The organism is Corynebacterium sp. p3-SID1761 (genome assembly GCF_055862885.1).
This window is the reverse complement of the sequence record NZ_JBSQBJ010000001.1, coordinates 343,997-401,537: the sequence shown is the minus strand read 5'-3', so window position 1 is coordinate 401,537 and position 57,541 is coordinate 343,997. Positions and strand designations below refer to the sequence as shown.

Below are 57,541 nucleotides of genomic sequence, written 5' to 3'. Positions count from 1 at the left end.
GGCTGGAAAGACCGTGGCGGCGGGCGTGCTGGGGGAATTCGCTGGCCATGTAATTACGATCCACGGGCAGAACGATCAGATGCGACTGCTGGATCCCGTGCGCCAACTCGGCGCGTTGGATGACTATGCCGGATTAGCTGACACTGTGGCCGAGTACAGGGAAAAGCGCGCCGAATGGTTGCGCTTGGATAAGGATCTGCGCCGTCGCATGGCAGCCCGCCGCGACCTTGCCCTAGAGAGCGAAACGCTTCAGCGTGCGGTGGAGGCTATCGACGACATTGATCCGCAGCCCGGCGAGGACGCTGAGGTTAAGGCGCAGATTAAGCGTTTGCAGGCTGCAGACGATATCCGTGCCGGACTTCAGCGTGCCCAAGCGGCGCTGGATGGTTTGGACGGAATGGGAACAGGCGATGACTTTGGCGATTCCGAAGGCGCCAGTGCGCTGGTATCCCAAGCGGCTAACGAACTATCCGGTTTGGTCGATCCGGACGATGAGGGAGATACTCTTTCAGATCTTGCTGACCGCCTAAATGAGGTTGGGGTGTTGCTAGGCGATATCTCCTCCGAAATCGGCCAGGCACTGTTGGACGTGCCGGACCCCGATGAACTCGACGGGCTGCTGCAGCGCCAAACACAGCTACGGGAGCTGCGTAAGTACGCCGTGGACGTTGACGGTGCCCTGGCATGGCGCGATCAGGCGCGCGAGCGGCTGGAGTCGATGGACGTCTCCGATGAAGCGCTGCAGAAGCTGCAAGATGAGGTCGCCTCTGCGCGGGAGGCAGCGAGCGCGATCGCGGGCAAGCTTTCTGGGGCACGCGTGAGGGCGTCGAAAAATTTTTCCAAGGCCGTTACTGAAGAGATCCGGGGGCTGCACATGTCCGCCGAGATTCGTGTGGACGTGCGGCAGCCTGGTGAGAAAGCGGATGAGAAGGCGAGCGAGCTCGGGCCGCACGGCATCGACGAGGTGGAGTTCCAGCTGGTGCAGGGTGGCAATGTGAACCCACTGGCGGGTTCGGCTTCTGGCGGTGAGCTTTCGCGCGTGATGCTGGCGCTGGAGGTTGTACTGGCTGCAGGTTCGGACGGTGGTCGCACGATGGTTTTCGATGAGGTCGATGCGGGCGTCGGTGGCAAGGCAGCTGTGGAGATTGGGCGGCGCCTGGCTAAGCTCGCGATCGAGAATCAGGTCATTGTCGTAACTCACCTGCCACAGGTCGCCGCATTTGGTGACGCCCATGTATATGTGGCTAAGGCGACGTCAAAGGATTCGGTGACCTCCTCGGTCCGCACGCTGAGCGAGGATGAACGGACAGAAGAGCTGTCTCGTATGTTGGCAGGGTTGGAGTCTGAAACGGGGCGGGCTCACGCCGAAGAACTAATGGCAATGGCAAAGGAAGCTAAGGCAGCGCTGCGGTCTTAGGGGGGGGGAGTGGGACTTAAAAATTTTTGTAGTCCGCGGGCACCGCACTGTGATCGGCGCTACAGTAGTGCAGTGTTAAAGGGGGAGCGGGTGCCCGAAACGATCCGTGCATGAGGTGAATGAGGGGGATTTTCTAGTGCGACGTGTGGTGGCAAGCGTATTTTTAATTTTTTTTGGATTTGCTGTGGCAGCTTGTGGCAACGAAGAGGCTGAAGGTGCTGTGAGCGGGGACTATGCCAAGAGTGGAGGCTTATCCACAGACGATTTCCCTGTGGATAACCAGGCTCCGGAAGGAGCACAGGCGGATGGCCGTGTGCTAAAACCTGAAGGGCACAAGGGGGTCTGGTTCGAAACGGAGCCGGAGAATCCGTGGGAACACTATGTGTGGGAATCGCAGAAATTCGTGGGAGATCCGCTTGAGTTGCCGAAGCTGAAGGGGCAAAGACCGAACGATCCTTTGGAGGGGCTTCCTGATGTGTGCGACGAAAAGGTTGTAGAGCGAATGAAGGAGGTGGGGTTTGAGCTTCATGTAACTGGAGATGTGGGACCTATGTACAGTTGCCATTTCGCAGAAATTGACCCTGTTCAAGGACCTTTTAGGGCTGAGATCTTTAGTTTGGTTCTGGATCCTGATCGGCCGATTCAGCGATTTTCTAAAAAGGTTAGTTATGACGCCAGTAGGTCTGATGTTCGTTTGATCGGACTTCAAGAGGGAGGCAAGGATGATGAATGTGGAGTTGCCCAAGATATAAATAATGTAAGTTTCTATACTCTGAGTGGATTTTATAATAACGGTAAAGATATTCGCGAAGTATGCCAACTTTCGGAATGGTTCTTTCAAGTATTCGATAACGTTTCATAGGTTTTAGATAACGGGTGGGGAAAATGATCAAATTTCATATTTCTGCTTTGCATCGAGTTAAACAAAGCTTAAAGCAGGCGGGGGCTTCTCTTAAATTGTTACGACTTCAAAACTCGAAGCTCTCGAGCTACACCACTGTTCCCTCCTTGAGCGGGGCTTACACACAACACGCGTCGTTTTGGGATGGTCAGTCTGGTTCTGCAACTAATGTGCTCGACATCATGTATTCCAATGTGGAGTGGCTTCAGGAGGTATTCGCGAACCATATCCAAGACATGAGCCTCCAGGAATATTTCAGTGGAGAATCATTCGATCAGATTCACTCGAAGAAAATAGTTCAGGCTAATCAGGATTTCCGAGTATTTGTTCCGACTCGTGATTCTCGCTCCATTGACAACCTGATGTACAACACCCCTGTCACTGTCGCGGAGGCGACAATGACGTTGCCGGCGCTTATTTCCGCCTTTCAAGGGGATGACTCTACGCCGTTCGCAGCGGCCAATGCCTGGGAGAGCGCAGCCAAGGCGCTCAAAGATTCCATGGAGAACTTGAAGAGCGCTTCCTCTGGTCTGGCTGGTTCCGCCGAAGGGTATTCCTTCGACATGGCGCGCGAAGCCATCGATGACGTTCACAAAACCGGTCTGACAATCGCAGCGAACACCACCGCAATGGCTGGTTCTGTCCGACAATTCCCCGTTATACGCAACTCAAACCTCAAAGCGCTCGAAGCAATCCAAGCGACGACCGCACTAATTCCGGATCCCGCCGAACGGCTCCTCGCAGAACAAGCTGCTATAACCAACTTCGTTTCCGCAAACCTGCAGCCTTCACTCGAGTTGGTGCGTCCGCCCGTCTCTAACCTCGGCGTTCCAATTGTGGGGCACTCAGGCGGAGGAACTTTGGACGCCACCACCGTCTCCACTGCCTCCGCACACCCCACGGTCTCGCACATCAATGGCAACACGAATGCTGTAGCGCCAGCCAGTGCTACAGCCCACGGAAACCAAGCAGCCTCTGCAGCAGCACACGCATCGAAGCCGGCGCCTGCATCGGCAGCTACACAACCAGCTGCCACTCCGGGAGGCCTTCATGCCCCGGCGCACACACCTGCACCCGTGCAGCCTGCTGCGACTACGGCTTCCCACACTCCCGGCGTGGCGCACACAGCAACTACAACAACGGCACAAACACCGACCATCACTCAACATTCTGGCGCAGCCACGAATGCGTCAGCTCCTGGGCAAGGTGGTACTGGCATGGCAGACACAAACAACCTCATCAATGCACAAGAGCGCTTCGCTAACCGCGGAAGGGAAGCCGGGCGACCGGGAACCCTGGTCAACCTAAACGCCACTAGAGATTCCACACAACTCCGGGCTATCGGCGGCGGAAAAACACCAGGCTCCAGTACCGGATCTGGGCTACCAAAGGCGAACCTCCGCAATGTCTCCACCACAGCACCCCGCCCTAGCCTTCCCGGTAGCCTTAGCGCACCGAAATTCCAAGCCCTAACCGGCGACGGAGTTCACACGAACAATCCCAACGCCAACAAGGGAACCGCCGTTGCACCACATCGAGCTGCAGAGGCAAAGAATGGCGCTGGAATGAGGGCTGGTGGAAATGTGGCGTCAACAGCATTAGGTAGGGGCGTAGGCCACGGTGGGGCAGGCCGGGGCACAAAGGCTGGACTGCGCAGTGCATCGCTGAAATACAACAAGCAGGATCGCTCTTACTTCCGCCGGCTTTTCCTAAGCGGTGAAGACCCACTGATTTCGGGGAAGAAGGGACGCGATAGGAGGAAACACGACGAAACTGCGCGTCAAACGGTACGAAAGGTGATTCGTTAGGCCATTTCCCGGCGCGCCTAACGCAACACTGGCCACATGAACACCACAATGGTGGGCATGATTTTCTCCCGTAGTGACCAGCCCGGAATCAACGGCGCCACCCGTGACCTCACCGGACCCAAGGGATTTACTAAGGCCAAGATCTCCGAGGGCGACATCGCCATTGTCGACGAATCCGATATCAGCCGTGCAACCAGCCAGAAGCTCATCGACGCGCGCGTTTCCGCCGTCGTGAACGCTCAACAATTCACCACTGGACAAGTGCCGAACTTCGGCCCGCAGATGATGCTCGACGAAGGCATCCTGCTGATCGAAAACGCCGGTGAAGACCTGATCGCTAAGGTGAAAAACGGCAAGAAGGGGCGCATCGACGACGGCAAGGTCTACTACGGCGACCGCTCCATCGGTGGAGGCGAGATCCTCGACATGGATACCGCGTCCTCCCGCTTCGAAGACGCTCGCGAGGCGCTCGGCGACCACATGGAAGCGTTGTCCGGCAACATGTCCGAATTCGTCCGCTCCGAGGCTCCTCTGCTGGTCGATGGCCTCGGCATCCCGGATGTCGATGTGGACATGGACGACCGCAAGGTGCTGGTGGCAAGCCCTGACGCGCGTATCGAGCAGAAGCTCAAGGATCTGCGTTACTTCATGCGGGAGTACTCGCCGATTATCGTGGCGGTGGAAAACGCAGCCGACAGCTTGATCCAAGAGGGCTACCGTCCGAATGTGATCATCGGTGACCCGGAGAAAATCTCCAACGAAGCACTGCGCAGCGGCGCCACCGTTGTGCTGCCGGCAGACCCGGACGGGCATGCAGTGGGCTTGGAGCGCATTCAAGACCTGGGCGTGGGCGCCATGACGTTCCCCGCTGCCACGCAGAACCCGACTGATCTGGCTCTGCTGCTGGCCAACTACCACGGTGCTTCCATGGTGGTAAACCTCGGCGAGATCGAAGATCTAGATACCGTGTTCCAACGAGCACAGTCGCCGGACACTCCGTCGGCCTTGATGTCCCGTCTGCGAGTAGGGCCGCGGCTCGTTGATTCCACTGCTGTGGCCGAGCTCTACCGAGTTTCTAGGTCCGGCGGTGGCTGGATCTGGGCAATCCTGGGCATCCTGGTTGCCCTTGCCGTCATCATCGCGATTATTGGGTTCTCTGGCGATGGTGCGTTCGTAGATAACCTCATCGACACCTGGAACAGCTTCGCCCTGAGCGTGCAGGATCTGTTCAAGAGCTAGGCAGTAGACGGGATAAGCATGAGCAAGAACTCGAAAGGCTCCGCCGGCAAGGTTATCGCCGGCCTGAGCTTTGGCATCGCCGCAGGTACCGCATTGGGTTTCTTTGCCCTCGCGCCGAACGTACCGGGTGGGCCAGTAGCGAAAGATTCCTCAGCCGCGCAGCAGCTGAAGGACGAAAAAGCCGCGCGTGACAAAGCCGAGGGACAGTCTGCCGCCAGCGACAAGGTTCTCGGTTCGGTTTCGGGCCCGGCGGTGCGCAACCTTTTGCGTGGCACCTCGGTTAATCTTTTTGTTCTTCCTGACGCCGACCAGGCCAATACCGATAGCCTCAAGCGCCTAATCAAAATGGCTGGCAGCAGCGTTAACGGTGTCATCGAACTGACGGATAAGGCACTGAGCGCAGATAGCGGTGACTCTCTGAAGTCCATTGCAGCCAACTCTTTGCCAGCGGGTGCGAAACTATCGGAAGACAAACTGGATCCCGGTATGCACACCGGCCAGCTGCTGGGAGCAGCCCTGGCAGCAGGTGACAAAGAGGCCAGCGAAACCGATCGGGGCATAGCCCTCGGTGCTTTGTCCAACGAGGATCTCATTGCCTACCAAGGAGAAGCTCCAAAAGCCGCGGATCTGGCTCTGGTCGTAGGAGGCGATACCTCTGACGACGCGGCCCATGGCAACTACAGCACCAAATTCGTAGCTGACTTTGTCGCGGGGCTGGATTCTCGCACGAAGGGCGCTGTACTCGCAGCACAGGCAGGCAGCGCGGAAGATAACGGAGCCATTGGCCAGGTTCGTGCCGATAAGGATGCGAAGGAAGCAGTCTCCACGATCGACAACGTGGACACTGTAGCCGGACGCATCGCTACCATCCGTGCGCTAGGCCAGCAAAAGGACAACAAGGCGGGGCATTATGGGGCAGCTTCGAACGCGTCAGATGCTACGCCGGAATAGGCTTGTGTTAGGCTGAAACCCCGTAGATAGCGAAGTTTAAGCGTCGTTGATTCGGGAGTTACCTTGGCCACTAATCGTGCAAAGAACAGCACTAAATTCATTTTCGTCACCGGCGGTGTGGCGTCCTCGTTGGGCAAGGGGCTCACTGCGGCCAGCCTAGGACAGCTGCTTTCCTCCCGTGGCCTGCGTGTAACGATGCAGAAGCTGGATCCGTACCTCAACGTTGATCCGGGCACCATGAACCCATTCGAACACGGCGAAGTGTTCGTCACGGAAGATGGTGCGGAGACCGACCTGGATCTCGGCCACTACGAGCGTTTCCTGGATCGCAATCTCTCCGCGGCCGGCAATGTCACCACCGGCAAGGTGTACTCCAACGTGATCGCTAAAGAGCGTCGCGGTGAGTTCCTGGGCAAGACCGTCCAGGTGATCCCGCACATCACCGATGAGATCAAGGCCGCCGTGCTGGCTATGGGACAGCCAGACAAGAATGGTCAAGCGCCAGACGTAGTGATCAGCGAAATCGGCGGCACTGTCGGTGACATCGAGTCCCAACCTTTCTTGGAGGCTATCCGCCAGGTTCGCCACGAGGCGGGTCGCGAGAACATTGCCTTCATCCACGTTTCTCTGGTTCCTTATCTCGCTCCATCTGGTGAGCTGAAGACGAAGCCGACTCAGCACTCTGTCGCAGAGCTGCGCAGCATCGGTATCGTTCCGGATGCGATCGTCCTGCGCGCTGACCGTGAAGTTCCGCAAGCTATGAAGGCCAAGATCGCCTTGATGTGTGACGTGGACGAGGATGGCGTGGTTTCTTGCCCCGACGCCCCCTCCATCTACGACATCCCGAAGGTGCTGCACTCTCAGCACCTGGATAACTACATCATCCGTCGCCTGAACCTGCCGTTCCGCGACGTGGACTGGACGACCTGGGGCAACCTATTGGAAAGCGTCCACAATCCGAACGGCGAGGTCACCATCGGCATTGTCGGCAAGTACATTGATCTACCGGACGCTTATCTGTCCGTCGCTGAAGCCATTCGCGCTGGTGGCTTTGGTGCGAATGTTCGCGCTCGCGTGAAGTGGATTGCGTCCGACGACTGCGAGACGGAAGAAGCTGCCGCTGAAGCGTTGAAGGACGTCGACGGCGTGGTTATCCCTGGTGGTTTCGGCAACCGTGGCATTGAAGGCAAAATCGGCGCCATCACCTACGCCCGGAAGAACAAGCTGCCACTGCTCGGCATCTGCCTGGGTCTGCAGTGCATCGTGATCGAGGCTGCGCGCACTGCGGGTCTCACGGATGCTTCTTCTACCGAGTTCGACGCCAACGCCTCCACTCCCGTCATCTCCACCATGGAAGAACAGAAGGCCGCTGTGTCGGGCGAGGCTGACCTGGGCGGAACCATGCGCCTCGGCGCCTACCCAGCCCACTTGGCAGAGGGATCCATGGTCGCAGAAATGTACGGCACCACCGATGTCTCGGAGCGTCACCGCCACCGCTACGAAGTGAACAACGCCTACCGCGAGCAGATCACTGAGGGGTCCGGGTTGCAGTTCTCCGGAACCTCCCCGGACGGCACCCTGGTGGAATTCGTTGAGTACCCGAAGGACGTGCACCCATACTTTGTGGCCACCCAGGCTCACCCGGAGTACAAGTCCCGTCCGACTCGCTCCCACCCGCTGTTCCAGGGACTTGTAGACGCAGCCCTGAATCACCAGGCCGAGCGTTCCTAACCACACCCTCCTACACTGGGATGGTATGGATACACAGGGCACCAAAAGCAGCACACCGTACCGTGTCGTAGACAGCGAATTGCTGCTGGACGCACCGATTATCGGGGTGCGCCGGGACACGATCACTACCGCCACTGGAGAAGCTAAGCGAGAAATCGTGGAGCACTTCTCCGCCGTTGCCGTAGCCGCTGTGCGCGACGGTCACGTCATGATGATCCGTCAGTACCGCCACGGGGTGGGACGTCACCTGTGGGAAATCCCAGCTGGCTTGCTGGACATGGTGGGGGAGGATCCCCTTGATGCCGCTCGGCGCGAGTTGGCGGAGGAAGCTGGCCTGTCCGCGCAGACGTGGCATCTGCTGGGGGATGTGGTGACGTCCCCGGGGTTCAGCGAAGAGATGTGTCGCATCTACCTGGCTGAGGATTTGGACAGCGATCTCAGCGGCTTTGATCTCCCCGAGGCTGAGTTTGAGGAGGCGGAGATCGAGACGCGCTGGGTGCCGATCCCCGAAGCTATTGAATGGGTGCAGACGGGGAAAGTGGAAAACTCCATTGCCACTATCGCACTGCTGCACTTGGCAGCCGGTACCCGCCGCAATGTCACCGAGCCCTTTAACTATCACTCCAGCCTTGCCGAACGCCGCGCCTCCAGCGCTGAAGCCAAGCCGGGTACGGACATGAAGTTCATCCGTTGAGCCGCGAAGCAAACCATAAACTCGGCAGAGCCTACATCCGGCATCTAAAGACAGAACGGGACGTATCCGTACACACACTGTCGAATTACCAACGCGACCTGGATCGCTACCTGGAATGGCTGGATGCCAAGGCACTGGGAGATGTGACAGCCACAGATATCGAAGATCACCTCGTCTTTCTGCGTAAAGATCTCAACCTGGCGGCATCTTCGGCTGCTCGCGCGCTGGCGGCAATCCGCGGGTTGCATTCTTTCGCCCATGCCGACGGGCGCCTACCCTTTGATGTGGCAGCGGACGTGCCCACGCCTTCCCAGGGCAGCTCTATTCCCAAGGCGCTAAGTCTCGCACAGGTAGAAGCTCTGCTGAACGCTGTGCCGGCGGGGGACGGGGCGTCGCAAATAAATATCCGCGACCGTGCGCTCCTAGAGATGCTTTACTCGACCGGGGCGCGCATCACGGAACTGCTGGACCTCGACGTCGACGATCTCGACCGGGAGCAACGCATGTTGCTGGTTCGCGGCAAGGGCGGCAAAGAGCGCATCGTTCCTCTGGGGCGCCCCGCGCTGGAGGCTGTGGAACGCTACCTGGTGCGCGCGCGTCCAAGTCTGAACAAGAAGGGCAGCCCGGCGCTGTTCCTCAACAACCGCGGGGCGCGGTTGGGTAGGCAGTCGGGCTTCAAAATCGTCGCGCAGGCAGCGGACGCGGCGGGGCTGCAGCATGTCTCGCCGCACAGTCTGCGGCACAGCTTCGCCACCCACCTGTTGGAAGGTGGCGCGGATATTCGCGTGGTGCAGGAACTCTTGGGCCATGCAAGTGTGGCGACGACACAGATCTATACCAAGGTCAGCCCTGAGCACTTGAGGGAAATTTGGGCCTCATCCCACCCCCGTACCTAGCGCGCCTGATAATCTCTAGGGTGTAATTATCGGTTGAATAGAACAATCAAGGGAAAGGGCTTGACGGGATAGCTGATGTCACGTTCACAGTCACACGCGGATGCGTTGTTTGATAAGCCCGATCAGCGCATCGGCCTCACTGGCCGACCGATCAAGGAGCTGCCGGATCCGGAACCGCTGGATCGCCACGGCCCGGCCTCCATCATCGCGATGTGCAACCAAAAGGGCGGAGTGGGCAAGACCACCTCGACGATCAACATTGGTGCCTCGTTGGCTGCCTTCGGCCGTAAGGTTCTGCTGGTTGATCTGGACCCGCAGGGTGCGCTGTCGGCCGGATTGGGAATCAGCCACGACGAACTGGACGTGACCGTCTACAACCTTCTGGTCGATTCTTCTACTTCGATTTTTGACGCCATCCATTCCAGCCCCGTCGACGGTCTGGATGTCGTGCCGGCGAATATTGACCTGTCGGCTGCAGAGATCCAATTGGTCAACGAGGTCGGACGCGAACAAGCACTGGCCCGTGCGCTACGGCCCGTCATGCGTGACTACGACTTCATCATCGTCGACTGCCAGCCCTCCCTCGGCCTGCTGACGGTAAACGCACTGAGTTGCGCGGACTCCGTGATCATTCCCGTGGAGTCCGAGTACTTCTCGCTGCGTGGCTTGGCGCTTTTGATGGATACGGTGGACAAGGTCCGTGACCGTCTGAACTTCAAGCTGGAAGTTCTGGGCATCCTGGTGACCATGTTCGACCGCCGCACTCTGCACGCTCGCGAGGTGATGGAGCGGCTGGTGGAGGCTTTCGGAGATAAGGTCTTCGACTCCGTGATTACCCGCACTGTGCGCTTCCCGGAAACTTCCGTGGCAGGCGAGCCGATCAACACGTGGGCACCGAGCTCCTCCGGCGCTGTACAGTATTCGAACCTGGCAAAGGAAGTCATTGAGCGCGTCGCTCAGCAAATTTAATCTGCCGGAGCCCCTAGAGCAGTCCGAGCAGCCGGAACAGCCTGAGATCACCGGCTTCCGAGTGGCCCTGGCTAACTTCGACGGGCCTTTTGACCTATTGCTGCAGCTGATCCACTCCCACAAGCTGGACATCACCGAAGTGGCCTTGGCGCAGGTCACCGACGAGTTCATTGCCTACACAAAAAACCTCAGTTCTAGCGCGGAGGACTTGGACGAAGTCACGGAATTCCTCGTCGTCGCCTCTACGTTGCTGGACTTGAAAGCCGCCCGCCTGGTTCCACGCGGTGAGGTGGAAAGTGAGGAAGACCTCGCGCTGCTGGAAACCCGTGACCTTCTGTTTGCCCGTCTGCTGCAATACCGCGCGTATAAGCAGGTGGCGAGCCTTTTCGCCGAGTGGCAGCGAGATGCCGCTAGGGCGTACCCGGCCAGCCTCTCATTGGAGGAACACCATGCGAACCTGCTGCCGGAGGTGAAGATCGGCAAAACCGCAGATGAGTTCGCCGAGTTGGCCGCTGCCGTGTTCCGCCCCCGCCCCGATCATGTAGATACCGGCCACATTCACCAGGTCGCAGTGTCCGTCCCCGAACAAGCCGGCCGGATCCTCAACACGCTAAAGGTTGCCGGAGAGAACACGTGGGTAACGTTTAACGCGTTGATCGCCGATGCAGAGTTGAACATGATCGTCGTCGGGCGTTTCCTGGCACTGTTGGAACTGTACAAGGCACGCGCCATCGGCATCGAGCAGCCCGAGGCACTGCAGGAGATGTCGGTGGCCTGGACCGGGCTGGATGTCGATCCGGCAGTGGTGGCGGCCAGCAACTGGGAGTAGGCGTCATAAAGAAAGGCACGAAAGGCACACACCATGAGCGACTTGAACCCCAACCCCGCACCGCTGCCGCAGGTCTCGGTGCTGCGCAGCCGTGTTGAATCGCTGCTTCTTGTAAGCGATGAGGCAGTGACGCCCACAGAGCTCGCCCGCGTACTTTCCAACGAGGAGCACGCGGTGCCAGAAGCGGAGGTGGCGCAAATTCTGCATGAGATTGCGGCGGAATACGACGCACGCGGCAACGGTTTTGAACTGCGCGAACACGAAGGGGCCTTCCGGCTGTACACCCGGCGCTCCAACTCGGAAGTGGTGGAGGCCAAGCTGTTGGACGGCACGCAGCAGAGGCTAAGCCGCGCAGCTTTGGAGACCCTGGCGGTGGTGGCCTATCGGCAGCCCGTAACGCGTAGTCAGGTTGCGGCTGTGCGTGGCGTGAATTGCGACGGTGTGATGCGTACGCTCTCTCTGCGCGGGCTGATCGCCGAGACTGGGGAACAGGGCGGAGCGCATCTTTACTCCACCACCGAGCTCTTCCTGGAGCAGATCGGCATCGAGTCGCTGGAGCAGCTTCCGGATCTGGCGCCGCTGCTGCCGGAGGTCGATAGCATCGACAGCTTGGACAATATCGACAGTTAAGTGGGGGAAAGGGTAGAATTCTGCTGGATAATTCAAGATTTTCTTTTTAGTTCGAAGGGCTAGAAACACCGTGGACACACCCGCTCGCCGAGACGGCACACCGGAGACCGCTCCGACAGACATCTATCTATCGCAGGCCAAGCCCGCTAAACGTCAGCACGTGACTGAGCAAGAGGCAGCCGCAGCCCTGAATAAGCCCGACTCGGAGAAGGCGCAGGTGCGCTTGCAAAAAGTGCTGGCTTCCGCTGGTGTAGCCAGCCGCCGGATGAGTGAGAAGCTCATCGCCGCAGGCCGAGTCGAAGTCAACGGCGAAGTCGTGGTGAAGATGGGCACTCGCATCGACCCGAGCGTGGACATTGTCCGCGTAGATGGCGAGCGCGTGCAGGTCAATGAGGAAATGGTTTACTTCGTACTCAATAAGCCGCGCGGTGTGCACTCCACAATGAGCGACGAGCTGGGACGTCCGTGTGTAGGAGACCTAGTGGGTACCCGACTGAAGGAAGGCCAAGGCCTGTTCCACGTTGGGCGCCTGGATGCGGCAACGGAGGGACTGCTGTTGCTCACAAACGACGGCGAATTGGCCAACCGTCTGATGCACCCCAAGTACGAAGTGAAAAAGACCTACATGGCCACCGTGCTGGGCGAGGCAAGCCGCAAGTTGATCCGCGAGCTAAAAGACGGCGTGGAGCTGGACGACGGCACTGCGCGTGCCGACAACGTTCAGATCGTGGACGTGTGGCAGGGCAAGTCGCTAATCAAGGTAGAACTGCACGAAGGTCGCAAGCACATCGTCCGCCGCATGCTGAAGGAGGCCGGTTTCCCAGTCCAGGCCCTGGTACGCACAAAGATTCACACCGTGCAGCTAGGGGAACAGAAGCCGGGCACGATCCGCGCACTGAACCAGGCAGAACTGCAGAGCTTGTACAAGAAGGTCGGGCTGTAAGCGCCCTAAAAACGCTTTACAGCCGACACAAACACAAAATCAGTTAGGGAACGACCTTTTAGCCATGACGAATGCACCATATTTTGAGCCCGGCTCCGCACTAGACCAGCTCGCCCGCGTTAAAAACATTGAAGATGGTGGCCTGATTGTCGCCGTGGACGGCCCCAGCGGCACCGGCAAATCCACCGTGTGCCGTCGCTTGGCCACCGCCGCTGACGCGAGATACCTGGATACCGGAGCGATGTACCGCGTAGCTACCCTGCACGTACTGCGCCAGGGCATCGACCCTTCCGCAGACAACTCGCGTCAGGACATCATCGCCGCCACGGCAGATCTGCCATTGGAGATCAACGAAGATCCCACGTCTACAGAGGTGCTGCTAGACGGCATGGACGTGTCCGGGGAGATCCGTGGCCCCGAGGTGACCGCCCACGTATCGGCCGTCGCAGCCATCCCAGAGGTCCGCGAAAACCTGGTTGCTTTGCAGCGCTCTTTGGCTTTCGCTGCTGGGCGCTGTGTGGTCGAGGGGCGCGACATCGGCACGGTGGTGCTTAGCGACGCCCCAGTGAAGATCTTTATGACCGCCTCCGCAGAGGTTCGAGCCCAGCGTCGTTACGATCAAGACCAAGCCGCTGGCCGAGACGTGGATTACGACGCGGTACTCGCGGATGTGCAGCGGCGTGATGAAGCCGATTCCTCCCGCGAGACTTCTCCGCTGCGCCCCGCCGAGGATGCGGTGATTGTGGACACGGGCGACATGGACATCGACGAGGTGCTGGAAAAGCTGGCAACGCTGGTACTCGCCAGCGCTCGTCCGGATTCCACCGAGTCGCCTTCGGAGCTGATCTTCCGTACTGCAGACGGCGAAGTGCTGGGGGAGTCGGACTTCACCGCTGCCGAGTTCTCCGAATACGACGATGACGACTTCGACGAGGGCAACGAGGCCGGACCGGATGAGTTCTTCATTACCGGCCCGGAGGATTTCACCCTTGAAGGCGGCGGCGATATGCCGGAATCCGACGAGGATTGGGAGGCCTTGGAGGAAGCCTTCGGCGTGCTGGGCGACGAGGAAGCAGAGCAAGAGGCACTGTGCACCGTCGCGATTGTGGGCCGCCCGAACGTGGGCAAGTCCACGCTGGTGAACCGATTTATCGGTCGTCGCGAGGCTGTGGTGGAGGACTTCCCGGGCGTGACCCGCGACCGTATTTCCTACTTGGGTGAGTGGTCTGGCCGCCGCTTCTGGGTACAGGACACGGGTGGTTGGGATCCCGATGCCAAGGGCATCCACGCCGCAATTGCCCGCCAGGCGGAAACTGCTATGGAGACCGCCGACGTGATCGTATTCGTGGTTGACACGAAGGTCGGCATCACCTCTACCGACGAGGTTATCGCCCGCAAGCTGCAGCGCAGCGAGGTGCCGGTGATCGTGGTCGCTAACAAGTGCGATGCCGATGCTCAGCTGGGCGATGTCGCTGAGTTCTGGGCACTCGGTCTGGATAACCCGTACCCGGTGTCTGCACAGCACGGCAAGGGTGCGGCTGACGTTCTGGATCAGGTTTTTAATTCCTTCCCGGAGCACCCCCGCGAACTGTCGATTGTCTCCGGGCCGCGTCGCGTGGCACTGGTCGGCCGCCCGAACGTGGGCAAGTCCTCACTGCTGAACAAGATCACGGGCGAGGAACGCTCCGTCGTCAACAATGTTGCCGGCACCACCGTCGATCCAGTTGACTCCATCGTCGAATTGGAGGAAAAGACCTGGAAGTTTGTCGACACCGCCGGCATCCGCAAGAAGACGAAGCAGGCACGCGGCCATGAGTTCTACGCCTCCCTGCGCACTCGTTCCGCCATTGATGCGGCGGAGGTCGCTGTCTTTCTTGTGGACGCCAGCGAGCCCATTGCCGAACAGGATCAGCGCGTACTTCGCATGATCCTCGACTCGGGTCGTGCCCTGGTGGTGGCTTATAACAAGTGGGATCTGGTGGATGAGGACCGCCGCGAGTTGCTGGAGCGCGAAATTGAGCTGCAGCTATCCCACGTCCCGTGGGCGCGTCGCGTGAATATCTCCGCGAAGACCGGTCGTGCACTCCAGAAGCTGGAACCCGCGATGATCGAGGCTTTGGAGAGCTGGGATCAGCGCATTTCCACCGGTCAGTTGAACACCTGGCTTCGTGCCGTGATTGCGGAGACCCCGCCGCCGATGCGTGGCGGACGCCTGCCGCGCGTACTTTTCGCGACCCAGGCCTCCACCAAGCCGCCGGTGATCGTACTGTTCACCACTGGTTTCCTAGAGCACGGCTACCGTCGCTTCCTGGAGCGCAAGTTGCGCGAGGCCTTCGGCTTTGAAGGTTCGCCGGTGCGTATTGCGGTCCGTGTGCGCGAGAAGAAGCGTAAGAAGTAGGCGGCGCTAGAAGTAGGCGCCAAAAATAGGCGCTAGCGCAGCTAGTAGCGGTGGCAGGCGCATTTGAATTGCTCGTTTATTTCTTCAAAGAGTTTCCGACACGGTACGCCCTTTAGGAAAGGAAAGAATAGTGTTCGACAGTATCGGTACTTTTGGTGAGTGGGCGGGAGCAGCAGCATCTGCAGCGGGAGTGCTCATAAGTATCTGGGCGCTCAACGTGTCAAAGAAGGCTGAACAGGATGCTAGGCGTCTTTCAGAAGAGTCAAATGCAGCGGTTCGTGCTCAGCAAGCAAACCAGCAAGCGCTTGAAAGGGAGCGTGAGGACCGTCAACGGCAGTTTGATGAATGGTCCAAGGAGCGTGCTGAGTTTCAGGAAAAGCTACAGATTGAACAGCGAAAGCGGGAGGAGGCTTCCGAGATTAGAAACGTCGCTCGGTTGGTCGCCGCGTGGTGGGTGAAGAACGACGCTGATCAATGGGGACTACTTATTTCAAACGATGGCCAATCTGCCGGAACTGTCTATGACATTCGCATCGAAGTGGGCTGTAAGTATTACAAAAAAGAAGCTTTGAGACTGAATACGCTGCCTCCCGGTAATTTTTTCGTGGAAAGTTTAAAGGAGCCTGACGATTCAAGTTGGGATTACCCACGATTCATCAAGGATATTGAAGGTTTTTCCTCGATTCTAAATTCAGCGAACTTTAGAATCGAGAAAATAGCGTTCTCGGACTCTGCTAAAACTAGATGGATCTGGACTCCTGAGCGAGGGCTAACAAATTCCTCCAAGGGCACTCTCGAATAGTTCTGACGTGGGGAATCAGAACTAGATGCAGGGGGCGGATTCCATTTGCTAAAAGCATCGTGGAAGAGTACGTGCGTATCGCAGTGGGCGTGCGCGAGAAAGGTACAAGAAGTAGGTGCTTTAGGTAGGCGCTAGCGCAGCACCAGGATCCAGATTGCGATGTGGTGCAGCAACGCCGCCAAGATTGTGGCGGCGTGGAATACCTCGTGGAACCCAAACCACCGCGGGGAGGGGTTCGGCCACTGTTTGGCGTAGATGACTGCGCCAACGGAGTAGACGATTCCACCGGCCAGCATCAGCAGGCTTACAGCCAGCCCCAACTGCTGGTAGTAGCCAACGGCGCCGATGGCAGCCAGCCAACCGAGCGTGAGGTACGTGGTGGCATCCAGCCATCGCGGGTGATCAATCCACACCAGATTCAGTACTACTGCCGCGGCGGCGGCCAGCCAGCACACGGCCAAGATCCACAGCCCGCCGGTGTTAAACCAACCCCAGCCGGTGAACCATCGCGCGCCAAAAGCGCCGACCGTCACCGGCCCGTAGGTTCCGGCGATGAAGACCGCGATCATGGCATGGTCAGCACGCCGCCAGCTGTTCACCGCGCCCTCGGAGCGCCACGGCACTCGGTGGTACAGCGCACTGACCGTAAGCATCCCGGCCAGGCACAGGGCGTACAGCGCCGTGGCCATGGTCATCCAGGACAGGTGAAACTTGGAGGCCGCAACGATGGTCAGCGCGGTTCCCATGCCGCCGAAATACCACGCGGCAGCGGTGTGCAGGCGACCGCGCATATAGGGGCGGGGGCCTCGGTCGAAAACAGGACGTGGAGGCTTCTTCGTGAGAACTTGAGTTTCTTGCACGAAAGAAAGCCTACGTCAATGCGCGTTAGAACAAGCCCGAAATGACTCCACTCTCGTCCACGTCAATGCGCTCAGCCGCGGGCTTCTTCGGCAAACCAGGCAGTGTCATTACGTCACCGGTCATGGCCACCACGAAGCCTGCGCCGATGCGTGGCACCAGCTCGCGGACGTGCAGCGTGTGTCCACTGGGCGCGCCAAGTGCGCTGGGGTCGTCACTGAAGGAGTATTGAGTCTTTGACACGCACACTGGCAACTTGTCCCAGCCGTTCTCCTTCAAGAACGCCAAATCCTTCAAGGCCTTCGGTCCGAACTGGACGTCCGCTGCGCCGTAGATCTCCGTGGCAATCGTACGCAAGGTGGCTTCCACGCCATCGACTGGCTGATAAATCTGGTGGCTGGAGCTAGGGGCGTCATCACCAGAGGCGCCATCGACGACCTTCAACACGGCAGAGGCTAGATCCGCTGCACCGGCACCGCCCTCGGCCCACACATTGCACTCGACGACACGCACGCCGAACTGCTCGCCCCACTCGGCGATCTGCTGGCGATCCGTAGCGCTGTCGGTACTAAATAGGTTCAGCGCCACCACCAGCTCCACGCCGAACTTGCGGATATTGCTGACGTGGCGCTCCAGGTTGGACAGTCCAGCTTTCAGTACCGAATCGCCGTTGTGCTTTAGCGAACGAATAGTGGCCACGACCACGGTCGCGGCGACATCGAGGCCACCGGCGCGAGCCTTGATATCGAAGAACTTCTCCGCACCCAGGTCACTGCCGAAGCCGGCTTCGGTAAGCACGACCTCCGACAAGTCCAGCGCCGTCGTCGTCGCGATCAGCGAGTTACAGCCATGCGCGATATTCGCAAAAGGCCCGCCGTGCACCAGCGCCGGCGTGCCACCCAGGGTTTGCACCAGGTTCGGGTTGATCGCGTCGCGCAACAGGGCAGTAATCGCACCTGCGCACTTCAGATCACCCGCCGTCACGGGCTTGCGGTCGTAGGTTTGACCCACCACGATGCGTCCGATGCGCTTCTTCAAATCTTTCAAGTCGGTGGCCAGGCACAGGATCGCCATGATCTCGCTGGCTGCCGTGATATCGAACCCGCCCTCGCGCGGGGTGCCCTGACCCGGCCCGCCCAGCCCCGTGACGACGTGGCGCAGCGAGCGGTCATTAACGTCCAGACAGCGTCGCCAGGTCACCCGTCGCGGGTCAATGCCTAGCGCGTTGCCGTGCTGCACGTGGTTGTCCACCATTGCAGCTAGCGTGTTCGTCGCTGCGGTGATGGCGTGCATATCACCGGTGAAGTGCAGGTTGATGTCCTCCATCGGCACGATCTGCGCATAGCCGCCGCCTGCTGCACCGCCCTTGATACCCATGACTGGTCCCTGGGAGGGCTCGCGGATCGCCACCATCGTCTGGCGCCCCGCTGCTCGCACGGCATCGGCAAGTCCGATCAACACGGTGGACTTGCCCTCGCCGGCGGGTGTTGGGCTCATTGCCGTCACGAGTACGAGCTTGCCCTTTTTATTGACGCCCTCACGCTCCGCCTTCAACGCGGGAACATCGATCTTGGCTTTTGTGCGACCGTAGGGGATCAAAGCTGCTTCCGGGATGCCGGCGCGTTCTGCGATTGTGGTGATGGGCTCCAGGGTGTGGGCCTGCGCGATCTCCACATCGCTGGGCTGCGGATTGTTGGTTGCAGAAGAGTTAGTCATATTCCCAGAATAAACGTCTACCCCTATAAGCCCCCGGATTAATGGGAGTGGGGGAGTCTGCCACTAGACTTAGGGGGTAAGCGGGTGACCCCCGGATTTTGGCAAAACGATTCCCTCCAGTGAGGTAGTGAGGTATAGATGACCGACAACGCGCACACCACGAGCGATCTGCACAGCGATTGGAACGAGCGGCTGGCTCTGGCACAAGAGATGCTGCCGCTGATCAGCCGACTGCACCGCGATAAGAACGTCGTAACCTCTATTTTCGGTCGACTGCTGGTCAACGTCACCGACATCGACATCATCAAGTCCCACCGCTACGCCCGCCGCGTGGTGGAAAAGGAGCTGCCGCTGGAGCAGACCCTGCCGGTTCTGCGCGAGCTGGTGGAAATGAACCTGGGCACCGCCTCTATCGACATCGGATCCCTGGCTAGCCGCTACAACAAGAACTCCGAGGGACTGACCCTGCGCGAGTACCTGGAGCGCGAGCTGGCCGAGGTCATCGGTGGCCCGGAGCAGGTAGAGCCCCGCGACATCGTCCTCTACGGCTTCGGCCGCATCGGCCGTCTGCTGGCCCGCATCCTGGTTTCCCGCGAGGCTACTTACGGTGGTGCCCGCCTGCGCGCCGTCGTCGTCCGTTCCAAGGGCGAGGGCGACCTGGTTAAGCGTGCCTCCCTGCTGCGCCGCGACTCCGTCCACGGCGCCTTCGATGGCACCATCACCACGGATCACGAGAACAACACGATCTGGGCCAACGGCACCCCAATCAAGATCATCTACGCTAACAACCCGGCGGAGATCGACTACACCAGCTACGGCATCAACGATGCGATCGTGGTGGACAACACCGGCGTGTGGCGCGACCGCGACGGCCTGTCCCAGCACCTGCAGTCCAAGGGCGTGTCCAAGGTTCTGCTGACCGCCCCGGGCAAGGGCGACATCAAGAACATCGTCTACGGCATCAACCACGGCGACATCACTGAGGATGACCGGATTCTATCCGCGGCGTCCTGCACCACCAACGGCATCACCCCGGTGCTGAAGGTGATCAACGACCGTTACGGCGTGCAGCATGGCCACGTCGAGACCGTGCACTCCTTCACTAACGACCAGAACCTGATCGATAACTTCCACAAGGGCGACCGTCGTGGCCGCGCTGCTGGCCTGAACATGGTGCTCACCGCAACGGGCGCGGCGAAGGCAGTGGCCAAGGCTCTGCCGGAGTTCGCGGGCAAGCTGACCGGTAACGCTATCCGCGTTCCCACCCCGGATGTATCCATGGCAGTGCTGAACCTGACCCTGGATAAGGAAGTTGAGGCTGACGAGGTCAACAACTTCCTGCGCCGCGTTTCCCTGCACTCCACGCTGCGCCAGCAGATCGACTTCATTAAGTCCCCGGAGGTCGTGTCCACCGACTTTGTTGGCACCACTCACGCGGGCATCGTCGACGGCCTGGCCACCATCGCCAACGGTAACCACCTGGTGCTGTACGTCTGGTACGACAACGAGTTCGGCTACTCCAACCAGGTCGTGCGCATCGCCGAGGAAATCGCCGGCGTGCGCCCGCGCGTGCTGCCGCAGCGCGCCGGTGCGCAGGATCTGTAAAGCTGCTGCTTTACAGCAGCATCAGTAGCAATACCTGGCAGCCGATGATCTTCCCGATCATCGCTGCCGGGTAGACCGTGGCATACCCACGCATGGGTAGTTCAGTGCCCGACTGGTCGTTGAGGTAGCTGATCACCGCGGGGTTGGTAGATACACCCGCGGCCATGCCCATTGCCTCGTCCCATTTGAGGCGCAGTACCCACATTCCGGCCAGACCACAGACCAGGGCGGATACGACGGTAACGATCAGCCCCAGCGCGATGTATTTCAGGGACGAGATGTCCGTTAAAGCGTCGCGGAATCCCGTGCCCGCGATAGTTCCCACGCCTGCCAGGAAGATCGCCAATCCAAGACTGCTGAGGGCCTTGTTGGCGTGGTAGGGGATTTGCCAGCCAATGGGGCCGGTGCGGGCCAATGCGCCAAACACCAGACCCATGACAATCGGTCCGCCACCGAAGCCCAGGTTCAGCGTGGCGCCGCCCGGCAGGGGGATGGGGATGGCGCCGATCAGTAGACCGATGGCCAGTCCTAGCGTGAAAGGCAGGAGGTTGACGTCCGCCAGGGAGCGCTCGGAATCACCCAGGAACTGGGAGACCTCGTCGATCCGGTGCTTCGGGGTGACCACACGCACGCGGTCGGAGTAGTGCAACACATCGTCGGGGCCGGGGACTAGGTCTTCGTCGCCGCGGCGGACGCGGGCGACAATGAAGCCGTGGCTGATCGGATCAATGTCCTTGATACTGCGCCCGGCGATGTTGGGGTTAGAAACTGTGATGCGGCGGTAGCCGATGTAGGACTTATCGATATCGATGTCCACCTCTTCGCCCAACGCGGCGGTGGCCCTATCTAGGGAATCCGGTGTGCCGGTAATAACCACGATCATCCCGGGGTAGACCTCCGCATCCGGGTAGGCCAGCTTGTGGTCTTTTTCCTGGACATCCTGTGTGGCGTGGTGTGGTCGGACCAGCCGCGTGACGATGATCTTCGTGTCCGCGATCGTCCGCAGGTCGCGCACGCATCCATGAATGCCTTCGCGCAGGCGGATTCCGCGGTGTTCCAGCGGGGCATGCAGTACGCCTTCGTCGATCGCATCTTGGCGGTGGTTGACCTTGATGACCTTCGCGCCGATGGCGGCCACGGCGATTGCGCCGAGCACACCGCCGGGGTAGGCCAGGGAGTAACCGACCACTGGGTTGGCGGCGAGTTCCGGGTTGGTGCCCTCCAACATGTCGACGACGGCGGCCATGCCGGGCGTGGAGGTCAGTGCTGCGGCGAAGGAGCCGGTAGCAGTGGCGGCCTCTACTCCCAGCAGAGGTACCAGTAGCCACGTCATCCCCATCAAACCGGCAAGTAGCACGACCACAAAAAGAATCATGCGCCACCCGCGTTCGCGGAAATCGGCGAAGAAGGCATGGCCTGCCGTCAGTCCAATGGCGTAGACGAAGATGGCCAGGCCGAATTGGAAGAGCAGTGGGGGAAGCTGGATGGCGGGTTCGAGGGTGGAGAAGATGATGGCGACGAAGAGAATCGCCGCCGTGCCCAGCGACATGCCGCCTATGCGGAGCTTTCCAAAGGCAAAGCCGAGAGCGAGGATGAGGACGAGGGCTATCAGCGGATTTTCAGCGAGGAAGGCCAGCATGTCATCGATCCTATAAAGAAATCCCCGCCCACACGAGGTGGACGGGGACCAGTGAGAAACCTCAGAAGAAGGGGATTCTTATCGGCCGGTGATCAGGCCGACCAGTCCAGCGATAGCACCGCCGATTACCTCGACGAGGTTCTGGAAGAAGGTTGCAACGAGTTCAATCATGGGAGTGATCCTTTCGGTGTGTAGTGAGACGCCTGTTGAGTGAGTGTGTGTTTTGTTAGCGCCTTCACCCATACAAACGTTCACCCATAAAAACTGTTACGTCTTGTAAACAAATTTTTCTAAAAATTTTTTTCGGATCCTATGTATTTGCAGGTCACGTGCATATTGGAGCAGAATAAATTCTGCCCCTACTCTGGAAGCCATGGCACGCAACGAAACAGCAGCACGCAGCTTCAAAGATCTTTTCGACCATGCCCGCAAGTTAGACGGCGCGGGCTACGGGGCTTACAAGAAGCTCGCGGGGGCTTTCGGCGACCCCGGGCTCACGCTGTCGATCGACCGCGTGCAGGCCGACCCTTACGCCAGCCCTTCGAAAATGCGCCTTATCCTTCCCATGCGCGCCGCTGGGATTCCACAGCACTTGATAGATGACCCAATCGGTAGGGTAGCGGTCGCGGACTTCCTAGCCCGCCGCATCGAAGCCGATGTCACCCGCCCGAAGAACGTTCACATCGGTGATATCGGCCAGCAGGTGTTGGAACGCACTCACGTCCTGGTCACTCCCGACCGCATCGAAGCCCGCCTGCTTGTTGGTCTGCCTGCCAAGGGCCGCCGCATCCTGGGCCGCCAGGCCGCCCACCTTCTGGCCGATGACCTGCCGCAACTCGCCGACGACTGCCTGTTCCACGACCGTTTTGACCCTGCCGACGCCCGTGCCCTCGAGGATCACGTGGCTCTGCTGCGCGATCAAGAGTTCTTGCGCGCCCAGCTGGCACCCCGCAAGCTCGTCGCTTTCGTCGGCAACGGCGCGATCCTCCCGCGCGCTGCAGGCGATAGCGACCGCCCGCTTGCCGCCTCGCAAGCCACGCCTTTCGAATCCCCAGAGTCTCTTACCCACACATTCAACCTCCCTAGCGGCCGCACCGTCACGGGCATGGGTATCCCGGAGGGGCTCACCGTCATCGTCGGCGGTGGCTACCACGGCAAGTCCACGTTGCTGCGCGCCCTGGAACGCGGCATTTATCCCCACATCGTCAGCGATGGCCGCGAGTGGGTTATCTCCCGCGCCGACGTCGCCAGCGTCCGCGCCGAGGACGGCCGTCCCATCACCGGCGCCGACATCTCGCCGTTCATCACCAACCTGCCCACCGGCGCCGATACGCGCCGCTTCAGCACCACCAACGCCTCGGGTTCCACATCGCAGGCAGCCAATGTCGTCGAGGCACACGCCGCAGGCACGTCCGCGCTGCTCATCGACGAGGACACCTCGGCCACCAACTTCATGATCCGCGACCGCCTCATGCAGCGCCTCGTGCCGAACGACAAGGAGCCCATCACCCCGTTCGTGCAGCGCGTTCGTTCTTTGTATGACGCCACCTCGGTCTCCACCGTCCTTATCGCCGGCGGCTCGGGTGCCTATCTGCGACTGGCCGACACGGTCATTGCGATGGATGCCTACCGCCCCAGCGAGGTGACCGCACGTGCCCACGAGATCGCAGGGGATACAGGGGACACAGCGAGTACAGGGGAACCAGCTCAGAACCAGTTTCAGCACGGGACCGCCGAGCGTGTCCTGGCTCGTGGAACTCTGAACTCACGCAAACCGCCGAAGCCCCGCGGGTTGTCCACGATCAGTGTGGACCGTTCCGACATTGATTTGAGTGCCGTAGGCCAGTTGGTTGCGCCGTCTCAGACGGCGGCCATCGCCGCGGCACTGGCGTGGCTGTCTAAAAACGCCGACGGCCAGACCCCGCTAGTGGATCTGGTCGCTCGCTTGGAACGCCACATCACCGAGAAGGGTCTGGCCGTGTTGGCGCCGGGGCGCGATCACCCCGGTCACTTGAGTCGCCCGCGCGGGGCGGAAATCCTGGCGGCGGCGAACCGCTACCGGGAACTCAAGCTGGCTTAGAGAACCTGGAGCTTATTCTTCTTCACAACTTCCAGGCCTCGGGTCGGGTAGTCGGTGATCAGGCCGTCGACCTTCGCGTCGACCATGGCCTGCATGTCGGATTTCTCGTTTACGGTCCACGGCAGAACCTGCAGCCCTGCAGCGTGGGCAGAAGCCACGTTCTCCGGGGTGACCAGCTTGTAGTCCGGGGACAGAATCTCCGCACCCATCTGGGTAGCGGCCTTGTTCACATCGCCACCCAGCTTGTCGTAGTCAACGTCACCGATCCACTGGGAGCCGGACTTCCACGTGGTGGCGTCATAAAGAAGAGCCAGAGAGATGTCCGGCTGGGCCTTGCGCACCAGCGGCAACGAGCGCCAATCGAAGGACTGGATGGTGGTGCGAGAGGTTGCCTTGTTGTGGCGGACGACCGGCAGGATCGCGTCGACAAACTCCTGCGGTGTGGCAGACTTCTCGCGGTTCTCGGCCTCGATTTTGGTCTCGATGTTGAAGCGCATCTGCGGATCGGCGGCAGCAATATCGAAGACGTCCTGCAGCTGCAGCAGCTTGTTCGACTTCTCGGCCTTAGCCTCGGGGAATCCCTTCAGCACCTTGTTGCAGTTCAGGGTCTGCAGCTGCTTCCAATTCAGCTCGTGGACGAGCTTGCCCACGTAGGGGAACTCCGGGTCGTTCTCGGTGGCTGGCTTGGTATCGGTGCACTTGTCGGCCTGGATTTCCGGATCGTGCCATACAACCGGGGTTCCGTCCTCGGCCAGTACGATGTCCAGCTCGAGGGTGGATACTCCCATCTTTAAAGATTCTTCAAAAGCCTTGCGGGATTCCTCGGTGTACTCGCCGCGACCGCCACGGTGCGACTGCAGGTCGAAGCCCTGCTGCTCCTCCGGCTGAGGTTTTGAGGAACCTGTTACGGATGAACCGATGGTGAGATTAAAAGAAGAGCCGGCGACGGAAGAACCGATGCTGGAGTTGGTGGCGGCAACTGCGGTGCCTGCGGAGCCGATAGAAACGATGGCGGCCACGGCTGCGGCAGTGGCCTTGCGCCAGGTGAGGGGTGTCTTCATGCTTTCCTAACTGGGGGAGCTATTTGTTAAAAGATCATGCGTCTACTGTGAGACAACGCACATGAATTTAACAAGGATTCAGCTAGTCTGCAGGGCGAGCTAAATCCACCCATTCGTCTTCGCCACGTGCGCCGCCTCGTAGCGATTGCCTGCACCCGTCTTCGACATGATGCTGGAAATGTGATTTCGTACCGTGCCCGGCGACAGGTGCAGCGCCTTGGCGATGGAGGGGGAGCTCTTACCCTCGAAAAGCTGCTGACACACCTCGGTCTCACGTTCACTAAGGGGATTATCGGGCGTCAATAAGCTTTCCTGGGCAAGCGTCGGGTCGATAACGCGCAGGCCGGCATGGATCCGTCGGATAGCATCGGCGAGCTCCTCGGGAGGCGTGTCCTTAACGATGAATCCGTCCACGCCAACCTCCATGGCACGTTTCACGTACCCGGCCTTGCCGAATGTCGTCACGATCAGGCAGCGGCACCGATTCCCGGCCAGCTCCTTTGCGGCATCGATGCCGTTCAGCCCGGGCATTTCGATGTCCAGCAGAGCCACGTCGATGGGCTGCTCCTGCGCGAGAGCCACGGCCTCAGTCCCGGTCGCACATTCGGCAACGACTTCGATGTCCGGCTCCGCGTTGAGCAGCGCGATCAATGCTCCGCGCACCAGTGATTGGTCCTCGGCAAGTAATACACGAATGCTCATCGGGCGGCCTCCTCTGGCACTGCGCCGTCGTCGATTAGTTTGTCGTCGCCTTCCATAGCGATCAACACCGTACTCAGACCCCGTTCGCGGCGTACGATCAGCTGCCCGCCGGCTACCTCGACCCTCTCGCGCAGGCCGGCCAAACCGCCAGTACCCTGCGTGGCTTCACCGTTAAACCCGCAGCCGTCGTCGGTAACCTGCAGCTTGTGGGCATTGACGCTCACCCAGCACGCGCTCGCCCCGGAGTGCCGCACCACGTTTGTCGTGAGCTCACGCAGCCCCCAGGAAAACACCGCGTCGTGTGCGCCCGGTGCTTTCAGGAGTTCGGGTAGATGCGCGGTGACGCCCTTAGTTTCCAAAGCCCGGCGCGCTGCCTGCAGCTCACCGGCGAAGGTGGGTGTGCGCATGCGGGTGACTGTCGAGCGCACTTCCGCCAAGGCCAGGCGGGAGAGGTCGCTGATCTCCTTGAGCTCCTGTTTGGCCTGCTCGGGGTTGCTATCCATTGCCCGCCTGGCGACCTCGGACTTCAGGTTGATAACCGTCAGCGAGTGACCCAACAGGTCGTGCACGTCCGTTGCGATATCCTCTCGTTGCTGCGCCAGGTCCAGGTCGTGTCGCAGCTTGTGGCGGGATTCATCGTATTGGCTGAAGATCCCAAGTGCGACGAGCATCAGCGGCATGCCGAAAAGGGTGAATGCAGCCCAGGTAAGGTCGTCCGGCGACCAGTTCCACACAGCGACAGTCCCGAGCACACCCGTTGCCACCACGATCGGCAGCGCCTTTCGTAGCGTCACCGTGAATCCCAACATCGCGGCCAGGTAGGGAGCAAAGGACACTGCGCCAGACTTCATCGCGGGCACGCTGGCCAACGCAATGGCTAGCAGTATGCCCCAGCGCAGCAGTGCCCGCGCAAGTGTTCCCCAGTCACGGGGGAAGTACTTCAGCGAGCCGAAGGCGTAGAAGTAGAACGCGCCGAAAGCCAGCAGGCATACTGTCATCCAGGCTTTCGCCGTAGTAGAGAATCCTTCCCCCATGTAAACCTGCAGAGCGACGGGCACCAGGAATACCAGCCATATTGAAGCGAAGATGGCGGAGTTCAGCCGGAACCCGTCGAAAGGGCGCATTAGCTTCGTCCCTTGTCTCGCTTGCTCATGAGAAGGCAAAAGCCTACGAAGATCGCCGTCCATATTGCGATGCTAACCCAGGCGTACCACATCGGGTCGAACAGCAGCCCTTGATCGAGCAATTGTGCGCCTTCTGCCAGCGGCCAGCGAACCAGCGTTACCGCGCCGTACATCGGAGTGAAACGGCCCACCTGCAGAAGCGATCCGCTCAGTGGCATGAATACGTTGCCCGCGAAGGCGAGAATCACGATGGAGGCTGTGGCGATGGCCACTGTATTTTCTTTGGGGATCAGCAATGTCCATGCCAGGCCGTAGAATCCGAAGGGGATGGCACACAGTGCACATGCGATAAAGCTCAGTATCCACTGGTCAACTTGCATGTGTGATTTCGTCAGCCCGCCGACAATAAACACTGCCGCTATCGGCAGCACTGCGCGCACGGTGATGCTTAAGGTAGTGGCGAAGGCGAGCTGCCAGGGACGCAGGGGTGTCAGCGCCAGCTGCCTACCCCATCCGCTGCGGCTATCGGTTACGGCAGATCCCGCCGCGCCAACTGCGCCTACCACTCCGGCGTAGAAAGCCATGCCTAGCATGACGAATGCGGAGACGTTACCGCCGTTCATTTCCTGATCGCCGTATTCCTGCATTGCGCCGAAAAGCAGGTAGAAGAAGATCGGCATGCCGATGCTGAAGAACAGGGTGGTCATGTCCCGGCGCAGGCGTAGTAGCTCGTGGCCGGCGAATTTTAGGGTGGTGCTCATTGTTAGGCCTCCTGGTGTTCGTTCGTCAGCGCGAGGAACGTGTCCTCTAGGCTGTGACTGGTGATGTCGAGGTTGCGGGCGTCAGTTTCCGTCAACAGGTACCGGGCAAGCGCGTCAGAGTCGTTGGTCGTCATCCGCAGGCGGCGGCCGTTTACTTCGCTTTTTATGACGCCCCTAAGTCCCGACAACTCGGGGAATCCGCCCGGGAACTCGGCGCTGACCACACGGTTGGCGCTCAGGTTTCGCAGCTCGTCGGTGGTGCCATCGGCGATGATCTCGCCTTTATTCATCAGCACGATGCGTTGAGCGAAGTTGTCCGCTTCCTCTAGGTAGTGGGTGGCAAAGATGATCGTGCGGCCCAGCTGGGCCTGGTGCTTCATGGAGTCCCAGAAGCGGTGGCGTGCGCCGGCGTCCATACCAGCGGTGGGTTCATCGAGGATGAGGATGTCCGGGTTGCCGAGGATGGCCAGGGCGAAGCGAAGACGCTGCTGCTCGCCGCCGGAGCACTTGCCTACGCGGCGCTTGTAGATGGGTTCCAGGTTTGCCTGCTCGATGACCTCGTCGAGGGGCAGGTGCTCCGGGAACGCGGCGGCAATCATCTCCACCGTGTCCTTCACTGTCAGTTCGTGGAGCAGGCCACCGGTCTGCATCAGTGCGCTGATGTTCTGGTTGTACACCGCCTGCTTGGGGGATTGGCCCATGACCTTCACGGTGCCGGCGGTCGGGGAGGTAAGCCCCAGGATCAGGTCCACCAGGGTGGTCTTGCCCGCGCCGTTGGTGCCGAGCAGTGCGATGATCTCGCCCGGGCGAACGCTGAGGCTTACGTCCTTCAGCGCGTGCACTGGTTTGTTGGATCGTGGGTTGAAGGTCTTGCTGATTCCGCTTACTTCTATGGCGTGTGCCAGTTGTGTTGTGCTCATGGTTTTCACGTTATTTCGCCGACGAAGGGGGCGCGCATACCGTTCATCACGAATTGCACCATGACTTTTGTCATGCCTTTTTTGCAGACTCCCGCACCGCCTAAGCGGGTTTTTGCATCCTGCGTTTTAAGGTGGGGCTGTGAAAACCGAGTCCACCACCAAGAGGCTGCCGGGCGCTTTCGGCGCGTTCGTGGCTTTCGCCCTGCTCGCCGCGTATGCGGTCTACCGGCTCACTCTGCCGGAAACTCGCGCTTCCTGGTTCACAAATCTCTTTAAGTGGCCGACGGACTTTAAGGTCTATTACAACGCGGCGGTGGCTCTGAACAGCGGGCAGGAGCTGTACTCCCAGCCTTTCGTAGGGGGCCTTCCTTTTACGTATCCGCCCTTTTCCGGCGCGATCTTCAGGGTGCTGCCCTTGGCCCCGTTCGAGGTTGCGGCGAGTATCTGGTTGGCGCTCACCGCGTTGGTGCTTTTCGCGGTGATTGTCGGTGTTTTCCGCGAGCGTGGTTATGCCTGGTCCCCGGGGCTAATCCTCGTTTCCCTGGCAGCACTAGTCGCTTCTATCCACCTGGCCCCGGTCTTCGGCACCTTCTTCTGGGGCCAGATCAACATCTTCCTCATGGGCTTGGTTGCCCTGGATTTCCTGCGCAGGCGCACCGGCAACAAGGGCGGCGGCGTATTCAGTGGTGTGGCCGCCGGCATTAAGCTCACCCCGGTCTTCTTCTACCTGCCGTTGTTGCTGGGCAGGCGCTGGCGCGCGATGGTCTACATGACCCTCACGATCCTCGCGACCGTCGTCATTGGCTTCCTGTTCGTCCCGGACGCCAAGTCTTTCTGGCAGACCAAGATCTTCGAAACCCAGCGCATCGGCGGCGAGGACAATCCCGGCGCGCAGTCCCTCGGCGCAGTCTTGCACCGCCTCGGTTACGACAACACGGTGCTGTGGCTCGTCGGCGTTGTCGCCATCGTGGTGCTGTACAGCATCGTGGTCCTGGGCTGCTACCGTCGCGGTAACTACTCGATGATTATGGCCCTCGGCGGCGTTGTCGCCTGCATCATCTCGCCGTTTAGCTGGTATCACCACTGGGTGTTCTTGGTACCGCTCTTTGTCGTTTTTCTGGACGCCGGGTTCCGGCTGGTACAGGCGGTCTCAGACAAGGTGAAGGGAGTGCTGGGCTGGGTTGTTGAGCAGCTCCTGAGCTTCGCAGTGGTGGCGGTATTGACGGTGGTGTTCCTGCCTTTCGTCAGCAACGCCACGTCCCGCAGGTTCGGCTTCTTCGGCCAGGGCGTGGCTCACGATAACCCGCTGTGGCAGGGCGCCTTCACCTTCCTGGGCGTGGCCTTCGTCGTGGTGGCTGCGGCGTACTATGCGGTGCGGTATTTCACGGACCGCCGTGCTACTGGGACCGAGCGCGACGCTGCTGATTCTCTGTAAAGGTGCGTTCGGCGAGGGATTCGCCGGCACCGTCCTGAAGGTGGACAACAACGTTGATCCCAAGTTCTTCGAGTTCCTCGACATCCTCGCGGTACATGGCCACTGAACTGATGGTGCATTCCTCCGGATTGATGTTGGAGGCAAAAATCTCCTTTACTGCGTCTACGTTGGCGTGCTGGGCGGGCATGGCAAGCATGATCATGTCGATCTGGTGGCTGTCCTTCACACGCTCCCAGAAGTCGATATCTGTGGCGTCGCCCTCCACAACGTTGTAACCGCGCTCCTGCAGGTGGCGCACTCGGGCGGGGTCGTGCTCCACGCCCAAGACCTTCGTGCCGTAGACCTCGGTGAGTTCGTTGTAGCAAGACACCCCCAGGCGGCCCACGCCGAGAACCAGGGCGTGGGCATCGCCGAGTTTGATGGGGCGATCCTCTGGGTGGATCTTGTGCGGCGGGCGCGTCGGGAGGCGCTTTGCCAGGCGTGTTGCCCGCGAGACACTCTGCGGGTTCAGAATTGCGGAAATGACGAAGCTGAGGGATACCGCGAGTACTAGGGAAAGCAGCCAGCGCTGGTTGAGCCAACCGTCACTTACTCCGAGAGCAGCGATAATGAGCGCGAACTCCGAGTAGTTCGCCAACAATAGTGAAGCGAGAACGGAGGTGCGATTGCGCAGTCCGAGGCCCCACAGGATCGCCCAGTAGGCGATGCCTTGGACGGGCAGCAGAATGAGCAACAGGGCAGCGTCGGCGAGGTTTTGCAGGTTTGGTAGACCCAGGAAGCCGATGTTGACGAAGAAGCCAACCAGCAGTAGCTCCTTGAGGGTAAACAGGGAGTGGCTGAGTTGTTCTGCGCCGGGGGAGCGGGAGAGAACCACGCCCATGATGAGGGCTCCGAGGCTACCGGAGAGCCCCACCCATTCGAAGAGTGCGTAACCCGGCAGCAATGCCATAACGATGCCGAACAGGGAGCCAAGCTCGCCGTGGCCGAGCTTGTACCAACGGCGGGTGGTCAATGCCAGCAGCGGGACAATGGCGACTAGCAGCAGGGAGGCCAGGCGTGGCGGTTCGCCCCGAAGGATGCTCATGAACGCGACGGCCAGAATGTCCTGCATGATCAGCACGCCGACGCAGATGTTGCCGTAGAGGGCTTGCTCGTCGCCTCGGTCCTGCAGGATCTTGATGACGACGATGGTGCTGGAGAAACTCAAGACCAGAGCGATATTTACGGCCACGGAGAAATCGGTGGGGCCGAAGGCACCGAGGGCGCCGAGGCCGGTGATGAAGCCAGCACCAATAAGCGTCATCACGAGAACATGAGCGCTCGCGGTGAGCCAGACTGCCTTATCCGTCAGCGCGCGAAGATCCAGGCGTAGGCCGATGGCGAAGAGCATGAGGGTCACACCGATATCGGCGAAAAGGTCCAGGGAATCAACGTGTTCCACACCGGCCGCGTGGAGCGCGAAACCGGCTGCGAGGAAGCCAATAAGGGGTGGGAGCCGCACGGCCCAAGCAATGAGGCCACAAACGAAGACCACACCGAGGTAAATCAGCAAGAGCTCCATGGATGTAGTCTACCTCACAGGGGCTGGTAACTCGCCAATGGAGGCGATTTCTACCCCGAGTGGGGCAGATAGTATTGAAGGCACACGACCTGCGGCGGTTTTCAGGACAGGAGGTGCGCTGTGAAGCCGATTAGCTATACCGAGTATGAATCACTGCGGGAAACTGCCTACCTTTTGCGCTCTCCCGAGAACGCTCGCCGCCTCCTCGGTTCCATCGAGAACCTGGAGCGGGGGCGCGGCGCCCACCACGCCCTCATTGAGGACTAATGATTCTCGTTTGAGATGAGTCTGCCTTGGGGGGACTATTTGTGGTGGCAGACGGCGGATCGCCGCTACCACTACGGGAGCTGACTTAGAACGGGTAGTCCGTGGCATCGGGCGTCAAGAAAAGAACGCCAACGACCGTGCCCTCTCTGCTGACGGCGATCCGAGACATCAGTTCGCCGGCTTCGTGGTTGAGCGTCGAGACGACGACCGATGTGCCCGTGCTTTTTGTGGAGAGTGCTTCTGACGCTGGTGTCGCGTTGCGGTCTCCCTTGATCGGCACGATCGTCTGGTCGGTGATCTCCTGGAGTTCGCCAAAGTCGGTCAGGATTGATGTCCACACGTCCACGATGACGGGGAGGTCCTCACGGATGTGCGGATCGAGCATTTCAATGGTTTCTGCTTCTTCGCCCTTGGAAATGTGGCGAATGAGCTTGTCGGAAATCTCTGGGAGATCTTTGGTTGATACTGGGGCCATGGTTTCTCCTGTAAAGGGGTTTCGCACCGCACCGAATCGTTTGAAGGCTGCCTGACGGGAAACATTGAGCGCTTGCCCAATGTCTGCCCATGAATGTCCCGCGTTCCTTGCTTGCGAGACGGCATCTTCCAATTCGTGTTCGGCGAGGCTGACTGCTTGCAGTGTGTGTCGGATATTTGTCAATGGATCCATGCCCGTAAGTCAACCATAGGTTGACGGAGGTGTCAACTAGTGGTTGACACTGGGGTGGGAGGTCGCTCTTAAACCTTGAAGTAGTGAAGTGGGGTAGGTGCAGCACGTTAGAGAGTGGGGGCGGTGGCTAAGGGTGGTTTATAAGACAAGACAGCAAGGCTTGAAAGATTGAAGTTGTTCGATATTTCGTTCGAGGGTGACAGCACGGTGTCTATCGGGGGTGATGCACTAGAAGGCGAGGCAGCGCGTGCGTGTCTCGAGAACGATTTTGGACAGTGCGTTTACCGTAGGGGCACTGAGACTTTCGGCCCAAGGAGGCATGCCCGGATGAGTACAGCGGAACTCAATCAGTCCGCCGTTTGGAACACAGCAGACAAGTTTCTGCGCTCCATCGTCGAACCTGAAGATTACGGAGACTATATTCTGCCGATGACGGTGCTGCGTCGTCTCGAGTGCATTCTCGCGCCGACCAAAGACGAAGTTCTCGACCTGGTATGGAGTCTCCAGGAGGAGGGCTTCAGTGACGAGATGATCGATTGGGAGGTACAGGCCCGTTTTGGCCTTTCCTTCTATAACTCTTCTCGCCTGGACCTGACGAGGATCGCCCAGCTCGACGATCACGTATATGAGGCGCTGATGGACTACGTCGGCGCGTTCTCGGCCTCCGTCCGCGATGTGTGGGATGCCTTCGATTTCGCGGTGAAGATGAAGACCCTCGATAGCGCTTCTCGTCTGTGGCCGGTGGTCAAACACTTCGCCACCATCGACATGAGCATGGAGGCGCTGCCGGATGCCCAGATGGGTGACCTCTTCGAGCACGTCATGTACAAGGCCTTCGACACAAAAGGCAAGGCCGCGGGTGCGTTCTACACACCGCGTGACGCGATCCGGCTCATGGTGGATATTCTTTTCGCTTCCGACGACATCGGACTGGCCTCGGACGGTGCTTCACGCACCGTGTACGAAACTTTCTTGCCACGACGGATACAAATGCGTGCGAACTGCGTTTTGGTCGTCTGATTGGTTCAAAACGGAGGCAGCTGGTCAATTCAGCGTTTCGCCCCTATTACGGAGCCGCTTGAGTCTCAGCGAATCGCGTATAATCGCGTATAATTAGACTGGATTCGTCGACTGACGACCTACCCGAACCGAGGAGCGTGTAATTCCGGTGAACATGTGATCTCCACTCAGCTCTGCTGAGACGTGACTGAAGTTACTTCTTCCTATTGGAGATTACTATGCCCGAAATTTTGCTCGATTCTATTTCTTTTTCATTCGGCTCCCGCCTCATTCTCGACCGTGTGAGTTTGCATGTGCCAAACGGTGAACGCGCCTTTTTGATTGGCCCGAACGGGGTCGGCAAATCCACCCTGTTAAGGGTCCTCACTGGTGAGTTGACGCCTGATTCGGGCCGAATTGTTTCTGGGCCTGTTCCTCAGCACGTTCCCGATCCAGAGTCTTTCGACGGCAGCGTTGCGCAATTCCTTGACTCGGCGCTTAAACCGTTTAATGAGCTACTCACGCGCTTCGACCAAGCCACAGAAGCCATGGCAGCGGGAGACACTCATCTAGCAATGGAGTTTGACCAACTTCTTGCCCGGTTGAACGCCCTTGATGTGTGGTCGTTGGATGCACGAGTGAATGAAACACTCGCAGGACTGGGACTCGTAGATTTCATGGGGTCGGGAAGCAATCGAATGATGCAGACCCTTTCGCCAGGTCAGCGTGCACGCCTGAAACTGGCTACCCTGCTGATGATGCGACCTGAGGTGTTGATCCTAGACGAGCCGACCAATCATCTCGATCATGAAGCAGCCGATTTCCTCACTGGTGTTGTCAAGAACTGGAACGGCCCTGTGCTCGCTACGAGCCACGACAGATCTTTCATCAACGACACCGCCACTGCCATCTACGACATGGACATCACCGTTTGGCAAGAACTCGCCAAAGCGGACGGACAGAAGGTCGTGGGCTTGTACCGCAACGCAGGGGACTACACGCACTACCTGCTGGCGAAGAAGACTGCCCGTGCAAAACACCGACAGATCCACGCCGCACAGCAAGCTGAGAAACGCGAGCTACACGAGCATCGGCGCGAAAGCATGAAGATCGCCCGTGGTGGGGTTCGGGTTGAAACCGCAACTCGCAAAGAGAAGAAGTTCTTCACCGATCGCGCAGCAGCCACATCGGCAAAAAGAACCCGAAGTGACGACGTCCGCCTGGAACGCATTTCAGAGCGAGAGATACGGAAACCCCGCCACTACAACCTGGCGTTCCCCTCCCTCAAGATTGACCCCGGAACTGGTTTGGCCGTCTCGCTCAGAGATGCGACAGTGGCAGGTCGGCTTTTGCCGGTTACGTTCGATTTAGGGCGAGGCGAGCACCTCCTCGTGACAGGAGAAAACGGGGCGGGTAAATCAACCCTGCTTAACTGGATCGCCACAGGAAACGCACCCGAGGGGACTATGAACAGTGGCACCCTCACCCGTGATGATCCCGTCGGCGTGGTGCCGCAGACGCTTCCTGATGGTTCAATTGCAGGATTTGACTCGGAGAGGTGGCAAGATGGCGTCGGCGAGGCTGGAAAAGGAATTCTGCATCCTTCAATGTGGAGCACTCCCATCGTGAACTTGTCTGCAGGGAATCAACGCCGGGCTCAATTTGCAGTCGCCCTAGCGAAACAGCCAGCTTTGTTGATCATTGATGAGCCAACTAACTACCTTGATTTGGAATCGATGGATGCACTCGAGAACGCGCTACGGGACTGGCGAGGAACTCTCATCATCGCCAGTCATGACCGTTGGCTGATTGAACATTGGCACGGACGTCATCTCCACCTCACTTCTGTTCACCAGTCAGCATCGACATGAGACTTGGGAGTCCTCCCTAAATGTGAAGGTCAGAGTTCCTTTCTTGTCGACCTTGGCGTACTCGCCTCGGATTACCGCGTCGGCGAGGGCGTCGATATAGACGGAGGGCTTGGGTGAGGGCGGTGTGGGCTTTGCCGGTGGCGTCGGGGGAGCACCCTTGGAAGTGCCGAGGAGCTGCTTGCCGGAATCAAAGTCAACAACCTCGTGGACCGAGCGTCACAACGGGTTGCCTTAGATGCGGTCGCTCAGTCATTTTTGATAACGACGAAGTGATCGAAGGCCTGCCATATGTAAAGAAGCCTTAGTTATTCTTTGTAGGTCAGTGCCAGCCCAATACCTGCACCAAGGAGAGTTGTTCTTTTTCTGTGGTGATGGTGAGGTCATGCCCCCCAGAATAATGAAATTGGTCGGACTGACAGGATTTGAACCTGCGACCCCTACCAAACCAAAAACTGAAGCAAAAACACTGTTCAGAAGGTATTTCCGTGTAACATACTCTAGTGTGCTTTACATGCTACACGGTCGCGTGCAACATACGTGCAACAACAAGGGGGCTAAGAGTGTCTGACGAACAGAAAATCTCGCTTCACAAGGCAGCTGTTGAACTAGGGATCACCCCGGAAGAGCTCGTAGACACAATGATCTACAACGGGGAGCTTTCCGAGCTGGAAGGCGAGCTACTGCTGAACCTGTTGCCGGAACTGATGGTTCGAGAAGCAGAGGACGGGGTGGTGTTCAACTACCCGGGCATGCTCTGGGCTGAGGTACGGCAGGGTGTGCTAGAGACCGTGGTGAGTCTCGAAGCTGGTTCGGGTGACGGGGTAGCGGATCTGGAAGAGTTGATAAGCAACCTTGAACTGCCTCTGCTGGAAACGAGCGTTGGCTACAATCCTGAGTTCTTCGGGAACCACGTTTCAATCTCCCGGTACGCGCTGCATTAGCTTCCTTTACAGCTCCGCCAGGGCTCGAATATTCCGCCGGTGGCGCTTGTCCTCTGCTGCCAGCATGGGGGGAGGCCTATACTCGATAGAAACCGATTGAATGGGAGTGGAAGTTAGGATGTTCGGTCGTGCAGCGAAGAAAGAGAATGAACAGCTTCGGCACCAGGTCGTAGATCTTCAAAACCAGCTGCAGAATCTTGAAGCGCTCTTCCGATCTTCGGGTGGCGGGGATGTGGTAGAGCTCGAGAGGATCAAGAACCAAAAGATTTTCGAGCTTAACCAGTTGGATTCCCAGCGCATGAGTCTCGAACAAGCGATCGGAGAGCTGAACGGTCGCAAGCTTCAGATTGAACAAGAAATGCGATCGCTGGAAGAATCTGTAGTTAATGTACGGGATGAGGTTACGCTCCAAGGGTTTGGTCTCTATGACTACGAGAACCCGGCTGAAGAATCTGTACGGCTTGCTAACAAGCTTGAATACATTCGTGGCGAAATTAAGACTGTTGTAAAGAATAAAAGAGCAGTTTTGAGCGCTTCTACTTTTTCCTACAACAACTCTCAAGCTAAAGGGCGTACTTTTGTAAATAAACTTTCAAAGATTGCGCTCCGTTCTTATAATGCTGAGGTGGAAAATGCAATTACCCGGCTGAAAGCTGGAAATATCGCAGCTGCAGAAAAGCGCCTCGAGCGAGCTAAGAACGAGGTGGCGCGCATGGGGGATATGGCTTCGATCCGGATTAGCGATACTTATCATCAGCTCCGGATGAGGGAGCTCAGACTCACATACGAGCACTTGCAGGCAAAACAGGCAGCCAAGGAAGCTGAACGCGAAGAAAGAGCTCGTCTGCGTGAAGAGAAGAAGGCGCAGCAGGAGATGGAGGCCGAGCGTAAACGCCTGGAAAAAGAAGAGAGCCACTACCAAAACGCGATTAAGAAGCTGCGCGCCGACGGTCGCGATGACGAAGCCGAGATCTTAGAAAGTAAGTTGTCGGAAGTTCGAAAAGGAATTGAAGATGTGGACTACCGTGCTGCTAATGTTCGAGCGGGGTATGTTTATGTCATTTCAAACGTCGGTAGCTTCGGTGAGAATATCGTCAAGATTGGCATGACTCGACGGCTTACCCCGGAGGATAGGGTGAGGGAATTGGGCGATGCTTCGGTTCCTTTTAATTTTGATGTTCACACCCTTCATTTCTCGGATGACGCTGTTGGGGTAGAAGCGGAACTGCACCGGCATTTTGCAAAGAAGAAAGTAAATCTGGTCAATAATCGAAGGGAATTCTTTTACACTACACCAGCGGAGGTAAAAGAGGTTCTATCCCAGATTGACGGAAGCGTATTGGAGTACAAAGAAACTGCTGACGCTGAGCAGTTTAGGCTATCCCAGGCTATGCGAAAAGAGGATTATTAATCCGCTACATATTCTTTTTAAATCGGCCTGTCTACCCCTTGGGGGTACTCCCCACCACCACTACCCGCTGCACCGGGTAGCGCGCTAGGAGCTGCTGCTGTTTGCGCTGCTGCTTCTGCGCCCGCTTCGCCCCGGCTTTACCCCGATGACCAGCACAAACACACCACCACGCCCCGGCCTAGAACCTGTAACTTCCCCCGGCTCCAGCCCCGACCAGCGCACAACCCGAGCACCGCAAAACCCCAGGTCAACGGCACAATCCACCCCAGGGGGGATACCCCAACCCCGGCCAGGAGCACCGGGGGTGATTGCGGCTGCAAGTTTGTGTACGGATTCCATGTTTCACTACCCACCCGTACGGGGGTGGCTTTCCTCTCTAAGCGTGTGAGCTTCGTCACAAAACGGCTTTGACTCGTCAATGTTTCACCTATCTACTAAGTGAAGGGCGAGCGTAAGCGAGCCCTGAACGTGCTCACTCCCGCTCGCTGAGCGAGGCCATCAAGGCCGAGCATCAGAGTAACAACTCTCCGTTGTTCCTCTTCGCTCTTAACAGCAACCCCTCAAGGGTTGCTTTTTACTAAGGTTTAGCGAGCCTTCAGGGCTCGCTGTTTAGTATCGCGAGCCTTACTGGCTCGCTCTTATCGCAACCGCCGTAGCGGTTGCTCTATATAGGGGTAATCAAACGCTTTTTGGTTACTCCGCCGGAGAGGAGTAACCGTGGGTTGGTTTTCGAGCAACCGCCGGGAACGGTTGCCGGGTGATTGGAGTAGCCGTAGGAGAGCCGTCCTTTCGAGGGACGGCTAGCTTTAATCCGATGCCCCTCGGGGAATGGTAACTCAAGTGTCGCGTTGGATCGTTGGCTGTGCTCGAGCCAACGGTTGAACGGGATTCTTGAGCAATCCCTTTGTTTGATGGATCCCGAGACGGGGGTTGGGTCATTCTTCACCGGCTAGGCTTGCGCTGGCCGGTTGTTTCTCCTGGGTTTGCCTGGGTCTCTTTCGCGGAGACCCAGGTTTTTTAATGCTCTATTTCGCTAACGTTATCGAAAGGGTTTGGGGATGACCGATGCAACTCCCCGCTACAAGTGCGGGAAAATCAAGCAGACACAAGACAGGGCAAACCGCCGGTACAGAGACCGGCAACAGAGAATGCGGGGATGGGTAGACCAGGTAGCCCAAGAATTGCAGTTGGACAGAGACCAGCTATTAACCCGCAAAAACGCTGAACTGGTTGTCCAGCTATTGAGAAACCATAACCCCGGCAGTTGATTGTCCGGGGTTTCTTCGTGCGCGCAATGCAGCGCACTAACCCGAGAGAGGAAATGGAATGACCACACTAACCCCTGCCGAGCTCGGCGGGATGACACGCAAAGCCAGAAAGGCTCTGCGGTGCGGGAAGTACAAGCGAATCCCGAACTGGTTAAGGGAAGAGTTCGCGGACAGGAAAGCGCAAATGTGTAACCAGTGCGAAAAAGTGCTGCCTTTCGAGAAGCTGGTTATCGACAGTGATAGCAGTACGGGTTTTCGATCCCTGTGCAAGAAGTGCCACACGGCCTACTACCGAGCCAACCGGGAGCGGGAAGTAACCCGGATGAGGAAGTACCGCGCCACTAACAGCGTGTGGTGCAGACTCATGGCCGGTTACGGCAGAGCTAAAAAGGCAGGCTTACCGGCTGAAACCGTAACAGTCGAAGCCCTGTACGAATCGTGGGCGAACCGGGGGATAGACCCCCGCGTAAGCGTCTACTCCGGAGTACCGCTAACAGCGGAAACGTTCTCGCTGGATCACCTGGTTCCCCTGTGCAATCCGGATAGCCCGGGGCACGTAGCCACGAACATTGTGCCCTGCACCCGGAGCGAAAACTACACGAAGCAAGGGAAACATTTCATCGACTTGCTAGGAAGCATCCACGCTGAACCGAAGGAGGAAAAGTGAACACCCCATACAACCAACCAGCCTTGCCAGGGCTGAAAAACTCTCCCTTCCCTGAACCGGAACCACCGCGGGATAGCCTCCGAGCATTCCGCGAAGGAGAGAGCAGAACCCTGTCGTTCGAGGACTACCAAACAATGTTCTGCACGTAGCGAGGAAAGGAAACAATGCAACACATTCCCCTTAACGGGCAAAAGGTTCTGGCCACAGTGGAAGCCAACCTTCGCCCGCGACAATCTGCAAGGGAAGTGCTGAGTCGAGCGTTGAGCATCGAGGAAGATGCTCCGGACGGTACGAACGGGGCGACGAAGCATGAACCAGCAGTAGATCCTTCTCAAGGGATGGGAGCACCCGTAGCGGGAGCAAAGCCAGACCCCTTGTTGGAGGCTCTCTTAAGAACCATTAACCGATAATCAAAGGCCTTGAATCGAAGGCCGGAAAGTGAGAATCAATGATTGATCCAACCTTCGCAGTGAGCGAAGTAAACTCTTGGGGTGTTAAGCACCCGAAGCAGGTGCAGCGCGCGCTTGATTGCTGTGGCGCGCTCGAGAATGCCATGCCAGAACCTCCGGGCTGGGAAGGCCTCTACGACCCGAGCACCGTAGCCGAGGCAGTGGAAGCTAACGCCCGCTACAACGCTGCTTCCGGAGAAGCTGCCCGGACGGCGTACAACTCCGCCCGGTTCAACCTTGGAAAGCATCTACTCGCCACGGTCGCAGACAACCTCGACCATTACGCGAAGCAGTGGGAACCACGGTTCGCTAAGGCTGCTGAAGCTTACGAAGCGTCCGCGAAACAACTCCCCGCAGAGTTCACCGCGAACCAGGTTGTGACGTTCAGCCCCGAGAAATTCGAGGCATACACGCGCGCGTGCGAAGCGGTAACCGAGCTACACACTGTGATGCGCTGGCTTCAAACGATTAGCAAACACATCCCGGGGCAATGGTTCCACCATGAACAGTGGGCGAAGGAGTTCCTCATTCTTGAGCCGGACTCTGTTTCCAGCTTCGCAACAATCCAGCTCGCAAACACCCGAAGCGCTGACGAAGCGCTTAGAAAGGTAGATCCGGTGCTTCTGAAAGCCGTGCACGCGGGAGCCAGCCTAGAGTTCCGACTCCCCGCACAAGCCCTAAGCAGTGTCCGGGCATGGGAAGAGTGCAGGCAGTCGCTGAGCGACGAACAGTGGGCACGGGCTAGGACAGAGGTACTGGCCTAGCAGGTGCAGCCCCTCCGGTTAGAGGGGCACTCTCCCGGGCAACCCCGCTGAGGGCAGGGAGGCTGTCGGGGAAGGGGGATGGGGGAGCCCTGCCCGGCTCCCCGGCTACCCCGGGGCTAGGGAGTGGGAGGGAGACCCCGCACCCCGCGCGGGAGTACAGGCGGGTTAGGCGCACTGCTGGTCTAGCACCGCAACCGGAAAACACTCCCGCAACAAAACAACAGGTGCTTTCGCACAAAAACAGCTATGACGTTTAGTTCAGAATAAGGCGCTAATCACACTAGTTCTTGCGAGCGGAAGTGCTGGGAAAAGCCACCGGAGGGGCAGGGGGAATATCCCCGCCCCGGGGCGCTCCATCGGGGGTGATTGCGGGGAAAAGCGTCTATGCGAATTGTTTTATTCATTTTTTGAAAAGGAGTTTTTGAATTGGGTGTTTCGCACAATCCTCCGGAGGGTTTGGGGGATGCTGGTTTGGGTTTGTGGAATTCGATTACTGCGACTTTCAATTTCACTGATGAGCCGGGGAAGTTGGCTTTGCTTGAGCGTGCTGCAAGGGTTGCCGATCAGATCGACAAGCTAGAGCGGGAGGTTGCGGTGGTTCCGATGACTGCGAAGGGCAGTATGGGGCAGCTTGTTATTCATCCGTTCATCGCGGAGGTTCGTGCGCAGACCACGGTGTTGAATTCGTTGCTGAAGTCGTTGGGGTTGCCGGAGACGGACGAGGAGAAGGTGGCTCGTTCGGAGCGTCGTTCTCGCGCTGGCCGGGCTGGTGCTAACGCGCGGTGGGGTGTGAAGTGACTACTCGTTGGACTAAGAGGAAGCCGGTTGAGCCTCGGGAGGTTGCTGCTGCTGTTCCGGAGTCTGTGGTGGCTGAGGTGGATGTTCTGGATTACCGTGTGTTCTTCGAGAACTTGTGCTGGGTTGTTGAGGATGTTTCGGGGAGTTCTGATACTGGTTTGGTGATGAGGGTTGCTGAGTTGCTGGGTGTGAGCCCGGCGCAGCGTTTGGAATCGGCTTTTCGCTGAGTCGTGTTCCGTGTTCCGGTTAGTGGTGGTGTGTTTGCGCGGGTTAGCCCGGTGGGCTAGTCCGCGCGGTTGGATGGTGCGGAAGCTCAGGGAGACCTTGCGCTCTACGGTTGTGCTGTGGGCTACCGGGTTAGATGTGGCAGCAGGTAGGCAGCGATACCACCGAACACGGCTAGGACGGATGCTGTGATGATTGCGATAGACCAGCGCGGAAGTGGGGCTCCGGAACCGCGTGGCCTGTCAGGGTTATCCAAGCCGGGGAACGAATCTGATTGCCCTTCTCCTGCGTACAACCTCAGCGTTGCTGGTTCGCTACTGCCGTCTGGATAATTGACGTTAATAAGGATCTGCCCTTTTCCTTCGGTTTCGGGTTTGACGGTCAGAGTGTGGCCTTCTAGCGAGGCGTTCCACTCGGAAGGAGCCTCTAGTAGCGTTACACGTGCATCTTTGGGAAGGCCTTGTACCGGGAGCTTTTCCTGCTTTCCTGGGGTCAGTACTTTCCGGGGGGTATACACTGAGTGAGTGTACTTCTGGTACGGCTTCACTGTGAAGGTGTGCCGAACGATCTCCGTTGAACCGTCTGGGTATGTGATAAGAAGTTTCGGCGTGACTTCTACCCCTTCCACCGGGTAAGAATTGTGGCTCATGATTAGGAATTTGAGAGAATGTGGCGATCCAACCGACACGTCAACGTGGTGAATATGGTTGGGATTAAGAACGGGAGATTCCTCCACTGATGGAAGCAGAACTATTCTGGCATCTTCCGGTATTTCGGAGATGGAAATTTCTTCGCTGCTGTCAGACCTGCTATCGGATCCGAACGGCTGGGAAAGCTCCTCAAAACTCGGATCGTAGAGTTCTGCCATCGTTTTGGTTGCGGCTTCCTGTGCAACGGCCTGCGGGGCAGCAACAGCTCCCGTAGCAGCGAGGCTTAGGGCGAGGAGAGAGGCTTTGATCTTCACTTAGTATCCGTTCTTGTGTCGAGCGCTTAAGTTCAAACTAAGAATAAACTAGATTGCTCTAATTCTATACTTGGGTTGAGTTTTAGTGAGTCGAACGAGGGGGAGTTTCGTCCAATCCAACCGTGGTTTGAGAGGGCGGGGTGTTTACCTGCGTAGCCGGTTTGTTGAACTCCGGCGTTTCCGGGGTTCCACATTTTTGTAAAGGAGATTGAAGAATGACCAGGTTTAACATGCGCACTGCTGAGTTCCGTTCGGAACGGCAATCGCTCTTCCGGGAGGGCAAGCGCCGGTGCAACAGGTGCCACAGGGTAAAGAACCTAGCAACGAGCTTTACCAGCGCTCGTTTAGGCGCTAACGGGTTCAACGGAGAGTGCAACCTGTGCAAGCGACGCTCGCACAACCGGCGGTACTCCGGCCTGTACGAAGCGCTGAAGGACGGCGAGAAACGGGCCCGGGAAGCCGGTGCTCCGGTAGAAAGTTTCACCCCGGATGAGTTGCTTGCGTTCTGGGAGGGTGCAGGTATCGACCCGTGGGTTTGTACTGCTACGGGTGTGGCACTGGATCAGGAAACCCGCAACATCGACCATGTTCAACCGTTGTGCCTCCCGGGCAACGCTGGGCACACTCTCAGGAACGTTGTTCCGGTGTTAGCGGAGTACAACCGCTGGAAAGGGGCTAAGCCAACCGTGGAAGCTGTAGCTGGATGGTGGGCTAAGCCGGGTAACGAGCCTAAGCCCAGCGAGGGGGTAGCTGGGTCTTTTATTATTGAGGGATGGTCTGAAGGGTCTGCCGGAGCTTTGAACGTGAACCGGGAGTCCGCTGCTGAGGTTGAGGGAGCGTGGTTGTAGTGGTGGATTACCTAGATGAGAATGGGGAGTTGACCGCGGAAGGCGAGAAGGCGTTTGCGCTTCACTTGATGCAAGAGTTCCGGCTGGACAAGTTGAACACTGTGCCGGTTACTGAAGAGGATCACTGGATTATTCCGGGGCTTGTGTCTACGTCCAACACCTACGTCTACGGCCAGGCGAAGGTTGGAAAGTCTTTCCTTGTTTCATCCATCGTCGACAGCGTTGTTAGCGGTAATGAACTTTTGGGTAAAACACCGTTGCAAAGCGGGCTGAACTGTCTTGTGCTTACGTCAGACTCCGGCAGCGATAAAGAGTACCGGGAACGGATCTCACGTCACGGTATAGACGAGGATAGGGTCTATATCAGGCACGTGGGAACCACTCTCTCGGATGAGGATTGGGTAGACCTGTATGCAGGGGCTGAAGCTGCCGAGGTGGGGCTAGTGGTGCTTGATCACGCATCGGGTGTGTTGGAGGGGGATATTAATACCCGCGAGCCGTGGAGGGATCTGTGGAACAGGATGGAAAAATTCCAGTGCGCTCGGGTTTTGGTGGGGCACTCTACCGACTCTAGGTTCGAAGGAAGGGAGATTAAGCGCCCCTCCGGTAACTCTGCGGCTTCCCAGTTCCCGCGAGCCAAGGTGTATCTCAGCGCCCCGGGAGGGGCTCAGAGCACGAAGCGGGTGCTTTCCCTGACTTCCAACAACGCTCCGGCTGAGACGCTGGAATGTGACTTAAACAGTGACGGGCTATTCAGGCTACGGGGTGAGCCGGGTGGACAGAGCCAGAACCGTTCTGACCGGAAGAAGGAGCTCGGCAGCCTTCTGGTCAAAGTTGCCTTAGAACACCCACCCGCGAAGCAGGAAGAGGTTCACAAGAACGTAGCCAACGATCCTCGGATTATCGAGTGCAACGGTGGCGAAGCGCCTGCACCGGGCACGGTTCGTAACAAGCTAACTAAAAATCCCAAGGTGGAATGGGATAAGCAGGCGAAGCAGTACACCCCAACGAAAGGGCAATAAACTGCACAAGCTGTGCAGTTGGCGTGCAGTTGCTGTGTAAAGTAGCAGGTCAGAAGGTGTGAACAACTGCACTGCATCCCCCTATATAAGACTTACGTCTTATTACCCCCTGTCTACTAACCCTAGTCAGCAGCCCTTGAAGGGGCTGCTTCTTTCATCGGCGGGGTAAGGATTAGAGGTCATGGGGAATGGCCGATAAGCCTTAGCACGGCAACAGCGGGGAGCAGAAAACCCCGGAGTTTTCTGCGGACTAGTAAGAAACACCGGCGGTTCCTCGGGACAACCGCCGGGGAGAGTGATTAACCCCGGCCACTGTAGGGTGGCCGGTTGTAAGAGAGCCCGGCTTAGACCGGGCGATCTTTACGGGTTTAACAATCCGAGCAGACCGAAAGAAGGGTCTGCGAGTGTTCTGCTAACCGGCCTGTGTTAAGGCCGGTGGGGTTGAACCGGAGGTGGTTGTGCAGACCGCCGTAGGTTCAGGGTTGTGCTTAGCCGGAGTTTGCCACTCCGGCGGTAGTATCCCCCGGGTTAGCCTGCGAGGTTAACCCGGGACATGAGTTCAGCTGGCCGGTGCTCCCGCACCCGCATGTAAACATCGAGGATGGTTGAAACATCCTCTTGCCCAAGGATTCTTCCGATCTCCTTCGGAGTAGCTCCGGCTTCTGCAAGCCGGGTGATTAGCCAGTTCCTGCCGTAGTGCGGGGTGATCTCCGCCGGTGCTCCGGCTCGCTTTTTAGCGTTGTTGAACACAGACCGGAAGGAGGTATCCATCACTGGTTTTCCCGTGGCCGTTGTGGTGAGGAATTCTTCTCCGGTGCCGGGGAACTGGTTCAGGTGGTTTTCGATGACGCTGTTGAACTCTGCGAGCACCGGAACCTGCCGGAAGCCTGCGTCTGTTTTGGGTTTCGGTTGCCAGCGCGTGCAGGTGCGTTGCTGGTCGTTGACGAGGCGTTGCAGTGTCCCTTCGATCCGCAGTGCGTAGCCCGCCGGTGTGGTTTCCACGTGCCGGTGCTGGAGTCCGAGGGTTTCTCCGATGCGTAGCCCGTGGAACAGGCACAGTGCTGTGGCTAGTTTGTAGCGCTCCGGCATGTGTTCAAGGATTTCTTTTAGATCCTCTGTTTCCGGGAGGGTTTTGCGCTTGCGCACGGGGCGCTTGCGGGCAGCGCGGATCTCTACAGGGTTGTAGGGGATGATGCCGTACTCTACCGCGAGGCCGATTGCTGCCCGTAGTTTTGAATACGCTCGCTTGTTCCGGTCTACCGTTGCCGGGTTTTCGTCGTTGATCTTCTTCCACCAGCGCGCAACCGTTAGCGGAGTGAGCTTATCTACCGGTACGGAGGTGAGTTCGGGGTGGTTGAAGATCCTGTGGTTGAGAATGTTTGTGTACGTGGCTACAGACGAATCTCTTAAGTCAACCTTGGTTTGTGCGAACCAGTGTTCCACCATTCCGCCCACGGAAGGTACTTCAGATTCCCTGGCTTGCGCCGGGGGTTCCCAGGTGCCAAGGTCGATCTGTTTTCTTACGCTGGCAAGCCATGCGTAAGCGGCTAACTGGTCTGGGAAGGTGGAGTTTGCTTTGTACCTGTTTCCGTCCGGTGCGGTGTAGTGGGCTTGGACTCTACCGCTCTTCAATGTTCGTACTGAGCCCCAAGAATTTCGTGCCATAAACGTGCAACTTCTCCCTCTTGAAAGCCGATTCAGGCACAAAATCGGCTTCGCGTGCAACAACTGCTAAAAACATGCCCTGACTAGGGGAGATACACGAAAAAACAGGCCAAAAGCTAAACCAAAAATAGCCTCTGACCTGCGCTTGGTCGGACTGACAGGATTTGAACCTGCGACCCCTACACCCCCAGTGTAGTGCGCTACCAAGCTGCGCCACAGTCCGCCGTCGCCCTCAAAAAAGGGCAACGGCGATAGGTTACCCCACTCCCATCGCCGTTATGAAATCCCCTGCTTATACCGGCTGCACGGCCTTGTCGCTCACAATAATGCCGTCCGAATCGCAGTAAATGTACTCGCCGGGGACAAAGTCCACGCCGCCGAAGCTCACCGTCACGTCGCGCTCACCCTCACCGGTCTTGGTGGACTTACGCGGGTTGGTGCCCAGCGCCTTGCAGCCGAACTCCATCTGGCCGATCACCTTGGAATCGCGGATCGGCCCATTAACCACCACTCCGGCCCAGCCGTGATCCTTGCCCAGACCAGCAATAATGTCGCCCACCAGCGCAGTGTGCATCGACGCATCACCGTCGATCACTAGCACGCCACCCGGGTTCTCTTCCTGCAGCACCTTCTTCAGCAGCGCGTTGTCCTGGAAGCACTTCACCGTGGTGATCTTTCCGCAGAACTCCACCACACCGCCCAGGTCGCGGAACTGCGTATCGCAGCTGCGCACGTCGCTACCAATGATGTCCACCAGGTCGGCGGTCGGAATAAAAGTCAGTTTTTCTTCAGCCATGCCCCTACTGTAGGCGCAAGCTCTCCCATGCTGCGATGAATTCGCCTACACGCTGCCCGGATCCTCTTTGCAAAAGCAGGTGATCCATGCCCTCCAACGCCACCCAATCCGGTTTCGGCAAAGCCTCCCGCATCGCATGCGCCTCTGCCACTGGAACTACCAGATCATCGGGGGAGTGCAGCACCAGAGACGTGGCGTCACTAGAAGAAACAGCGGCAACGGTATCGGCAGAATCGGCCGTGGCGAGCTCATCCAGCAGCGCCTGCCCCAGGGAAAGCTCCCGCTGGCGCTTAAACATGTGCATGATCTCCGGCGCCCGCTTCGCGGTATCCCGCAGCTCAAATGGGGTGCCTACGGTCACAATGCTTTCCACCGAGGCAACGTCTGCCGCAGCACGCTGCACCGCCGTGCCACCCAGCGAATGCCCCACTAGAAGCTCCGGTCCGCCAAACCACGCTGCCGCAGCCTGTACATCGGACACGTTCGTCGCCAGCGTCGTCTCCTCGAACCGCCCCTCCGAATCACCCAACCCCGCAAAGTCGAATCGCAGGCTCGCATACCCCGCCCGCGCCAGTGCCTTGGATATGCGCGTCACCCCAATTGCCCCGCGCGTACACGTAAAGCAGTGCGCGACGACCGCCCGGCGCGGCGCTTCTTCCATCGCCACATCCCGTGGCATATCCACCGTTCCCGCCAACTGCCAGCCATTTTCAGTGGGAATTGTCACGTGAACGGAGCGAATCGTGCGGGTCATGGATCGCCTCTTGCCATTAGTCGGTTAACGTGGTCAGTACATTTTTACATCTCACACTCGAAGGGCACACACATGGCATTTGACTGGTTCTGGAAGGCAATGGGATCTTCCCCGAAGAAGAATCAGAAGAAGAGCCGGGCCGTGGTCGCTCAGGCCCACTCGTCGCGCTATTCGGGGCTTAGCGATGCTGAGCTTCGTGACGCCGCCTCGGACGTGGTCACCAAACAATCCACTAGCGAGGATGGCCACCACTTCGGTGGGCAGGTAGAAGACGCTTCCGCGCTGCTCGGAATCCTGCGTGAAGTGGCTACGCGCACGTTGGACATGGAGCCTTTCGACGTGCAGATGCAGGGCACCTACCGCCTGCTGCACGGCGATGTGGTGGAGATGGCCACCGGTGAGGGTAAGACCCTTGCCGGCGCGATGGCCGCCGTAGGCTTTGCGCTGCAGGGCAAGCGCGTGCACGTCATCACGGTCAACAGCTACTTGGCTGGCCGCGATAACGACTGGATGGGGCCGATGTTCGAATTCTTCGGACTCACCCATGGTGCGATTAACGAGGAGCTCTCTGCGGATCAGCGCCGCGAGATCTACTCGCGTGACGTTATTTTCGGTGCCATCAACGAGCTGGGCTTCGACGTGCTGCGTGATCAGCTCATTACCCGCCGTACCGACCAGGTGCGTAGCCCTGCGGACGTGGCCGTCATCGATGAGGCCGATTCGGTAATGGTGGACGAAGCTCTTGTACCGCTGGTTCTCGCCGGTTCCGAGCCCGGGCCCGCCCCCGCTGGCCGCATTACTGATCTGGTCAAGCGGATGGAGGAAGACAAGCACTTCCATGTCTCCGAGGATCACCGCAATGTCTTCCTCACCGATGAGGGTGCGGAGTTCGTGGAGAAGGAGCTTGACGTAGATTCCCTCTATGAGGATGAGGGCGAGCTGTTGGTGCAGGTGAACGTTGCCCTGCACGCCGAACACCTCTTGATCCGCGACGTGCACTACATTGTGCGCGACGGCAAGGTAGCTCTTATTGACGGCTCCCGCGGCCGCGTGGCCGAGCTGCAGCGTTGGCCCGATGGCCTGCAGGCAGCAGTGGAGGCCAAGGAAGGCCTGGATGTTACCGATGGTGGTCGCATCCTCGACCAGGTAACCATCCAGGCTTTGGTCGGCATGTACCCCGAAGTATGTGGCATGACCGGCACCGCACTGGCCGCTGGCGACCAGCTGCGCCAGTTCTATAACCTGCAGGTCTCCGTCATCGAGCCGAATGTGCCGAACATTCGCTTCGACGAGGCTGACCGGGTGTATGTCTCCGCAGCCGAGCGCGACGATGCCGTGGTCAAGCACATCATCGAGGTGCAAAAGACTGGTCAGCCGCAGCTGGTGGGCACCCAGGACGTTGCGGAGTCCGAGCAGCTGGCTGAGGCACTCCTCTCCGCGGGCGTGGAGTGCTCGGTGCTGAACGCGAAGAACCACGAGGCGGAAGCGGCTGTCGTCGCTGAAGCCGGCCGCCCGGGTCGCGTGACCGTCTCTACCCAGATGGCTGGCCGCGGTACGGATATCAAGCTGGGCGGTACAGACGAAGCTGAGCGCGAAGAGGTCGTAGAAACCGGTGGCCTGCATGTCGTAGGCGTGGGGCGTTTCCGCTCCCAGCGCCTGGATAACCAGCTGCGAGGCCGCGCGGGACGCCAGGGTGACCCGGGTAGTTCGGTTTTCTTCGTCTCCCTTGAAGACGACGTGGTGGCTATCGGTGGCGCAGGGGAGGAGCTGCAGGCGCAGCCCGAGGATGACGGCCTGTTGCCACAGAAGAAGGTTCAGCAGTTCGTGGATCACTGTCAGCGCGTTACTGAAGGACAGATGCTCGACATCCACGCAACTACGTGGAAGTACAACAAGCTCATTAAGGACCAGCGCGACATCGTGAATGATCGCCGCGACACTTTGCTGGACACAGGCGCTGCCTGGGATGATCTCAGCTACCACAACGTTGAGCGTGCTGCGGAGCTGAAGAAGCAAGGACTCTCCGAGGAAACTCTGGAGCAGGCCGCCCGCGAAATTATGCTCTTCCACTTGGATAACGAATGGTCGGAGCACCTGGCTTACCTGGATGATGTACGCGAGTCGATTCACCTGCGCGCCATTGCCCGCGAATCGCCGATCGACGAGTTCCACCGTATGTCCATCGCCGCATTCGGTGAGTTGGCTGAACGTGCCGTCAACAAGGCTCGGGAGACGTTTGACGAGGTAGAGATCACCTCTGAAGGCGCCCAGCTAGGCGAAATGGGGCTGCATAAGCCCAGCGCAACATGGACATACATGGTGAACGATAACCCGCTGTCCTCCTCCGGGGGGTCTGTAATGGGGTCTATCGTTCAGATGTTCCGCTAACTGCTTTAGGGTATTGTTAGACGTATTGTTAGAGCCGAACCAATTAGTTCGAATGAGAGGACTTGAAAGCTATGAGCGATAACACCGGAGTGCCAGAGGCATCTGTCGAGACCACGTCAGTCTTCCGCGCAGACCTTCTGAAGGAGATGGAGTCTGGCTCCCAGCACGATGCCTCTCCTGCCGGTGTCGAGGGTCTTCCTGAGGGCTCCGCGCTGCTGGTTGTGAAGCGCGGTCCGAATGCCGGCTCCCGATTCCTGCTAGATCAGGAGACGACCGCTGCTGGCCGTCACCCCGATAGCGATATCTTCCTCGACGACGTTACTGTTTCCCGTCGCCACGCTGAGTTCCGTCGCAATGGCGATCAGTACGAGGTCGTAGACGTCGGATCCCTGAACGGCACCTACGTTAACCGCGAGCCGAAGAACTCTGCCGTTCTCTCCAATGGCGATGAGATCCAGATCGGCAAGTTCCGCCTGGTGTTCCTGAACGGTTCGAAGGAAGCCTAAGGAACAGTGAGCGCACAGAGAAGCCACGCTAGCGCTCCAGTCCCTTCCACCTCGCCAGCCGGTAAAGTCCTGCCGACGTCGTCTATCGGCGACGTGCTGAAGCAGCTGAAGCCGGATTTCCCGGATGTTACGGTATCGAAGATCCGTTTCCTGGAGTCCGAGGGGCTGGTGAGCCCGCGTCGTTCCCAGAGCGGCTACCGGCGCTTTTCGCCGGAGGACATTTCGAGGCTGCGTTATATCTTGACCCTTCAGCGGGATAATTACCTGCCATTGAAGGTTATTCGCGAGCGCCTGGAGGCCATGGACTCCGGCAAGGTCACCCCCGTGACCGCTGCGCGCAAGTCCGCCCCCGGTGCTATTTCTCCGGAGCAGATGCGCGGTGCCCAGTCTCGTCGCCTAACTCGTGCTGATGTGACGGCGCGTGCAGGTGTGCAGGACTCCTTCACCGGGGCGCTCATCCGTATGGGGTTGATCACCGCTGACCCGGCTGGTTTCTACTCGGTCGACGATGTTGAGATCGTGCAGATTGCCCAGAGCCTCACTGACCACGGCCTGGATAATCGCCACCTGAAGTCGCTCCTGACCATTGCGAACCGTCAGTACGACATGGTTTCCCGCATCGCCGAGCCGCTGGCACATGGCCGCGATGAGAACGCGCAGCAGCGTTCCGCAGAAACCGCCCGCGAGATGTCCGCGTTGATCATTTCTCTGAATACCGCACTGGTGAAGGGCAACCTTGGATAAAGGTACCGAAGTCGTCTTTCTCGGCCGCGCGGTCGCCAGCGCCCTTGGGTGCGGCGAGCCGGTGGCCGATTGCCTTATTTTTATGACGCCCGAACGCACACACATCCTGCCGATTTGGGTTCAACCCACCGTGGATCTGGGCGGGCGCCCCTCGGATGCGGAAGTTCTGGCAAGCATCCTAAAGAACGACGAAGCGCGTGACCCGTGGTTCGCTCGAATCGCCACCAACTCCCGAGGGCAAATGACCGCCGGTTTGGTGCTCGAGGCAGGGGAGTCTGAACGTTTCATCGACGTGCGCCCCTCGATTCTGGAGCCGCTGTGGCATGCAGGTGTGCTCTTCGACGTGCGGGTTGCGCCAGGCGTAGAAAATGCACTGATCCGTGTGAATCCCGCTTGGGTTGAAGAATTGGAAGCGAAGCTCAAGAAAGTCGATGAGGACGGCGACCAAGTGGACTTCCTTTTGGACTGGGATCCACAGGAGATGGGCTTCAGCGCTAGCGACAACGCAGATTCCGATTTTCAAGAGATGTGGGAAGGCCTGGGACTGTCGAGCGATCTGGACGACTGGTTGAAAGAATGACACGCGTGTTGTTACACGTGTGAATTTTGTGACTCGTGTTAAAGTAATATCCGGCTAGCGGTTGACTGTGCCGCGAACCGGTCTAATCTTTAGAAGAGAATTGAAATTACACCAGGAGTCTTTCAATGCAGGATGCCCTTTTCGACGTCCATGGCCCCGACGATGAGGTTGGCTACCGTGTGCCGATCGCCTGCCAGGTAGCTGGCATCACTTACCGCCAACTCGATTACTGGGCGCGCACCAAGCTCGTCCAGCCCAGCGTCCGCAACGCCGCAGGCTCCGGCTCTCAGCGCCTGTACTCCTTCCGAGACATCCTGGTTCTCAAGATCGTGAAGGGCCTGCTGGACACCGGCATCTCCCTGCAAAACATCCGCAAGGCTGTCGAGAAACTGGAAAACCTGGGCGTCGACGACCTCGCTGGCATTACTCTCGTATCCGACGGCCACACCGTCTACGAGTGTCGCTCCTCTGAAGAAGTCATCGACCTCCTCAACGGTGGCCAGGGCGTATTCGGCATCGCAGTCCCGGGTCTGATGAAGGAACTCACCGGCACCATCACCTCCTTCCCCTCGGAGAAGGTTGTTCAGGATGCCGCCATCGACGAGCTGGCCGAGCGCCGCCGTCGCCGTATGGCCTAAAGAATCCTCAAGAAAGCTCCACGCGCCCGCTGATCCAACTCGGGCAGCGACTGGTCCCGCAGCTGCGGAGCCAGCACGTCATTCTTCTCTTCTCCGCTCTCTACCTTGGAGACCGCCAGCGCCTCCTCGGCCTTGCTCCGATCAGTCGGCTTCCACAACGGAGCACCTGGCATACCACCCTCACCCCACGCCTTATACGCCGCAATAGCCTCCGCATCCGGCTTTTGCACAGCCTCCGCCTTCAGGCAGTGGTCCAGTTCCACTTCGTTCGCGTCATTGAACTGGCGCACCTTATCCTGTAGCTCCGCCGTATTCTCGGCCCAGATTTTCACCACAAAATCCCCCTGTGGGCACTCCGGTGCTGAGAGCTGATCCTGGTTGTTTCGAGCCAGCATGATCCAACCAGCAACCAGCGCCACAACCAGAATCACGGCCACCAGGGCACCCCAGACCCATCCAGCAACATGATAGTTCTGCTTTCCAGTTGCATGTCGTGCCACGATCGAGTCCTCCCAGTAGTTTTCTATCCAGTGTAGGCCAGCAGCTGCTTGCGGATCTCTTGCCCGCGACCCATTAGCCCCTTTTGCCGCTGGACATACTCGGCTCGCCCCGCCGGAGTCTCGATCCGCACCGGCTCAAAACCCCATTCCCGCAGGTCATAGGGTGAAGCCTCCATATCCAGCCGACGCACATCACAGGCCAGCTCGAAGCAGTCCAGCCACAACTCGCCGGGAACCAGCGGCCCCAACTTCGTAGCCCACTTATACAGATCCATCGTGGCGTGTAGGCAGCCCGGCTGCTCCAACTGAGGCTGTGAGTCGCGGGTGGGGGTGTGGGCGTTGCGCGGCGCGGCGGCGTCGGTAAAAAAGCGATAAGCGTCAAAGTGCGTGCACTTCAACTGCGACTTCTCTACAACCTCGTCCGTACCCCGGGCTCCCAAACGCAGCGGCTCGGGGTGGCGCGGCGCATCCTTGTACACCATCGCCCATTCGTGCAGTCCAAAGCACCCCAGCACTGGCGGGTGCCGGTACGTCGCATCCAACAGCCGCGCGATATAACGCACCGTCTTACCCCTGGCTGCCATGTACCGCTCCACATCCAGGATCCACACATCACCTTGGCGTACATAGTGGTCTTTGTACTGTGGCAAGTCGTCGCCACCATCCCACACCACGGCCTTATTGACGCCCGGATGCCAGTGGCTTAGCTTCCCAGGGGTAGTGGGGTAGTAGCTGAACATAAAGTCCCACACCGGGTGCCTTTCACCCTCTGCGCGGCGCCGGCGGTGCCCCTCGGTGAGGCGCTGCACACGCTCCCTATGGGCCGCCTGCCTTTCGCGCCAGTCGTGCAGAACCTCAGTCATGGGTCCAGTCGCGAACGGTACCGACGAGTTCCTCGATGATGTCCTCCAGGGTGATCATGCCAATGATCTGCCCATTTGCATCTACTACCGCGGCAATGTGGCTCGAGGTACGACGCATATTGCGCATCGCAACATCGAAGTTCGAACCAGCCTTGACCTCCAGCAGCGGGCGAATATCCGTCGTATCCAGCTGCCCGTCGGGCTCTACCAGGTTGTCCAGCACATCCTTGACGTGCACATACCCAATCCACTTGCCGGCCGCATCACTAACGGGGAAGCGAGAGTAGCCCGTCTCCTGCACTGCCTTCTCCACGGCGGCTACCTTCATCCGCGGGCCATCCTGGGGGATGCAGTGCACATCGCCGAAGGGGATCAACACTTCGTCTAGCGTACGGCGGGAAGAACCCAGCGCCTTGTTGAGGCGGTTCGCTTCCTCCGGTGCGATAAGCCCCTCAGAGCGGGAATCCTGGATCATACTTGCCAGTTCGGAAGGGGAGACCGTGGAATCCAGCTCGTCCTTCTGCTCCACACCCACCAGCTTCAACGTCTTGCGCGCGATCCAGTTCAGCAGCTGCATGATGGGGTTCGTCACCTTCACGAACAGCAGGTGCAGCGGCACCACAAATGTTGCCACTGTTTCTGGCCCAGCCAGAGCAATATTCTTCGGCACCATTTCACCGAGAATGATGTGCAGCATCGTCACCAACAGCAGGGAGATGGTAAAGCCCACCGGGTGTAGCAGCTCTGCGGGCATTCCCAGTGCCTCGAATGGCGCTTCGATCAGGTGCGCGATCGCTGGCTCGCCGACCTTACCGAGCAGCAGCGAGGCGATGGTGATGCCAAACTGCGCACCCGCGAGCATGATCGACAGGTGTTCCGTGGCGTATTGAACGCGCTTAGCACGCTTGTTTCCGGCGGCGATCATCGATTCCAGGCGATCTTTTCGCGAGGAAATCAGAGAGAACTCCACCGCCACAAAGTAGCCGTTGAGTGCCAGCAGGAAGATTGCAAGGACGATAGCCCAGATATCACCCATCACTTAAACCTCCTCTTTCTTCAACGGGCGCAGCAAAACCTTGTCCACGCGGCGGTTGTCCATTTCCTTGACGGTCGCTCGCCAACGTCCGGTCATGCCAGTTTCAAATCCCTCCAGAAGTTCATGGTTGCCGACCGGCAGCAGAACCTCATCGCCCTCCTTCGGGATTCGACCCAGTGTGGCCATAATTAGGCCGCCCAGCGTGTCATAGTCGCCTTCTGGGGCGGTGTAGCCCACCGCGTCCGGTAGCTCATCCGTGCGCACCAGTCCGGAAACTTCCCAGCTGGCGCCGCTCTTGCGGACTTCCTTGTCCTCTTCCACGTCGTCGTGCTCGTCCCACACTTCGCCGAGGATCTCCTCCACGACATCTTCAATCGTCACGATGCCGGCAGTGCCGCCGTACTCGTCGACAACCATCACCAACTGCGACCCCGCGGCTCGCACCCGGTTCAGCACGTCATCGCCGCTTAAGGAATCCGGCACGGAGGGCACGGACTTCATTAGCTGGTTCAGAGTGGTAGTCCGGCGGACAGCGTGGGGGATAGTTAGCGCGTCCTTCACATGGACAACGCCCGCCGTTTCATCCAGATCACCGCGCGTCACGGGGAAGCGCGAGTGTCCGGTCTCGAGCGCCAGCTCGATGAGATCCTGCGCAGTGTCTTCCACGGTCAGAGATTCGACGGTCGACCGAGGCGTCATAATATCCTCTGCGGTGGCGTCGCTAAATTTCAGCGAAAGATCCAGGATTCGCGCTTTCTGCTCGGTGAACCCGCCGTTGCCCGTCGAGTGCCGCACCAGCGCCGAGAGTTCTTCGGCCGATCGTGCCGACGCCAACTCGTCCGCCGGCTCAATTCCCAGCTTCCGCACAATCGCGTTGGCCAGCTTATTCATCCCGTTGATAAACCACTTCAGCGCTACGTTGAACACCCAGACCGGGCGGACAGTCGCACGTGCTGCGTCGAGCGGGTTAGTAATGGCCAGATTCTTCGGCACAAGTTCGCCGAACACCATGGACAGCACTGTCGCCACGATTAGCGACAGGACCAGTGCAATGGGCATGGCCGCTGCTTCGCTAAGCCCCACGAGCTCCAGCAACGGATTAAAGAACTTCGCCAAAATCGGCTCGGCCAGATAACCGGTGGCCAGGGTTGTGATTGTAATGCCGAGCTGTGCGCCCGACAGCAGGAAGGAGAGCTGCCCATGCGCCTTTTGCACCAACTTCGCGGTGCCATCGCCCTTGGTGCGGGCATGCTCGTCAATGGTGGATCGCTCCAGACCCGTCATGGCGAACTCCACGGCAACAAACACGCCAGTAAGGCCTGTGAGCAGCACAAAGAGAATCAGCCCCACGACGGAAAGCAGAATTTCCACGGGTGTTCTTCGACTCCTAACTATTCTTCAAATTGGCAACCAACTTGGAACCCGACAGTACGGTCGGGTGTACACCGGCCTTGGCCATCATCTTCTCGGTTGCACGTTGATCCTCTGCGAACGTAAGCGTCACGACCGTGCCACTGGCTCCGGCGCGCGCGGTGCGTCCAGCGCGATGCACATATGCCTTGTGTTCGGCGGGCGGGTCGATATGCACGACCAGCTCCACGTCTTTGACATCGATACCCCGGGCAGCGATGTCTGTGGCGACCAGTACGGAATTTTCGCCTTGCGTGAACTGGTTCAACGCATTTTGACGTGTGTTCTGTCCCTTGTTGCCATGAATGCCCACGGCGGGGACACCTGCCCGCACTAGCTTCTTAACCTGTCGGTCTACCGCATACTTCGTGCGCATGAACATTACTGTTCGCTTGCGCATTTTTCCAATTGCGATGACCAGCTCGTTTCGCTCTTCACGGCTATTCACCACCCCCAGCAGGTGCCGCATCGTGTCCACGCTGGCGGTTGCTTCACCCGTGGAGTGGGTCACCGGATCCCGCATGTACTTATCCACCAGCACCTGTACATCGCCATCCAAGGTGGCGGAAAACAGCAGGTGCTGAGCGTTCTTCGGCATGTCATCCAGAAGCTTAGTCACCTGGGGGAGAAAGCCCATGTCGGCCATCTGGTCGGCTTCGTCGATAGCGACGACCTTCACGTCGCTAAAGTCCAGCATGCCCTGCCGCAGCAGATCCAGTGCGCGCCCCGGCGTCGCCACGAGGATGTCCACGGGTCTCGCCAGAGCAGTGATATTCCGCTGAATCTTCACCCCGCCGACAACTTCCAGCAGACGCTGACCTGCTGCGTTC

General features: G+C 58.8%; 53 protein-coding genes, 1 tRNA gene and 1 pseudogene (2 of these 55 cut by a window edge). 34 read left to right on the top strand and 21 right to left on the bottom strand.

The window, feature by feature from the left end; translation table 11 throughout:
* From recN to ACWXWJ_RS01770, 14 genes are all read left to right on the top strand, one after another.
* Positions 1-1,417, top strand: the 3' portion of a protein-coding gene (gene recN / locus ACWXWJ_RS01835; protein ID WP_473963359.1) for a DNA repair protein RecN. Its footprint begins 320 nt before the window's first position; only the last 1,417 of its 1,737 coding nucleotides appear in the window; its start codon lies off the left edge, out of view; its stop codon occupies positions 1,415-1,417.
* 106 nt (positions 1,418-1,523) lie between these two features.
* Positions 1,524-2,279, top strand: a complete 756-nt coding sequence (locus ACWXWJ_RS01830; RefSeq protein ID WP_473963358.1) for a hypothetical protein — start codon at positions 1,524-1,526, stop codon at positions 2,277-2,279.
* A gap of 275 nt (positions 2,280-2,554) precedes the next feature.
* Positions 2,555-4,126 (top strand): hypothetical protein, encoded by a 1,572-nt coding sequence (locus ACWXWJ_RS01825; protein WP_473963357.1) that lies wholly within the window; start codon positions 2,555-2,557, stop codon positions 4,124-4,126.
* A 36-nt stretch (positions 4,127-4,162) separates the two neighbouring features.
* Positions 4,163-5,365: a putative cytokinetic ring protein SteA gene (steA, locus tag ACWXWJ_RS01820; protein WP_293791159.1), complete on the top strand. Its 1,203-nt coding sequence runs from the start codon at positions 4,163-4,165 to the stop codon at positions 5,363-5,365.
* 18 nt (positions 5,366-5,383) lie between these two features.
* A complete protein-coding gene (locus tag ACWXWJ_RS01815; protein WP_473963356.1) occupies positions 5,384-6,316 on the top strand; it encodes a copper transporter in 933 nt (310 codons plus the stop codon).
* 63 nt (positions 6,317-6,379) lie between these two features.
* Positions 6,380-8,047, top strand: coding sequence for a CTP synthase (locus tag ACWXWJ_RS01810; protein ID WP_473963355.1), 1,668 nt, complete (start codon positions 6,380-6,382; stop codon positions 8,045-8,047).
* A 25-nt stretch (positions 8,048-8,072) separates the two neighbouring features.
* Positions 8,073-8,741 carry an NUDIX domain-containing protein gene (locus tag ACWXWJ_RS01805; RefSeq protein WP_473963354.1) on the top strand — a complete coding sequence of 223 codons (669 nt, stop codon included), beginning with the start codon at positions 8,073-8,075 and terminating at the stop codon, positions 8,739-8,741.
* Positions 8,738-9,637: a tyrosine recombinase gene (locus ACWXWJ_RS01800; protein ID WP_473963353.1), complete on the top strand. Its 900-nt coding sequence runs from the start codon at positions 8,738-8,740 to the stop codon at positions 9,635-9,637. Before ACWXWJ_RS01805 ends, ACWXWJ_RS01800 begins: the two co-directional genes overlap by 4 nt.
* A gap of 75 nt (positions 9,638-9,712) precedes the next feature.
* Complete coding sequence (locus ACWXWJ_RS01795) at positions 9,713-10,606, top strand: ParA family protein (RefSeq protein WP_448307726.1); 894 nt, start codon at positions 9,713-9,715, stop codon at positions 10,604-10,606.
* A 1-nt stretch (position 10,607) separates the two neighbouring features.
* On the top strand, positions 10,608-11,435 hold the full coding sequence (locus tag ACWXWJ_RS01790; protein ID WP_473963374.1) for a segregation and condensation protein A: 828 nt from the start codon (positions 10,608-10,610) through the stop codon (positions 11,433-11,435).
* 33 nt (positions 11,436-11,468) lie between these two features.
* Positions 11,469-12,065, top strand: coding sequence for an SMC-Scp complex subunit ScpB (scpB, locus tag ACWXWJ_RS01785; RefSeq protein ID WP_448307725.1), 597 nt, complete (start codon positions 11,469-11,471; stop codon positions 12,063-12,065).
* Positions 12,066-12,135: 70 nt separating this feature from the next.
* Positions 12,136-13,008: a pseudouridine synthase gene (locus ACWXWJ_RS01780; RefSeq protein WP_293791167.1), complete on the top strand. Its 873-nt coding sequence runs from the start codon at positions 12,136-12,138 to the stop codon at positions 13,006-13,008.
* A gap of 64 nt (positions 13,009-13,072) precedes the next feature.
* Positions 13,073-15,406 (top strand): bifunctional cytidylate kinase/GTPase Der, encoded by a 2,334-nt coding sequence (gene der, locus ACWXWJ_RS01775; RefSeq protein WP_473963352.1) that lies wholly within the window; start codon positions 13,073-13,075, stop codon positions 15,404-15,406.
* A 130-nt stretch (positions 15,407-15,536) separates the two neighbouring features.
* Positions 15,537-16,208 carry a hypothetical protein gene (locus ACWXWJ_RS01770; RefSeq protein WP_473963351.1) on the top strand — a complete coding sequence of 224 codons (672 nt, stop codon included), beginning with the start codon at positions 15,537-15,539 and terminating at the stop codon, positions 16,206-16,208.
* A 131-nt stretch (positions 16,209-16,339) separates the two neighbouring features.
* Here ACWXWJ_RS01770 and trhA read toward each other — a convergent pair whose 3' ends face one another.
* Positions 16,340-16,999, bottom strand: a complete 660-nt coding sequence (trhA, locus tag ACWXWJ_RS01765) for a PAQR family membrane homeostasis protein TrhA (RefSeq protein ID WP_296214637.1) — start codon at positions 16,997-16,999, stop codon at positions 16,340-16,342.
* Positions 17,000-17,093: 94 nt separating this feature from the next.
* Positions 17,094-18,782, bottom strand: a complete 1,689-nt coding sequence (locus tag ACWXWJ_RS01760; protein WP_473963350.1) for a formate--tetrahydrofolate ligase — start codon at positions 18,780-18,782, stop codon at positions 17,094-17,096.
* A 138-nt stretch (positions 18,783-18,920) separates the two neighbouring features.
* On the opposite strand from ACWXWJ_RS01760, the gene ACWXWJ_RS01755 reads away from it, so the two are divergent.
* Positions 18,921-20,387: a glyceraldehyde-3-phosphate dehydrogenase gene (locus ACWXWJ_RS01755; RefSeq protein WP_035008073.1), complete on the top strand. Its 1,467-nt coding sequence runs from the start codon at positions 18,921-18,923 to the stop codon at positions 20,385-20,387.
* A 10-nt stretch (positions 20,388-20,397) separates the two neighbouring features.
* Here ACWXWJ_RS01755 and ACWXWJ_RS01750 read toward each other — a convergent pair whose 3' ends face one another.
* Positions 20,398-22,026: an aspartate:alanine exchanger family transporter gene (locus ACWXWJ_RS01750; RefSeq protein ID WP_043012078.1), complete on the bottom strand. Its 1,629-nt coding sequence runs from the start codon at positions 22,024-22,026 to the stop codon at positions 20,398-20,400.
* A 373-nt stretch (positions 22,027-22,399) separates the two neighbouring features.
* On the opposite strand from ACWXWJ_RS01750, the gene ACWXWJ_RS01745 reads away from it, so the two are divergent.
* Positions 22,400-24,106: an ABC-ATPase domain-containing protein gene (locus ACWXWJ_RS01745; protein ID WP_043012079.1), complete on the top strand. Its 1,707-nt coding sequence runs from the start codon at positions 22,400-22,402 to the stop codon at positions 24,104-24,106.
* Here the strand turns inward: ACWXWJ_RS01745 and ACWXWJ_RS01740 are convergent.
* From ACWXWJ_RS01740 to ACWXWJ_RS01720, 5 genes are all read right to left on the bottom strand, one after another.
* Complete coding sequence (locus tag ACWXWJ_RS01740; protein WP_034967698.1) at positions 24,103-25,167, bottom strand: glycerophosphodiester phosphodiesterase family protein; 1,065 nt, start codon at positions 25,165-25,167, stop codon at positions 24,103-24,105. The genes ACWXWJ_RS01745 and ACWXWJ_RS01740 overlap by 4 nt on opposite strands.
* Before the next feature lie 99 nt (positions 25,168-25,266).
* A complete protein-coding gene (locus tag ACWXWJ_RS01735) occupies positions 25,267-25,869 on the bottom strand; it encodes a response regulator transcription factor (RefSeq protein WP_034967700.1) in 603 nt (200 codons plus the stop codon).
* On the bottom strand, positions 25,866-26,993 hold the full coding sequence (locus tag ACWXWJ_RS01730) for a sensor histidine kinase (protein WP_034967702.1): 1,128 nt from the start codon (positions 26,991-26,993) through the stop codon (positions 25,866-25,868). The genes ACWXWJ_RS01735 and ACWXWJ_RS01730 overlap by 4 nt, the downstream gene beginning before the upstream one ends.
* Positions 26,993-27,754, bottom strand: a complete 762-nt coding sequence (locus ACWXWJ_RS01725; RefSeq protein ID WP_034967703.1) for an ABC transporter permease — start codon at positions 27,752-27,754, stop codon at positions 26,993-26,995. The genes ACWXWJ_RS01730 and ACWXWJ_RS01725 overlap by 1 nt, the downstream gene beginning before the upstream one ends.
* Before the next feature lie 2 nt (positions 27,755-27,756).
* On the bottom strand, positions 27,757-28,674 hold the full coding sequence (locus ACWXWJ_RS01720) for an ABC transporter ATP-binding protein (RefSeq protein WP_034967705.1): 918 nt from the start codon (positions 28,672-28,674) through the stop codon (positions 27,757-27,759).
* Between the two features lie 139 nt (positions 28,675-28,813).
* Between ACWXWJ_RS01720 and ACWXWJ_RS01715 the strand changes: the two genes are divergently transcribed.
* A complete protein-coding gene (locus tag ACWXWJ_RS01715) occupies positions 28,814-30,109 on the top strand; it encodes a glycosyltransferase family 87 protein (protein ID WP_051879606.1) in 1,296 nt (431 codons plus the stop codon).
* On the opposite strand, the gene ACWXWJ_RS01710 is transcribed toward ACWXWJ_RS01715, so the two are convergent.
* The gene (locus tag ACWXWJ_RS01710; RefSeq protein ID WP_034967707.1) at positions 30,072-31,670 is read right to left on the bottom strand and encodes a cation:proton antiporter family protein; all 1,599 of its coding nucleotides are present in this window, start codon (positions 31,668-31,670) and stop codon (positions 30,072-30,074) included. The two genes, ACWXWJ_RS01715 and ACWXWJ_RS01710, sit on opposite strands and share 38 nt — an antisense overlap.
* A 120-nt stretch (positions 31,671-31,790) precedes the next feature.
* Here ACWXWJ_RS01710 and ACWXWJ_RS01705 point away from each other — a divergent pair, with 120 nt between their 5' ends.
* On the top strand, positions 31,791-31,937 hold the full coding sequence (locus ACWXWJ_RS01705) for a type II toxin-antitoxin system Phd/YefM family antitoxin (RefSeq protein ID WP_141747035.1): 147 nt from the start codon (positions 31,791-31,793) through the stop codon (positions 31,935-31,937).
* 85 nt (positions 31,938-32,022) lie between these two features.
* On the opposite strand, the gene ACWXWJ_RS01700 is transcribed toward ACWXWJ_RS01705, so the two are convergent.
* Positions 32,023-32,604: a hypothetical protein gene (locus tag ACWXWJ_RS01700; protein ID WP_473963349.1), complete on the bottom strand. Its 582-nt coding sequence runs from the start codon at positions 32,602-32,604 to the stop codon at positions 32,023-32,025.
* 327 nt (positions 32,605-32,931) lie between these two features.
* On the opposite strand from ACWXWJ_RS01700, the gene ACWXWJ_RS01695 reads away from it, so the two are divergent.
* The 9 genes from ACWXWJ_RS01695 (at position 32,932) to ACWXWJ_RS01655 (ending at position 41,999) form a co-directional block, all read left to right on the top strand.
* Positions 32,932-33,624 (top strand): type I restriction-modification system subunit M N-terminal domain-containing protein, encoded by a 693-nt coding sequence (locus ACWXWJ_RS01695; RefSeq protein ID WP_239386591.1) that lies wholly within the window; start codon positions 32,932-32,934, stop codon positions 33,622-33,624.
* Between the two features lie 218 nt (positions 33,625-33,842).
* Entirely contained in the window at positions 33,843-35,474 is a 1,632-nt protein-coding gene (locus tag ACWXWJ_RS01690) for an ABC-F family ATP-binding cassette domain-containing protein (RefSeq protein WP_034981901.1), read from the top strand.
* A gap of 560 nt (positions 35,475-36,034) precedes the next feature.
* Positions 36,035-36,415, top strand: coding sequence for a hypothetical protein (locus tag ACWXWJ_RS01685; protein ID WP_473963348.1), 381 nt, complete (start codon positions 36,035-36,037; stop codon positions 36,413-36,415).
* 100 nt (positions 36,416-36,515) lie between these two features.
* On the top strand, positions 36,516-37,826 hold the full coding sequence (locus tag ACWXWJ_RS01680; RefSeq protein WP_473963347.1) for an SNIPE associated domain-containing protein: 1,311 nt from the start codon (positions 36,516-36,518) through the stop codon (positions 37,824-37,826).
* A gap of 1,452 nt (positions 37,827-39,278) precedes the next feature.
* Positions 39,279-39,761: a hypothetical protein gene (locus ACWXWJ_RS01675; protein WP_473963346.1), complete on the top strand. Its 483-nt coding sequence runs from the start codon at positions 39,279-39,281 to the stop codon at positions 39,759-39,761.
* Positions 39,762-39,925: 164 nt separating this feature from the next.
* A complete protein-coding gene (locus ACWXWJ_RS01670) occupies positions 39,926-40,171 on the top strand; it encodes a hypothetical protein (protein ID WP_473963345.1) in 246 nt (81 codons plus the stop codon).
* A gap of 38 nt (positions 40,172-40,209) precedes the next feature.
* Positions 40,210-40,974, top strand: a complete 765-nt coding sequence (locus tag ACWXWJ_RS01665) for a hypothetical protein (RefSeq protein ID WP_473963344.1) — start codon at positions 40,210-40,212, stop codon at positions 40,972-40,974.
* 426 nt (positions 40,975-41,400) lie between these two features.
* Complete coding sequence (locus tag ACWXWJ_RS01660; protein ID WP_295646107.1) at positions 41,401-41,772, top strand: hypothetical protein; 372 nt, start codon at positions 41,401-41,403, stop codon at positions 41,770-41,772.
* On the top strand, positions 41,769-41,999 hold the full coding sequence (locus ACWXWJ_RS01655) for a hypothetical protein (RefSeq protein ID WP_473963343.1): 231 nt from the start codon (positions 41,769-41,771) through the stop codon (positions 41,997-41,999). Before ACWXWJ_RS01660 ends, ACWXWJ_RS01655 begins: the two co-directional genes overlap by 4 nt.
* Positions 42,000-42,121: 122 nt before the next feature.
* On the opposite strand, the gene ACWXWJ_RS01650 is transcribed toward ACWXWJ_RS01655, so the two are convergent.
* Positions 42,122-42,961, bottom strand: a complete 840-nt coding sequence (locus tag ACWXWJ_RS01650; protein ID WP_473963342.1) for a hypothetical protein — start codon at positions 42,959-42,961, stop codon at positions 42,122-42,124.
* A 215-nt stretch (positions 42,962-43,176) separates the two neighbouring features.
* Between ACWXWJ_RS01650 and ACWXWJ_RS01645 the strand changes: the two genes are divergently transcribed.
* Entirely contained in the window at positions 43,177-43,809 is a 633-nt protein-coding gene (locus ACWXWJ_RS01645) for a hypothetical protein (protein WP_473963341.1), read from the top strand.
* Positions 43,809-44,831, top strand: coding sequence for an AAA family ATPase (locus ACWXWJ_RS01640; protein WP_473963340.1), 1,023 nt, complete (start codon positions 43,809-43,811; stop codon positions 44,829-44,831). Before ACWXWJ_RS01645 ends, ACWXWJ_RS01640 begins: the two co-directional genes overlap by 1 nt.
* 528 nt (positions 44,832-45,359) lie before the next feature.
* On the opposite strand, the gene ACWXWJ_RS01635 is transcribed toward ACWXWJ_RS01640, so the two are convergent.
* From ACWXWJ_RS01635 to ACWXWJ_RS01615, 5 genes and pseudogenes are all read right to left on the bottom strand, one after another.
* A complete protein-coding gene (locus tag ACWXWJ_RS01635) occupies positions 45,360-46,277 on the bottom strand; it encodes a tyrosine-type recombinase/integrase (protein WP_473963373.1) in 918 nt (305 codons plus the stop codon).
* 72 nt (positions 46,278-46,349) lie between these two features.
* Positions 46,350-46,496: pseudogene (locus tag ACWXWJ_RS01630) on the bottom strand (tyrosine-type recombinase/integrase); the annotation flags it as partial.
* Between the two features lie 146 nt (positions 46,497-46,642).
* Positions 46,643-46,719: transfer RNA gene (locus ACWXWJ_RS01625), tRNA-Pro, on the bottom strand.
* Between the two features lie 69 nt (positions 46,720-46,788).
* Positions 46,789-47,292, bottom strand: coding sequence for a ribonuclease E activity regulator RraA (gene rraA / locus ACWXWJ_RS01620; protein ID WP_408925760.1), 504 nt, complete (start codon positions 47,290-47,292; stop codon positions 46,789-46,791).
* A gap of 4 nt (positions 47,293-47,296) precedes the next feature.
* Positions 47,297-48,046 carry an alpha/beta hydrolase family protein gene (locus ACWXWJ_RS01615; RefSeq protein ID WP_473963339.1) on the bottom strand — a complete coding sequence of 250 codons (750 nt, stop codon included), beginning with the start codon at positions 48,044-48,046 and terminating at the stop codon, positions 47,297-47,299.
* A 72-nt stretch (positions 48,047-48,118) separates the two neighbouring features.
* On the opposite strand from ACWXWJ_RS01615, the gene secA2 reads away from it, so the two are divergent.
* The 5 genes from secA2 (at position 48,119) to ACWXWJ_RS01590 (ending at position 52,902) form a co-directional block, all read left to right on the top strand.
* Complete coding sequence (gene secA2 / locus ACWXWJ_RS01610; protein WP_473963338.1) at positions 48,119-50,434, top strand: accessory Sec system translocase SecA2; 2,316 nt, start codon at positions 48,119-48,121, stop codon at positions 50,432-50,434.
* A gap of 71 nt (positions 50,435-50,505) precedes the next feature.
* Entirely contained in the window at positions 50,506-50,940 is a 435-nt protein-coding gene (odhI, locus tag ACWXWJ_RS01605; protein ID WP_473963337.1) for an oxoglutarate dehydrogenase inhibitor Odhl, read from the top strand.
* A 6-nt stretch (positions 50,941-50,946) separates the two neighbouring features.
* The gene (ftsR, locus tag ACWXWJ_RS01600) at positions 50,947-51,684 is read left to right on the top strand and encodes a transcriptional regulator FtsR (RefSeq protein WP_473963336.1); all 738 of its coding nucleotides are present in this window, start codon (positions 50,947-50,949) and stop codon (positions 51,682-51,684) included.
* Between the two features lie 82 nt (positions 51,685-51,766).
* Positions 51,767-52,264, top strand: a complete 498-nt coding sequence (locus ACWXWJ_RS01595) for a hypothetical protein (RefSeq protein WP_473963335.1) — start codon at positions 51,767-51,769, stop codon at positions 52,262-52,264.
* 125 nt (positions 52,265-52,389) lie between these two features.
* A complete protein-coding gene (locus ACWXWJ_RS01590; RefSeq protein WP_473963334.1) occupies positions 52,390-52,902 on the top strand; it encodes a MerR family transcriptional regulator in 513 nt (170 codons plus the stop codon).
* On the opposite strand, the gene ACWXWJ_RS01585 is transcribed toward ACWXWJ_RS01590, so the two are convergent.
* The 5 genes in view from ACWXWJ_RS01585 to ACWXWJ_RS01565 are tightly spaced (at most 23 nt apart) and all read right to left on the bottom strand, a layout consistent with a single transcriptional unit that may run on beyond the window.
* A complete protein-coding gene (locus tag ACWXWJ_RS01585; protein ID WP_473963333.1) occupies positions 52,899-53,402 on the bottom strand; it encodes a hypothetical protein in 504 nt (167 codons plus the stop codon). The two genes, ACWXWJ_RS01590 and ACWXWJ_RS01585, sit on opposite strands and share 4 nt — an antisense overlap.
* 23 nt (positions 53,403-53,425) lie before the next feature.
* Positions 53,426-54,265: a 3-methyladenine DNA glycosylase gene (locus tag ACWXWJ_RS01580; protein WP_473963332.1), complete on the bottom strand. Its 840-nt coding sequence runs from the start codon at positions 54,263-54,265 to the stop codon at positions 53,426-53,428.
* Positions 54,258-55,301 carry a hemolysin family protein gene (locus ACWXWJ_RS01575; protein ID WP_473963372.1) on the bottom strand — a complete coding sequence of 348 codons (1,044 nt, stop codon included), beginning with the start codon at positions 55,299-55,301 and terminating at the stop codon, positions 54,258-54,260. Before ACWXWJ_RS01575 ends, ACWXWJ_RS01580 begins: the two co-directional genes overlap by 8 nt.
* Before the next feature lie 3 nt (positions 55,302-55,304).
* On the bottom strand, positions 55,305-56,672 hold the full coding sequence (locus tag ACWXWJ_RS01570) for a hemolysin family protein (RefSeq protein WP_473963331.1): 1,368 nt from the start codon (positions 56,670-56,672) through the stop codon (positions 55,305-55,307).
* Positions 56,673-56,688: 16 nt separating this feature from the next.
* On the bottom strand, positions 56,689-57,541 hold the 3' portion of the coding sequence (locus tag ACWXWJ_RS01565) for a DEAD/DEAH box helicase (RefSeq protein ID WP_473963330.1). The gene runs 296 nt beyond the window's last position; the window shows 853 of its 1,149 coding nt (coding positions 297-1,149); the start codon falls outside the window, past its right edge; the stop codon is at positions 56,689-56,691.

What these genes read in the sequence shown, in the direction of transcription:
- ACWXWJ_RS01675 (WP_473963346.1), top strand. Translation starts at nt 39,279, where the DNA reads ATGTGTAACCAGTGCGAAAAAGTGCTGCCTTTCGAGAAGCTGGTTATC.
- ACWXWJ_RS01590 (WP_473963334.1), top strand. Translation starts at nt 52,390, where the DNA reads ATGCAGGATGCCCTTTTCGACGTCCATGGCCCCGACGATGAGGTTGGC.
- scpB (WP_448307725.1), top strand. Translation starts at nt 11,469, where the DNA reads ATGAGCGACTTGAACCCCAACCCCGCACCGCTGCCGCAGGTCTCGGTG.
- ACWXWJ_RS01695 (WP_239386591.1), top strand. Translation starts at nt 32,932, where the DNA reads ATGAGTACAGCGGAACTCAATCAGTCCGCCGTTTGGAACACAGCAGAC.
- ACWXWJ_RS01805 (WP_473963354.1), top strand. Translation starts at nt 8,073, where the DNA reads ATGGATACACAGGGCACCAAAAGCAGCACACCGTACCGTGTCGTAGAC.
- ACWXWJ_RS01680 (WP_473963347.1), top strand. Translation starts at nt 36,516, where the DNA reads ATGGGAGTGGAAGTTAGGATGTTCGGTCGTGCAGCGAAGAAAGAGAAT.
- ACWXWJ_RS01825 (WP_473963357.1), top strand. Translation starts at nt 2,555, where the DNA reads ATGAGCCTCCAGGAATATTTCAGTGGAGAATCATTCGATCAGATTCAC.
- ACWXWJ_RS01595 (WP_473963335.1), top strand. Translation starts at nt 51,767, where the DNA reads ATGACGCCCGAACGCACACACATCCTGCCGATTTGGGTTCAACCCACC.
- rraA (WP_408925760.1), bottom strand. Translation starts at nt 47,292, where the DNA reads ATGGCTGAAGAAAAACTGACTTTTATTCCGACCGCCGACCTGGTGGAC.
- ACWXWJ_RS01720 (WP_034967705.1), bottom strand. Translation starts at nt 28,674, where the DNA reads ATGAGCACAACACAACTGGCACACGCCATAGAAGTAAGCGGAATCAGC.
- ACWXWJ_RS01645 (WP_473963341.1), top strand. Translation starts at nt 43,177, where the DNA reads ATGACCAGGTTTAACATGCGCACTGCTGAGTTCCGTTCGGAACGGCAA.
- odhI (WP_473963337.1), top strand. Translation starts at nt 50,506, where the DNA reads ATGAGCGATAACACCGGAGTGCCAGAGGCATCTGTCGAGACCACGTCA.
- ACWXWJ_RS01615 (WP_473963339.1), bottom strand. Translation starts at nt 48,046, where the DNA reads ATGACCCGCACGATTCGCTCCGTTCACGTGACAATTCCCACTGAAAAT.
- ACWXWJ_RS01635 (WP_473963373.1), bottom strand. Translation starts at nt 46,277, where the DNA reads ATGGTGGAACACTGGTTCGCACAAACCAAGGTTGACTTAAGAGATTCG.
- ACWXWJ_RS01815 (WP_473963356.1), top strand. Translation starts at nt 5,384, where the DNA reads ATGAGCAAGAACTCGAAAGGCTCCGCCGGCAAGGTTATCGCCGGCCTG.
- ACWXWJ_RS01575 (WP_473963372.1), bottom strand. Translation starts at nt 55,301, where the DNA reads ATGGGTGATATCTGGGCTATCGTCCTTGCAATCTTCCTGCTGGCACTC.
- ACWXWJ_RS01580 (WP_473963332.1), bottom strand. Translation starts at nt 54,265, where the DNA reads ATGACTGAGGTTCTGCACGACTGGCGCGAAAGGCAGGCGGCCCATAGG.
- ACWXWJ_RS01735 (WP_034967700.1), bottom strand. Translation starts at nt 25,869, where the DNA reads ATGAGCATTCGTGTATTACTTGCCGAGGACCAATCACTGGTGCGCGGA.
- der (WP_473963352.1), top strand. Translation starts at nt 13,073, where the DNA reads ATGACGAATGCACCATATTTTGAGCCCGGCTCCGCACTAGACCAGCTC.
- steA (WP_293791159.1), top strand. Translation starts at nt 4,163, where the DNA reads ATGAACACCACAATGGTGGGCATGATTTTCTCCCGTAGTGACCAGCCC.
- ACWXWJ_RS01795 (WP_448307726.1), top strand. Translation starts at nt 9,713, where the DNA reads ATGTCACGTTCACAGTCACACGCGGATGCGTTGTTTGATAAGCCCGAT.
- ACWXWJ_RS01755 (WP_035008073.1), top strand. Translation starts at nt 18,921, where the DNA reads ATGACCGACAACGCGCACACCACGAGCGATCTGCACAGCGATTGGAAC.
- ACWXWJ_RS01710 (WP_034967707.1), bottom strand. Translation starts at nt 31,670, where the DNA reads ATGGAGCTCTTGCTGATTTACCTCGGTGTGGTCTTCGTTTGTGGCCTC.
- ACWXWJ_RS01665 (WP_473963344.1), top strand. Translation starts at nt 40,210, where the DNA reads ATGATTGATCCAACCTTCGCAGTGAGCGAAGTAAACTCTTGGGGTGTT.
- ACWXWJ_RS01690 (WP_034981901.1), top strand. Translation starts at nt 33,843, where the DNA reads ATGCCCGAAATTTTGCTCGATTCTATTTCTTTTTCATTCGGCTCCCGC.
- ACWXWJ_RS01700 (WP_473963349.1), bottom strand. Translation starts at nt 32,604, where the DNA reads ATGGATCCATTGACAAATATCCGACACACACTGCAAGCAGTCAGCCTC.
- ACWXWJ_RS01760 (WP_473963350.1), bottom strand. Translation starts at nt 18,782, where the DNA reads ATGACTAACTCTTCTGCAACCAACAATCCGCAGCCCAGCGATGTGGAG.
- ACWXWJ_RS01740 (WP_034967698.1), bottom strand. Translation starts at nt 25,167, where the DNA reads ATGAAGACACCCCTCACCTGGCGCAAGGCCACTGCCGCAGCCGTGGCC.
- ACWXWJ_RS01750 (WP_043012078.1), bottom strand. Translation starts at nt 22,026, where the DNA reads ATGCTGGCCTTCCTCGCTGAAAATCCGCTGATAGCCCTCGTCCTCATC.
- ACWXWJ_RS01670 (WP_473963345.1), top strand. Translation starts at nt 39,926, where the DNA reads ATGCAACACATTCCCCTTAACGGGCAAAAGGTTCTGGCCACAGTGGAA.
- ACWXWJ_RS01730 (WP_034967702.1), bottom strand. Translation starts at nt 26,993, where the DNA reads ATGCGCCCTTTCGACGGGTTCCGGCTGAACTCCGCCATCTTCGCTTCA.
- ACWXWJ_RS01745 (WP_043012079.1), top strand. Translation starts at nt 22,400, where the DNA reads ATGGCACGCAACGAAACAGCAGCACGCAGCTTCAAAGATCTTTTCGAC.
- ACWXWJ_RS01725 (WP_034967703.1), bottom strand. Translation starts at nt 27,754, where the DNA reads ATGAGCACCACCCTAAAATTCGCCGGCCACGAGCTACTACGCCTGCGC.
- secA2 (WP_473963338.1), top strand. Translation starts at nt 48,119, where the DNA reads ATGGCATTTGACTGGTTCTGGAAGGCAATGGGATCTTCCCCGAAGAAG.
- trhA (WP_296214637.1), bottom strand. Translation starts at nt 16,999, where the DNA reads ATGCGCGGTCGCCTGCACACCGCTGCCGCGTGGTATTTCGGCGGCATG.